General features: G+C 63.7%; 61 protein-coding genes, 3 tRNA genes and 2 pseudogenes (2 of these 66 only partly in view). 34 read left to right on the top strand and 32 right to left on the bottom strand.

Annotated elements, in window-relative coordinates; translation table 11 throughout:
* The 5 genes in view from J0X27_RS16430 to J0X27_RS16410 are tightly spaced (each overlapping or abutting the next) and all read left to right on the top strand, a layout consistent with a single transcriptional unit that may run on beyond the window.
* Positions 1-200 carry the 3' portion of a M48 family metalloprotease gene (locus tag J0X27_RS16430; protein ID WP_207270223.1) on the top strand. The gene continues 901 nt to the left of window position 1, outside the view, so only the last 200 of its 1,101 coding nucleotides appear in the window; the start codon falls outside the window, past its left edge; the stop codon is at positions 198-200.
* Positions 197-1,858 carry a DUF4129 domain-containing protein gene (locus J0X27_RS16425; RefSeq protein WP_207270222.1) on the top strand — a complete coding sequence of 554 codons (1,662 nt, stop codon included), beginning with the start codon at positions 197-199 and terminating at the stop codon, positions 1,856-1,858. The genes J0X27_RS16430 and J0X27_RS16425 overlap by 4 nt, the downstream gene beginning before the upstream one ends.
* Positions 1,855-2,532: a DUF7269 family protein gene (locus J0X27_RS16420; RefSeq protein ID WP_207270221.1), complete on the top strand. Its 678-nt coding sequence runs from the start codon at positions 1,855-1,857 to the stop codon at positions 2,530-2,532. Before J0X27_RS16425 ends, J0X27_RS16420 begins: the two co-directional genes overlap by 4 nt.
* Positions 2,529-3,884 (top strand): DUF58 domain-containing protein, encoded by a 1,356-nt coding sequence (locus J0X27_RS16415; RefSeq protein WP_207270220.1) that lies wholly within the window; start codon positions 2,529-2,531, stop codon positions 3,882-3,884. The genes J0X27_RS16420 and J0X27_RS16415 overlap by 4 nt, the downstream gene beginning before the upstream one ends.
* On the top strand, positions 3,881-5,269 hold the full coding sequence (locus tag J0X27_RS16410; RefSeq protein WP_207270219.1) for a hypothetical protein: 1,389 nt from the start codon (positions 3,881-3,883) through the stop codon (positions 5,267-5,269). Before J0X27_RS16415 ends, J0X27_RS16410 begins: the two co-directional genes overlap by 4 nt.
* Here the strand turns inward: J0X27_RS16410 and J0X27_RS16405 are convergent.
* From J0X27_RS16405 to J0X27_RS16390, 4 genes are all read right to left on the bottom strand, one after another.
* Complete coding sequence (locus tag J0X27_RS16405) at positions 5,258-6,223, bottom strand: AAA family ATPase (RefSeq protein WP_207270218.1); 966 nt, start codon at positions 6,221-6,223, stop codon at positions 5,258-5,260. The genes J0X27_RS16410 and J0X27_RS16405 overlap by 12 nt on opposite strands.
* A 51-nt stretch (positions 6,224-6,274) precedes the next feature.
* Positions 6,275-6,622, bottom strand: coding sequence for a DUF7471 family protein (locus tag J0X27_RS16400; RefSeq protein ID WP_207270217.1), 348 nt, complete (start codon positions 6,620-6,622; stop codon positions 6,275-6,277).
* Between the two features lie 171 nt (positions 6,623-6,793).
* Positions 6,794-7,069, bottom strand: coding sequence for a PadR family transcriptional regulator (locus J0X27_RS16395; protein ID WP_207270216.1), 276 nt, complete (start codon positions 7,067-7,069; stop codon positions 6,794-6,796).
* A 388-nt stretch (positions 7,070-7,457) separates the two neighbouring features.
* The gene (locus tag J0X27_RS16390) at positions 7,458-7,652 is read right to left on the bottom strand and encodes a cold-shock protein (RefSeq protein ID WP_006187181.1); all 195 of its coding nucleotides are present in this window, start codon (positions 7,650-7,652) and stop codon (positions 7,458-7,460) included.
* 498 nt (positions 7,653-8,150) lie between these two features.
* Here J0X27_RS16390 and J0X27_RS16385 point away from each other — a divergent pair, with 498 nt between their 5' ends.
* From J0X27_RS16385 to J0X27_RS16370, 4 genes are all read left to right on the top strand, one after another.
* A complete protein-coding gene (locus J0X27_RS16385; RefSeq protein ID WP_207270215.1) occupies positions 8,151-8,876 on the top strand; it encodes a queuosine precursor transporter in 726 nt (241 codons plus the stop codon).
* Between the two features lie 93 nt (positions 8,877-8,969).
* Complete coding sequence (locus J0X27_RS16380; protein ID WP_207270214.1) at positions 8,970-10,058, top strand: aminopeptidase; 1,089 nt, start codon at positions 8,970-8,972, stop codon at positions 10,056-10,058.
* Between the two features lie 372 nt (positions 10,059-10,430).
* A complete protein-coding gene (locus J0X27_RS16375) occupies positions 10,431-11,045 on the top strand; it encodes a DUF309 domain-containing protein (RefSeq protein WP_207270213.1) in 615 nt (204 codons plus the stop codon).
* A 214-nt stretch (positions 11,046-11,259) separates the two neighbouring features.
* Positions 11,260-12,132, top strand: a complete 873-nt coding sequence (locus tag J0X27_RS16370) for an LLM class F420-dependent oxidoreductase (protein ID WP_207270211.1) — start codon at positions 11,260-11,262, stop codon at positions 12,130-12,132.
* 26 nt (positions 12,133-12,158) lie between these two features.
* Here J0X27_RS16370 and J0X27_RS16365 read toward each other — a convergent pair whose 3' ends face one another.
* Both J0X27_RS16365 and azf read right to left on the bottom strand, forming a co-directional pair.
* Positions 12,159-13,130, bottom strand: a complete 972-nt coding sequence (locus J0X27_RS16365; protein WP_207270209.1) for an aldo/keto reductase — start codon at positions 13,128-13,130, stop codon at positions 12,159-12,161.
* Positions 13,131-13,295: 165 nt separating this feature from the next.
* Positions 13,296-14,069 carry an NAD-dependent glucose-6-phosphate dehydrogenase Azf gene (gene azf / locus J0X27_RS16360; protein ID WP_207270207.1) on the bottom strand — a complete coding sequence of 258 codons (774 nt, stop codon included), beginning with the start codon at positions 14,067-14,069 and terminating at the stop codon, positions 13,296-13,298.
* A gap of 337 nt (positions 14,070-14,406) precedes the next feature.
* Between azf and J0X27_RS16355 the strand changes: the two genes are divergently transcribed.
* A complete protein-coding gene (locus tag J0X27_RS16355) occupies positions 14,407-14,784 on the top strand; it encodes a dihydroneopterin aldolase family protein (RefSeq protein WP_207270206.1) in 378 nt (125 codons plus the stop codon).
* Between the two features lie 34 nt (positions 14,785-14,818).
* Here the strand turns inward: J0X27_RS16355 and J0X27_RS16350 are convergent, their stop codons facing one another.
* Positions 14,819-15,214: a CopG family ribbon-helix-helix protein gene (locus J0X27_RS16350; RefSeq protein WP_207270204.1), complete on the bottom strand. Its 396-nt coding sequence runs from the start codon at positions 15,212-15,214 to the stop codon at positions 14,819-14,821.
* Between the two features lie 112 nt (positions 15,215-15,326).
* On the opposite strand from J0X27_RS16350, the gene J0X27_RS16345 reads away from it, so the two are divergent.
* Positions 15,327-16,163, top strand: a complete 837-nt coding sequence (locus tag J0X27_RS16345) for a hypothetical protein (RefSeq protein WP_207270203.1) — start codon at positions 15,327-15,329, stop codon at positions 16,161-16,163.
* Positions 16,164-16,499: 336 nt separating this feature from the next.
* The gene (locus J0X27_RS16340; RefSeq protein ID WP_207270201.1) at positions 16,500-16,949 is read left to right on the top strand and encodes a DUF5790 family protein; all 450 of its coding nucleotides are present in this window, start codon (positions 16,500-16,502) and stop codon (positions 16,947-16,949) included.
* A 73-nt stretch (positions 16,950-17,022) separates the two neighbouring features.
* On the opposite strand, the gene J0X27_RS16335 is transcribed toward J0X27_RS16340, so the two are convergent.
* The gene (locus J0X27_RS16335; RefSeq protein ID WP_207270200.1) at positions 17,023-17,760 is read right to left on the bottom strand and encodes a creatininase family protein; all 738 of its coding nucleotides are present in this window, start codon (positions 17,758-17,760) and stop codon (positions 17,023-17,025) included.
* Positions 17,761-17,887: 127 nt separating this feature from the next.
* On the opposite strand from J0X27_RS16335, the gene J0X27_RS16330 reads away from it, so the two are divergent.
* Positions 17,888-18,232: a DUF5789 family protein gene (locus tag J0X27_RS16330; RefSeq protein ID WP_207270198.1), complete on the top strand. Its 345-nt coding sequence runs from the start codon at positions 17,888-17,890 to the stop codon at positions 18,230-18,232.
* A 44-nt stretch (positions 18,233-18,276) separates the two neighbouring features.
* On the opposite strand, the gene J0X27_RS16325 is transcribed toward J0X27_RS16330, so the two are convergent.
* On the bottom strand, positions 18,277-20,220 hold the full coding sequence (locus tag J0X27_RS16325) for an ABC transporter ATP-binding protein (RefSeq protein ID WP_207270197.1): 1,944 nt from the start codon (positions 20,218-20,220) through the stop codon (positions 18,277-18,279).
* Between the two features lie 37 nt (positions 20,221-20,257).
* Positions 20,258-20,971, bottom strand: a complete 714-nt coding sequence (locus J0X27_RS16320; protein WP_207270195.1) for a DUF192 domain-containing protein — start codon at positions 20,969-20,971, stop codon at positions 20,258-20,260.
* 62 nt (positions 20,972-21,033) lie between these two features.
* Here J0X27_RS16320 and J0X27_RS16315 point away from each other — a divergent pair.
* Positions 21,034-21,107 (top strand) — tRNA-Val (locus J0X27_RS16315).
* A 270-nt stretch (positions 21,108-21,377) separates the two neighbouring features.
* On the opposite strand, the gene J0X27_RS16310 is transcribed toward J0X27_RS16315, so the two are convergent.
* The gene (locus J0X27_RS16310) at positions 21,378-21,824 is read right to left on the bottom strand and encodes a DUF7344 domain-containing protein (RefSeq protein WP_207270194.1); all 447 of its coding nucleotides are present in this window, start codon (positions 21,822-21,824) and stop codon (positions 21,378-21,380) included.
* A 221-nt stretch (positions 21,825-22,045) separates the two neighbouring features.
* Between J0X27_RS16310 and J0X27_RS16305 the strand changes: the two genes are divergently transcribed.
* The 7 genes and pseudogenes from J0X27_RS16305 to J0X27_RS16275 all read left to right on the top strand — a co-directional run bounded on the left by J0X27_RS16305 (position 22,046) and on the right by J0X27_RS16275 (position 26,892).
* Positions 22,046-22,119 (top strand) — tRNA-Phe (locus tag J0X27_RS16305).
* Between the two features lie 83 nt (positions 22,120-22,202).
* Positions 22,203-23,258 (top strand): annotated as a pseudogene (locus tag J0X27_RS16300) (DUF7845 domain-containing protein).
* Between the two features lie 117 nt (positions 23,259-23,375).
* Positions 23,376-24,038 (top strand): DUF998 domain-containing protein, encoded by a 663-nt coding sequence (locus J0X27_RS16290; RefSeq protein ID WP_207270190.1) that lies wholly within the window; start codon positions 23,376-23,378, stop codon positions 24,036-24,038.
* A 320-nt stretch (positions 24,039-24,358) separates the two neighbouring features.
* A complete protein-coding gene (locus tag J0X27_RS16285; RefSeq protein ID WP_207270189.1) occupies positions 24,359-24,628 on the top strand; it encodes a hypothetical protein in 270 nt (89 codons plus the stop codon).
* A 467-nt stretch (positions 24,629-25,095) separates the two neighbouring features.
* Complete coding sequence (locus J0X27_RS16280) at positions 25,096-25,413, top strand: hypothetical protein (RefSeq protein ID WP_207270187.1); 318 nt, start codon at positions 25,096-25,098, stop codon at positions 25,411-25,413.
* Entirely contained in the window at positions 25,410-25,598 is a 189-nt protein-coding gene (locus J0X27_RS18005; RefSeq protein ID WP_224214543.1) for a hypothetical protein, read from the top strand. The genes J0X27_RS16280 and J0X27_RS18005 overlap by 4 nt, the downstream gene beginning before the upstream one ends.
* Entirely contained in the window at positions 25,549-26,892 is a 1,344-nt protein-coding gene (locus J0X27_RS16275; protein ID WP_224214544.1) for a ComEC/Rec2 family competence protein, read from the top strand. The genes J0X27_RS18005 and J0X27_RS16275 overlap by 50 nt, the downstream gene beginning before the upstream one ends.
* 10 nt (positions 26,893-26,902) lie before the next feature.
* On the opposite strand, the gene J0X27_RS16270 is transcribed toward J0X27_RS16275, so the two are convergent.
* A complete protein-coding gene (locus tag J0X27_RS16270) occupies positions 26,903-27,679 on the bottom strand; it encodes a hypothetical protein (RefSeq protein WP_224214545.1) in 777 nt (258 codons plus the stop codon).
* 666 nt (positions 27,680-28,345) lie between these two features.
* Complete coding sequence (locus J0X27_RS18145; protein WP_277410031.1) at positions 28,346-28,474, bottom strand: hypothetical protein; 129 nt, start codon at positions 28,472-28,474, stop codon at positions 28,346-28,348.
* A gap of 137 nt (positions 28,475-28,611) precedes the next feature.
* On the opposite strand from J0X27_RS18145, the pseudogene J0X27_RS18265 reads away from it, so the two are divergent.
* Positions 28,612-28,951 (top strand): annotated as a pseudogene (locus J0X27_RS18265) (DUF7845 domain-containing protein).
* 664 nt (positions 28,952-29,615) lie between these two features.
* Here J0X27_RS18265 and J0X27_RS16260 read toward each other — a convergent pair.
* The 6 genes from J0X27_RS16260 to J0X27_RS16235 form a co-directional block, all read right to left on the bottom strand.
* Entirely contained in the window at positions 29,616-30,221 is a 606-nt protein-coding gene (locus J0X27_RS16260) for a beta-class carbonic anhydrase (RefSeq protein WP_207270184.1), read from the bottom strand.
* A gap of 176 nt (positions 30,222-30,397) precedes the next feature.
* Complete coding sequence (locus tag J0X27_RS16255; RefSeq protein WP_207270183.1) at positions 30,398-30,910, bottom strand: DUF7519 family protein; 513 nt, start codon at positions 30,908-30,910, stop codon at positions 30,398-30,400.
* Positions 30,907-32,232 carry a DUF58 domain-containing protein gene (locus J0X27_RS16250; RefSeq protein ID WP_207270182.1) on the bottom strand — a complete coding sequence of 442 codons (1,326 nt, stop codon included), beginning with the start codon at positions 32,230-32,232 and terminating at the stop codon, positions 30,907-30,909. The genes J0X27_RS16255 and J0X27_RS16250 overlap by 4 nt, the downstream gene beginning before the upstream one ends.
* On the bottom strand, positions 32,225-32,791 hold the full coding sequence (locus J0X27_RS16245) for a DUF7269 family protein (RefSeq protein ID WP_207270181.1): 567 nt from the start codon (positions 32,789-32,791) through the stop codon (positions 32,225-32,227). Before J0X27_RS16245 ends, J0X27_RS16250 begins: the two co-directional genes overlap by 8 nt.
* Positions 32,792-33,724 carry a DUF4129 domain-containing protein gene (locus tag J0X27_RS16240; RefSeq protein ID WP_207270180.1) on the bottom strand — a complete coding sequence of 311 codons (933 nt, stop codon included), beginning with the start codon at positions 33,722-33,724 and terminating at the stop codon, positions 32,792-32,794.
* Positions 33,725-33,726: 2 nt separating this feature from the next.
* Positions 33,727-34,704, bottom strand: a complete 978-nt coding sequence (locus tag J0X27_RS16235; RefSeq protein ID WP_207270179.1) for an AAA family ATPase — start codon at positions 34,702-34,704, stop codon at positions 33,727-33,729.
* A 293-nt stretch (positions 34,705-34,997) separates the two neighbouring features.
* On the opposite strand from J0X27_RS16235, the gene J0X27_RS16230 reads away from it, so the two are divergent.
* Both J0X27_RS16230 and J0X27_RS16225 read left to right on the top strand, forming a co-directional pair.
* Entirely contained in the window at positions 34,998-35,225 is a 228-nt protein-coding gene (locus J0X27_RS16230) for a hypothetical protein (RefSeq protein WP_207270178.1), read from the top strand.
* Positions 35,226-35,655: 430 nt separating this feature from the next.
* On the top strand, positions 35,656-36,516 hold the full coding sequence (locus J0X27_RS16225) for an aldo/keto reductase (RefSeq protein WP_207270177.1): 861 nt from the start codon (positions 35,656-35,658) through the stop codon (positions 36,514-36,516).
* 18 nt (positions 36,517-36,534) lie between these two features.
* Here J0X27_RS16225 and J0X27_RS16220 read toward each other — a convergent pair whose 3' ends face one another.
* Positions 36,535-37,821 (bottom strand): DUF2238 domain-containing protein, encoded by a 1,287-nt coding sequence (locus J0X27_RS16220; protein WP_207270176.1) that lies wholly within the window; start codon positions 37,819-37,821, stop codon positions 36,535-36,537.
* Between the two features lie 92 nt (positions 37,822-37,913).
* On the bottom strand, positions 37,914-38,081 hold the full coding sequence (locus tag J0X27_RS16215) for a hypothetical protein (protein ID WP_207270174.1): 168 nt from the start codon (positions 38,079-38,081) through the stop codon (positions 37,914-37,916).
* A 110-nt stretch (positions 38,082-38,191) separates the two neighbouring features.
* Here J0X27_RS16215 and J0X27_RS16210 point away from each other — a divergent pair, with 110 nt between their 5' ends.
* The gene (locus J0X27_RS16210) at positions 38,192-39,040 is read left to right on the top strand and encodes an alpha/beta fold hydrolase (RefSeq protein ID WP_207270172.1); all 849 of its coding nucleotides are present in this window, start codon (positions 38,192-38,194) and stop codon (positions 39,038-39,040) included.
* Positions 39,041-39,064: 24 nt separating this feature from the next.
* On the opposite strand, the gene J0X27_RS16205 is transcribed toward J0X27_RS16210, so the two are convergent.
* Positions 39,065-39,418: a hypothetical protein gene (locus J0X27_RS16205; RefSeq protein WP_207270171.1), complete on the bottom strand. Its 354-nt coding sequence runs from the start codon at positions 39,416-39,418 to the stop codon at positions 39,065-39,067.
* A gap of 241 nt (positions 39,419-39,659) precedes the next feature.
* Between J0X27_RS16205 and J0X27_RS16200 the strand changes: the two genes are divergently transcribed.
* Positions 39,660-40,394 (top strand): MBL fold metallo-hydrolase, encoded by a 735-nt coding sequence (locus J0X27_RS16200; RefSeq protein ID WP_207270170.1) that lies wholly within the window; start codon positions 39,660-39,662, stop codon positions 40,392-40,394.
* 90 nt (positions 40,395-40,484) lie between these two features.
* Here the strand turns inward: J0X27_RS16200 and J0X27_RS16195 are convergent, their stop codons facing one another.
* Positions 40,485-42,281 carry an L-aspartate oxidase gene (locus J0X27_RS16195; RefSeq protein WP_207270169.1) on the bottom strand — a complete coding sequence of 599 codons (1,797 nt, stop codon included), beginning with the start codon at positions 42,279-42,281 and terminating at the stop codon, positions 40,485-40,487.
* A gap of 341 nt (positions 42,282-42,622) precedes the next feature.
* A tRNA-His gene (locus J0X27_RS16190) sits at positions 42,623-42,694 on the bottom strand.
* A gap of 179 nt (positions 42,695-42,873) precedes the next feature.
* Between J0X27_RS16190 and J0X27_RS16185 the strand changes: the two genes are divergently transcribed.
* Together J0X27_RS16185 and J0X27_RS16180 are read left to right on the top strand one after the other, a co-directional pair.
* On the top strand, positions 42,874-43,329 hold the full coding sequence (locus J0X27_RS16185; protein ID WP_207270168.1) for a DUF5814 domain-containing protein: 456 nt from the start codon (positions 42,874-42,876) through the stop codon (positions 43,327-43,329).
* Positions 43,330-43,478: 149 nt separating this feature from the next.
* Positions 43,479-43,688, top strand: a complete 210-nt coding sequence (locus tag J0X27_RS16180) for a hypothetical protein (protein WP_207270167.1) — start codon at positions 43,479-43,481, stop codon at positions 43,686-43,688.
* Positions 43,689-43,750: 62 nt separating this feature from the next.
* Here J0X27_RS16180 and J0X27_RS16175 read toward each other — a convergent pair whose 3' ends face one another.
* Complete coding sequence (locus J0X27_RS16175) at positions 43,751-44,164, bottom strand: DUF8146 domain-containing protein (RefSeq protein WP_207270166.1); 414 nt, start codon at positions 44,162-44,164, stop codon at positions 43,751-43,753.
* A 48-nt stretch (positions 44,165-44,212) separates the two neighbouring features.
* Between J0X27_RS16175 and J0X27_RS18245 the strand changes: the two genes are divergently transcribed.
* Positions 44,213-44,599, top strand: a complete 387-nt coding sequence (locus J0X27_RS18245) for an alpha/beta hydrolase (RefSeq protein ID WP_207272112.1) — start codon at positions 44,213-44,215, stop codon at positions 44,597-44,599.
* A gap of 94 nt (positions 44,600-44,693) precedes the next feature.
* Here J0X27_RS18245 and J0X27_RS16165 read toward each other — a convergent pair whose 3' ends face one another.
* The 3 genes from J0X27_RS16165 to J0X27_RS16155 all read right to left on the bottom strand — a co-directional run bounded on the left by J0X27_RS16165 (position 44,694) and on the right by J0X27_RS16155 (position 47,331).
* Positions 44,694-45,338 (bottom strand): RPA family protein, encoded by a 645-nt coding sequence (locus J0X27_RS16165; RefSeq protein ID WP_207270164.1) that lies wholly within the window; start codon positions 45,336-45,338, stop codon positions 44,694-44,696.
* A gap of 1 nt (position 45,339) precedes the next feature.
* On the bottom strand, positions 45,340-46,269 hold the full coding sequence (locus tag J0X27_RS16160; protein ID WP_097379669.1) for a replication factor A: 930 nt from the start codon (positions 46,267-46,269) through the stop codon (positions 45,340-45,342).
* 171 nt (positions 46,270-46,440) lie between these two features.
* Positions 46,441-47,331 (bottom strand): dihydrodipicolinate synthase family protein, encoded by an 891-nt coding sequence (locus J0X27_RS16155; RefSeq protein ID WP_207272101.1) that lies wholly within the window; start codon positions 47,329-47,331, stop codon positions 46,441-46,443.
* A gap of 87 nt (positions 47,332-47,418) precedes the next feature.
* Between J0X27_RS16155 and J0X27_RS16150 the strand changes: the two genes are divergently transcribed.
* Together J0X27_RS16150 and J0X27_RS16145 are read left to right on the top strand one after the other, a co-directional pair.
* Positions 47,419-47,730 (top strand): DUF7091 family protein, encoded by a 312-nt coding sequence (locus J0X27_RS16150; RefSeq protein ID WP_097379671.1) that lies wholly within the window; start codon positions 47,419-47,421, stop codon positions 47,728-47,730.
* Between the two features lies 1 nt (position 47,731).
* Complete coding sequence (locus J0X27_RS16145; RefSeq protein WP_207270162.1) at positions 47,732-48,760, top strand: mannose-1-phosphate guanylyltransferase; 1,029 nt, start codon at positions 47,732-47,734, stop codon at positions 48,758-48,760.
* Positions 48,761-48,774: 14 nt separating this feature from the next.
* Here J0X27_RS16145 and J0X27_RS16140 read toward each other — a convergent pair whose 3' ends face one another.
* From J0X27_RS16140 to J0X27_RS16125, 4 genes are read right to left on the bottom strand one after another with little or no spacing between them, the layout of a single operon-like run.
* Positions 48,775-48,978, bottom strand: a complete 204-nt coding sequence (locus J0X27_RS16140) for a CbaC protein (protein WP_207270161.1) — start codon at positions 48,976-48,978, stop codon at positions 48,775-48,777.
* Positions 48,979-50,712 (bottom strand): b(o/a)3-type cytochrome-c oxidase subunit 1, encoded by a 1,734-nt coding sequence (locus tag J0X27_RS16135; protein ID WP_207270160.1) that lies wholly within the window; start codon positions 50,710-50,712, stop codon positions 48,979-48,981. It lies immediately after the preceding gene.
* Positions 50,705-51,517 (bottom strand): cupredoxin domain-containing protein, encoded by an 813-nt coding sequence (locus J0X27_RS16130; RefSeq protein ID WP_207270159.1) that lies wholly within the window; start codon positions 51,515-51,517, stop codon positions 50,705-50,707. The genes J0X27_RS16135 and J0X27_RS16130 overlap by 8 nt, the downstream gene beginning before the upstream one ends.
* Complete coding sequence (locus tag J0X27_RS16125) at positions 51,514-51,717, bottom strand: hypothetical protein (RefSeq protein ID WP_207270158.1); 204 nt, start codon at positions 51,715-51,717, stop codon at positions 51,514-51,516. Before J0X27_RS16125 ends, J0X27_RS16130 begins: the two co-directional genes overlap by 4 nt.
* A gap of 100 nt (positions 51,718-51,817) precedes the next feature.
* Here J0X27_RS16125 and J0X27_RS16120 point away from each other — a divergent pair, with 100 nt between their 5' ends.
* The 3 genes in view from J0X27_RS16120 to J0X27_RS16110 are tightly spaced (at most 17 nt apart) and all read left to right on the top strand, a layout consistent with a single transcriptional unit that may run on beyond the window.
* The gene (locus J0X27_RS16120; protein ID WP_207270156.1) at positions 51,818-52,030 is read left to right on the top strand and encodes a DUF8131 family protein; all 213 of its coding nucleotides are present in this window, start codon (positions 51,818-51,820) and stop codon (positions 52,028-52,030) included.
* A 17-nt stretch (positions 52,031-52,047) separates the two neighbouring features.
* Positions 52,048-52,890 (top strand): sulfite exporter TauE/SafE family protein, encoded by an 843-nt coding sequence (locus J0X27_RS16115; protein WP_207270155.1) that lies wholly within the window; start codon positions 52,048-52,050, stop codon positions 52,888-52,890.
* A gap of 2 nt (positions 52,891-52,892) precedes the next feature.
* Positions 52,893-54,135: the 5' portion of a heavy metal translocating P-type ATPase gene (locus tag J0X27_RS16110; RefSeq protein WP_207270154.1), read on the top strand. It continues 1,223 nt past the right edge of the window; only the first 1,243 of its 2,466 coding nucleotides appear in the window; it begins with the start codon at positions 52,893-52,895; its stop codon lies off the right edge, out of view.

Here is a 54,135-nt window from a genome sequence, read left to right as displayed (position 1 = left end):
GCGAGGATACGACGTCGCTGCCCGCGATCGGGCGACCGATGGACGCGACGCGACGGCGCGAGCACGTCCGCTCGTGGCTCGAGGGGGAGACACCATCGGGACCCCGCGACCCCGGCGACTCGACCCCGACCCACCCGTCGGTCGAGGCTCGCGTCCGCCAACTGACCGAGCTGGCCGCCCGACTGGAGGTGAACCCGTGACGGGGACGCGTCGGTTTCTGTTCGTCGTCGGCTGTCTGTGCTGTCTGCTCGCGGTCGCGAGCGCGCTTCCGGCGGCCGACCCGCGAGTCGAGGGGCCCGGCGAAGCCGGCGGCGAGCCGATCGCCGGCGACTGGGAGTCGATCGACGAGACGCCCGAATTCGAGACGAACCCCGCACCCGACACGAACGAGACGACCGACGAGCGCGACCGTGAACCGAACGACGACGACGAGATCGAGATCGAGGGGGCCGTGGAACCGGGCAACGAGGTGACGGTCGATATCGGTCACGTCGGTCACTTCGACGAAGGAACGATCGCAGTCAACGGCGAGAACGTCACGAGTTCCGATATGTTCGGTAACGGCAATATCACCGTCCCCTACGCCGAGGAGATGACCGTTTCGGTTCCCGACGAGAACCGCTCGCGGACGGTCGACGTCCGAACCGACGCCACCCTCGAGACACACGGCGGGGCCGCGCCGGCCCACGACCTCGAGATATCGGCCGCGGTCGGGTCGACGCCGGTCCCCGACGCGACGGTGAGACGGGACGGGGAGGCCGTCGCGACGACCGACGAGGACGGCCACGCGAACGTGACGCTGCCGGAGACGGCGAGGGACGTAGACCTGCGGGTCGAACGCGGGCCGGTGACGGCAACCCGAACCGTCGACGTCGCCGAGCCGACGGTCAGGTTCGTCTCCCCGCTGTTGTTCCCCGGGATGCCCGCCCCCGTACAGGTGTCCGCCGACGGGGATGCCGTTTCGGACGCGACCGTCCGCCTCGAGAACGGCGGGACGGCGACGACCGGAGCCGACGGGAAGGCGCGGCTCTGGTTGCCGGTCGGGGACGAGGCGACGGTGACGGTCGACGTCGGTGCGGAGACCGCGACAGCGACCGTCGGGAACCTCTACCTCCGGCTGACGGCGGTCGTGGTGCTCGTCCCCGGGTTCTGTATCGGCGGGGTACTGACGTACCTCCGGGTCGTGGCTGCTCGTGAGCGCCATCGAGGAGACGCGTGGGCCGGCTTCTTCGTCGCGCTGGCGGCGTTTTTCGACGGGCTTGTCGAGGCGTTCGCGCGGTTCCTCCGGACACTCGGCGGTGGCAACTGGCCGTCGCTGTCGCTGCCAGTGCCGTCGGTGTCGTTCCCGACCCCGTCGATTCCGCGACTCGAGTTCGGCGGGTTCGGCCGTGGGTTCCCCGCCCTCCCGTCGATCGGACGGGCGTTCGGGACCCTCCCGTCGCTTGGGTCGTCCGGCTTGCTCGGCTGGTCGTCGAACGGAAGCGAGCGGTCGGTACTCGGCGAGTTGCTCGGATCGAGTACCGCCGAGTCCGACGAATCGAACGATTCCGAGGGCGGCGGGCCTACCCTGGCAGCCGAGCCGCTCACGCCACGCGGCCCGCGTGCGGAGGTCCGAGCCGCGTGGCACACCTTCCTCGACCGACTCGGCGTCGAGGACCGCGAGACGACGACCCCCGGCGAGGTGGCTCGAGATGCACTCGCGGCCGGATTTCCCGCCGACCGCGTCGACCGGCTCGTCGGGATCGTTCGCGATATCGAATACGGTGGCCACGAGCCGTCCCCCGATCGAGTGGCTGCCGTTCGGGCCACGGTACGGGAACTACTCGAGTCCGATTCGGACGAGGAGGGATCGACGTGAGTCGCCGATCGGCCGGCGGCTGGTGGCGGCGGTTGATCACGGGGATCGAGGGTCTCGATCCCGAGCGAGTTGCGACCGCGGTGGTCGGTGCCGGTGCCCTCCTGGCAGTGGGTGCAGTGCTACTCGGGGGGTTCGTACCGTCCGTCCGCCCGCTCTCCTGGCTGTTGTATCCGATCGCGGCGCTGTTTCCGCTACTCGGCGTGGCGATCGCGGCGGCTGCGTGCTGGTGGGCCTGGACGCTCGAGGAGGGGGGCGAGACGGCGATGCTCGAGGGACCACCGCCCGAGACGGCCGTCACCCGGACGACGTACCCGGTGGGTCAGGACGCGGAGCGAACACTCACTGAGGCCACGCAGGGGTGGTACCGCTGTCGGCCCACCGAACCGATCGCGGACGTTCGCGGTCGGCTCGCCGACGGGGCGGTTCGGGTTCTCACCGCGAAACGGGGGCTCACGGCCGAGGCGGCCCGCGAGGCCGTTCGATCGGGGAGCTGGACCGACGATCCGGTCGCTGCAGCGTTTCTCTCCGACGATCGCCGTCAGCCCGGGGACGAGCGGCTCCGTGCCGCGGTCGATCCCGGCGCGGCGTATCACCGCCGCGTCCGTCGCACGCTCGCGGCCATCGACGGCGTCGCCGACGGGACGGGGCGGGGCGACGAGGAGGTGGATCGATGACCGACCGGACCGTCGAACGGCTCGAGAGCGGCGAGTGGGCGCTCGCCGCCACGCTCTCGCTTGCGGGGCTGGGGATCGCCGTCGGCAGCCAACTCCTCGTCGTCGCTGCGACGCTTCCGCTGTGGTACGCCGCTGGGGCCGTCCTGGGATCCGAGGGGACGGCGATGGTCCGCGTGCAGCGCCAGTTCGTCGTGTCCGACGACCCAGGAGGTCACGAGGACGCCGATGCCGGTACTGGGACTCACGCCGATTCCGGCGCGGTGTCCGCCGAGCCCGGGACGACCGTCACCGTTCGAACGACCGTCCAGAACGCCGGCTCCGAGACGATCGTCGATCTGCGCGTTATCGACGGCGTTCCGGACGCCTTGCCGGTCGTCTCCGGCTCGCCGCGTGCGTGTAACACCCTCGAGCCGCTCGAGGAGACGACCCTCGAGTACGACGTCGAACTCCGGCGCGGCGAGTACGCCTTCGCCGACCCGACGATTCGAACGCGCGATCTGACGGGGACGGTCGCCCAGACGTGGCAGGCGAGCGCGGCCGGCGACGACACCGTCCGCTGTACGCCGGTCGTCGACGCGGTGTCACTCGGCGACGGAACGAACGACTACGCGGGCGAGGTACCGACCGACGAGGGCGGCAGTGGCCTCGAGTTCTACGCCGTTCGCGAGTACGAGCCGGGGGATCCGGTCGGCTCGATCGACTGGCGGCGATACGCCGCCACGCGGGATCTGGCGACCGTCGAATATCGCGCCGAGCGAGCGACGCGGATCGTCTGTGTCGTCGATGCTCGCTCGAGTCAGTACCGTGCCGCGACGACGACGCACCGTCCCGCGATCGAGCGCTCGGCCGATGCCGCCAAACGGACGTTCGAAACGCTGGTGGCAGCCGGTCATCCGACCGGCGTCGTCGGCGTCTACGACGATCAGGTGGCAACCGTTCCGCCGGGCACCGACGCCGAAACGCGACGATCGGTCGCTCGCATACTGAACGCCGTGCAGGATTCCCCACAACACGGGCACTGGTCCACGTTTCGGACGCGAACGAACGATTTCGTGACCGATCTCCCCCGCCGTCTTCCCGGTGAAGCGCAGGTGTACCTGTTCTCCTCGTTCGTCGACGACGACCCCGTCGAACTCGTCGAGGCGCTCCGAGCGCGAGACTACGCCGTGCGCGTCGTCTCGCCCGACGTCACGGCCGCCGGCGACGACGTCGCGACCCGACTCGAGGCGCTCGATCGGGGGACGCGACTCGCTCGAGCCCGCAGGGCCGGCGCTCGCGTCGTCGACTGGGATCGCGATCAGTCACTCGGCGTCCTCCTTCGCAACGCGGTCGGGGAGGTGGGGACTCGATGAGCCATCCCGAGGCGGCGGTCCCGACGACGACGCGGTGGGCGATCGCGATCGCCGCTACCGTCGGCGCGATCGCACTGGCCGTCCACGAACCGCTGGTGATCGGGGGAGTCCTCCTCGGAGTCGGGCTCGCGGCGGCGCTTGGATCGTTCGCCGGTTCGAACCGCCGCGTACTGATCGCGTCGGCACTGCTGCCGATCGTCGTCCTCTGTAGCGTCGCCGTCGTCGCGCTCGCGGGAGCGTCGGGGGCGGCTCTCGTGACGATCCTGGGTGCGATCATAGCCCTCTTTGCCTGCGGTGTCGTCCTCGGGCAGCCGAGGCCGTCCGCGCTCTCTCGACTGGTGACGGCCACACTCTGTTCGTCGATCCTCGCCGGCGGCGCGACGCTGCTCGCGGTCGGCATCGATGCGACGGGCGGACTACGATCGACACTCGCCGCGACGCTGTGGCTCACCGGCAGGGGGATGTCCGGAGCGATCCTCGCGGTCGTCGTCGCCGCCCTCGCGGCGGTGGTCGCGCTCTTCCTCGTCCCGCCGGCGGCAGTTACCACACCCTCGAGGCGTTCGGCCTACGCCGACACTCGAAACGCGCTCGCGATCGGCGTGGGGGTCACGACGACGCTCGCAGTCGTCGGACTGGCGATACTGTTGGGGCTCTCCTGGTACGTCCCGCTTCTCGAGGCCGTCGTCGACGCGATCGCCGGCAGTGGTGTCGTTCGCGGACTGCTCGCGACCGTCACGACCGTGGCGCTTGCCCTCGCCGCGGTCGCGACGGCCGTTCGCGGCTCGTGGGTACAGACGGCGAGCCGACGCAACGTCGCCGTCGCGATCGTCGCCGGCACGGTTCCCGGCGTGGCCGTCCCGTTCGGCGCGACCATCGGCCACGGCGGTGCCGAGACGACCCTCGTGGCCACCTTCTTCGGCGCGACGGCGGTCGTTCTCGGCATCGGCTGGCTGATCGCCTGGCTGTACGAAGGGCTCGTCACGAGCGGCGATATCGATCGACTCCAGCCTGCGATCGTGCTGGCCGGTGCGCTCGCAGCGGGCGGTCTCGTCACCGGTGCGAGCGCCGAGCCCGCGACGCTCGGCCTCGAGACCGTTCGGGCGGGGACGGCGACGTTCGGTTCGCTCGCGGCCGCACTGTTCACGTACGATCTCGGTCGGTACGGGCACACCCTGGCACGGGAGATCGGGCCGTCGGCGTCCCCTCGCCCACAGCTGGTCAGGGTCGGCTGGAGCGGGGCGGTGGCGGCCGTCGGCGTTCCGATCGCGGCCCTCGGCGTGGCGGGAGCGGCCCTCCTCGCCCCGACGTTGTCGATTCCGGCGACAGCGGGCGTCGTCGCCGCTCTGGGTGCGATCGTCGCCGGCACCTGGCTCCTAGCCCGATGAGGGCGGCTCCATCGCCGGCACCGCACACTCCTCGAGAACGGAGTCGACGACCGCGTCGCGAGATACCCCTTCCACGCTCGCTTCGGGCGTCAACACGAGGCGGTGGGCGAGCGTCGGACCGGCGATCCGTTTGATGTCGGCCGGGACGACGTACTCGCGGCCCTCGAGGACGGCTCGGGCCCGACTCACCTCGAACAGCCGCTGGACGCCCCGTGGAGAGACCCCGACGTCGACGCGGCCGTCGGTCCGAGTCGCACGACAGACGTCGCCGATGTAGTCGCGGACTGGTCCGTCGACGGTGATCTCCTCGGGGACCGCCTGCAACTCGAGGACGCGGTCGCGATCGATGACGGGATCGACGGTCGGCACCGGACGGTCGCGATCGGCCCGCCGATCGATCAACTCGCGCGTCCCGTCGGCGTCGGGGTAGCCAAGCGAGGTCTTCACGATGAAGCGGTCCCGCTGGGCTTCCGGAAGTTCGAACGTCCCCTCCTGCTCGACGGGGTTTTGCGTCGCGATGACGACGAACGGGTCGGGGAGGTCGTGAGTGTCGCCGTCGACGGTCACCTGGCCTTCCGCCATCGCCTCGAGCAGCGCCGACTGGGTCTTCGGCGGCGCACGATTGATCTCGTCCGCGAGAACCACGTGGCCGAATATCGGGCCGGGCGTGAAGTGAAACTCGCCGGTGTCCTCCTCGAAGACGTACGAGCCGGTGATGTCTGCGGGCATCAGATCCGGGGTGAACTGGATCCGGGAGAACTCGAGTCCGAGCGCGGTCGCGAACGACCGGGCGGTGAGCGTCTTGCCCGTTCCGGGCACGTCCTCGAGGAGCACGTGACCACGGGCGAGGACGCCGGCGATGATCTCCTCGAGAACGGTTCGATCGGCGACGACTGCGGAGAGGATTTCGTCGACGACGGCCTCCGCCGTCGCCGCGGCGTCGGGGACTGACATATCGATACCCGTTCCTACGACACCTTATATCTCACGCCGACCGGCACGATATCAATCGTCGGAGTCGATCGAAACGGCGTTGTTCGACGCTCCACTACGGTAGACCGCATAGAGGACCAACACCGCGATCAGGAAGTCGAACCCGTGTTCCACGAGGTGGTGGACCGTCATCGGGACGAGTCCGAGGACGGTCCCGAGCCCGGTCACCGAACGGACGACGAGCAGCCCCAGGACGACCGTGATCAGTAGATACCGGACCGTTCGACGGCGGGAATACGCGACGACTCCGGCGACGAACAGCACCGTCGTCCCGAACACCGCGAGGACGATCACACAGACGAGGACAGGGGTGAGCTGTGGGTCCAGCCACTCGCTGGCGACCGACATTGCGAGCACCATACGATCGATACTGGTACTCGGTCGGACATCCACCTATTCGCTTCGGTGTTTCCCACCGAGCCGAGGGACCGATCGGAACCGGATCCTGATCGACTGTCGGCCGTCGACGTGGCGTTCCGTGGAAGCTGTGACGCTTACATGGGAGCCGGCAGTATCGCTACGCTGCAGGAGCTACTGATCGATGTACTGTTGTTCCCACTCTCGACGTTCTTCGATCGCTTGCCGGCCACGATCACTGATTTCGTAGTAGTTGGTTCGGCGATCGAGCTGTCCCTTCTCGACGAGTTCCTTGTTGACGAGCGTATCGAGATTGGGATACAATCGCCCGTGATTGATATCGCTGTTGTAATACGTCTCGACTTCGTCTTTGACGTCCTGTCCCGACGGCTGATCGGCTCCCGCGATCACGTACAGCAGGTCCCGTTGGAACCCTGTCAAATCGTTCATGTTGGGCGGGTGGACGAACGGGAACCCCACTATTTGTTATCGATTTCGTATCGACCGTTTGCAGTACATTCAGCGAAGCTAACTGAGGCAACTGTGACACGGACTGTCGTTTCGCTCGGTAACGAGAGCATACGCCCATGGGCTCGTCCTCGCTCGGTCCAGTTCGCTCTCGAGGCAGCGACCGATGGCTCGTGGCAACCGCCACAGTGGGTCGACGAGCGTCCTCGAGACGTGGACAGCGCCGTCCACGAGCGGTATCAGGGCGGAGAGGCACATCTCGCGTCTCGAGGGGATGAGTGAGTGTCAGCCGTAGCGGCCGCTGTCGTAGTAGTTCGCTGAAGAATGATAATCGAAGTGTGAAACCCGTTACCGAACGTAAAAAGCCGTATTACAGGCGGGTGACGTTGGTGGCGCGGGGGCCCTTGGGGGCCTGTTCGATATCGAATTCGATGTCTGTGCCTTCTTCGAGGTCCGGACCGCCAACGTCTTCCATGTGGAAGAAAACGTCATCGTCTGCGTCGTCCGTCTCAATGAAACCGTAGCCGCCTGTGTCGTTGAAGAAATCAACGTTTCCTTTCGCCATTGCAACTCAAGAGAGTCCACCGATACGTATAACAGTTGTGTTATAGATATCCTGTCGAAACAAAAATAATTCCTGGGAAAATACGACGAGCAGCGGGTTCAATCAGGTCGAACGGAGAGATGGGGGTTTTCCCGCCCCTCGAGAAGTCCGTCCCGCCGAGAGCACTCCAGTTCTCCCTCGAGACAGGACACGAGTCGATTCACCGGACTATGCGGCCGCCGGTCACACCCTGGAGCGGGCTGAATACGGGCCGCTCGCGTTGGTCCGCCTGAACTCGGACCGACCGTCCGTCCAGATCCAGCAGCGAGTCGTCGGGGACGATCCCTTCGAGGACGATCGTCGAAACCGATCGTCGGGGCGTCCATCGGCGGGAGCGACTCGACAGGGGCCGACCCTGTCGGGTGGTGTTCCCTCGAGAATATCAAATTCGGATCTCGGTCTCCCTCGAAGCGTACTGGAATAGTACCGTTTAGGTGGTTCCAACGGGTACGCCGCGGCATGAGCCGGACACAACCCCGTGGTGTGCCGACGGTCGCGCAGGTCGCGCTGATCGGCCTCTTCGTCACGGCGCTCGTAACCGCACAGTTGACCGCATCGAAGGTGCTCGCGTTCGAACTCCCGGTCGCGCTTCCGGTCACGGGTGCACAACTCGCGTTGCCCGGGGCCGCGCTCGCGTACGCGCTGACCTTTCTCGCGAGCGACTGTTACACCGAGTTGTACGGTCGTCGTGCGGGACAGGTCGTCGTCAACGTCGGCTTCGTGTTGAACTTCGTCGTCCTCGCGCTCGTCTGGTCGACGATCGCCGCGCCGGCGGCCCCCACGAGCGTCGATCCCGGTGCGTTCGAGACGGCGCTGGGGTCGTCGACGAACATCGTTATCGGGAGTCTGCTCGCGTACGTCGTCAGCCAGAACTGGGACGTGATCGTCTTCCACCGCATTCGGGAGTACACCGGCCCCGAAAAGCTCTGGCTCCGTAACATCGCCTCGACGGCGAGCAGTCAGGCGATCGACACCGTCATCTTCGTCACGGTCGCGTTCGCCGTCGCACCCGCCGTCCTCGGCGTCGGTGGAGTCCTCAAGCCCGATCTCCTGCTCTCGTTGATCGTCGGCCAGTACCTGCTGAAACTCGCGATCGCGCTCCTCGATACGCCGGTCGTCTACGCCATCGTCTCGCTCGTGCGCTCGCGCGAGGGGGGTCCGGCCGAGGACGCCAGCACCGCCTGATCGCTCACGGCTCGCAGCCACTCTCCTCACAGTGTCCCCGGCGTTTTCGGTCCGAACGGGGAGCGTTTAGTAGCCCGCTCGAGAGGGAGGAGTATGGACGAACGCGTACGCGAACACGCCGCCGTGTTGGTCGACTGGAGCGCTCGCGTCGAGGCCGGCGACAACGTCGTCTGTTCGGTGGGACCCGACGCCCACGAGCTGGCGGTCGCCGTCGCCGAAAAACTCGGGGAACGGGGGGCGAATCTGCTGGCGACGTACAGCGCCGGCGAGATCACGCGGGCCTACCTCCGGGCCCACGACGGTGAGTTCGACGAGAATCCGGCCCACGAATTCGCGCTCCTCGAGAACGCCGACGTCTACCTCTCGCTTGGCGGCGGGCGGAACACGAGTGCAACGGCCGACGTGCCCGGCGAGCAGCGCCGAGCCTACAACGGTGCCAGAAGCGACCTCCGCGAGACGCGGCTGGGAACCCGCTGGGTGTCGACGGTCCACCCGACCCGCTCGCTCGCCCAGCAGGCCAACATGGCCTACGAGGAGTACCAGGAGTTCGCCTACGACGCGATCCTCCGGGACTGGGAGTCGCTGGCCAACGAGATGGCCCAGTTGAAGGAGCTCCTCGATGCCGGCTCGGAGGTGCGGCTGGTCTCGACGGACACCGATCTCACGATGAACATCGAAGGACGGACGGCGGTCAACAGCGCCGCCTCGGTCGCCTACGATTCCCACAACCTCCCGAGCGGTGAGGTCTTCACCGCCCCCTACGCGACCGAGGGGACGGTGACCTTCGACGTGCCGATGACGTTGCGCGGCGAGTCCGTCCGGAACGTCCGCCTCGAGTTCGCCGACGGCGAGGTGGTCGACTACGATGCCGACCAGGGAGGGACGGTCATCGGCGACATCCTCGAGACCGACGCGGGTGCGCGCCGACTCGGCGAACTCGGGATCGGCATGAATCGCGGGATCGATCGGTACACGGACAACATCCTCTTCGACGAGAAGATGGGCGAGACCGTCCACCTGGCGCTTGGCCGGGCTTACGACGCCTGTCTGCCCGATGGCGAAGCCGGCAACGAGTCGGCCGTGCACGTCGATCTGATTACCGACGTCAGCGAGGACTCCCGCCTCGAGATCGACGGCGAGGTCGTCCAGCGCGACGGCACCTTCCGCTTCGAGGCGGAGTGAGCCTCGCGGGCGCTCGCGTCGCGAGTGGGTCCGACGGGGCTGGGTCGTTCGGTCGAACTCGGCAAGGCTGTGTTGCTCGGTAGGAAGTGATTACGATTCCCGGATGGCTTCCAGCGACGGTAAATAATAGCATACTAATACGTACGACGAACGTTACGTCGACTCCCGCCACACCGGTGGCGGCCAGTAACCGGTTGGGATACCGCGTCCCGGAATCCACCCGTCCACAGTCTGCCCCACCCTGCTGGTGTCGACGGAGGCTGTCGGCCGGCGGTTCGTCAGCCCCACCTGACGCAGGTCGCCGCTGCCGACGAGCGATCGTCCGGCACCGTTTTCGTCACGTTCTCGAGTCTCGAGCCCCAACGGACACCTATGCGCGATCGGCTCCGGGCCGGCGTCGCCGTCTTCAACGATGGTCACTACCACGCCGCCCACGACGCCTGGGAGGACCGCTGGCTCGACCTCGAGTCGGGGAGCGACGACGAGCGACTGCTCCACGGCCTGATCCAGTACAGCGGCGCGGTCTTCCACGCCCGCGATCGCAACTGGGAGGGCGCGGTCGGGCTCGCGGAACGTGCCGGCGACTACCTCGCGGACCTGCCGGCCGACTACCGCGAGCTTCGACTCGAGCCCGTCCGCTCGTTTCTGTCTCGGCTCGCGGCCGATCCCGAATGCATCGAGCGCCGGCCCCCGGTGTGGATCGAGCACGAGGGGAGAGCCCCGACGCTGTCGGCGCTTGGCTTCGAGCCGACCGCGATCGCTGCCGTCGTCCTCGCCGAGGAGTTCGGCTACGACGAGGAGCCCGTCGAGCAGGCCCGACGGTACGCACGGCAGGATCTCGAGGCCGGCGAAGACGGGAGCGTCTTCATCACGCTCCTGTTCGATTTCGTTCGCGAGGACGAGAACCGTGGAATCGTCTACCAGCGGCTGACGGATCACGTCGGCAGGCGACGGGCTCGCGAGGCGGACGTCGAAGGGCTGTTCTGATCGCTCGAGATCTCGGCGGAGACTCGAGTCGTGTGGCAGTTTGTGTACTGGGACAACGTGACTGCCGCCACCCGTTCGACTGTTCGAGGAACCGCGGGCTCCGTGCTACCGTTCGACAGGCGCGCCACCGCGCGTGGACGATCGCGTAGTCGTCGGGTTGCGATAGCTTCAGCGACAGGTATATTTTCAAGTTCGACCCGATCGAAGGCCGCGTATGGAAATCGGTACCGTACTCCCGCAACTCGAGATCGGACACGATCCGGAGACGATCGCCGACTACGCACAGCGGGTCGAAGCGTCGGGCTACGAGCACGTCCTGGCGTACGATCACGTCCTCGGCGTGAACCCGGATCGGGAGGGCTGGGACGGCCCCTACGACTACGAGAGTACGTTCCACGAGCCTCTGACGACGTTTTCCTATCTCGCCGGGCGGACGGACGAACTGTCGGTTATGACCGGGATTCTCGTCCTGCCACAGCGCCAGACGGCGCTCGTTGCCAAGCAGGCCGCACAGCTGGATCGCTTCACCGACGGCCGGTTCCGCATGGGAGTCGGCGTCGGCTGGAACGAGCCCGAGTACGTCGCCCTCGGCGAGGACTTCTCGCGGCGAGGGAACCGCATCGAGGAACAAGTCGAGGTGCTCCGCCGACTCTGGACGGACGACCTCGTCGACTTCGACGGCGAGTTCCACGAGATTCCCGACGCCGGCATCCGACCGCTACCGGTCCAGCAGCCGATCCCGCTCTGGATGGGCGGCATGGCCGACCCGGTCAAGCGCCGCGTCGCCCGCATCGCGGACGGCTGGCTGCCGCAGTTCCAGCCCGGCGACGAGGCCGAGGACCACCTCGCGGACCTCTACGAATACGCCGAGGACGCCGGCCGCGACCCCGACGATATCGGCCTCGGCGGCCGAATGTACGCCGTCCCCGGCGAGGAAGACGAATGGATCGAGCGCGCCCAGGCCTGGCGGGACATCGGGGCCGACTCCCTCTCGATCTCCACGATGTACCAGGGACTCGAGGGCGAGGACCACACGGCTCACGTCGAGCGGGTCGCGGCGGTCCTGGCCGAAACCGGGCTGTTGTAACGGGCGGCTGCGATCGGTTCCCGCCCCTACTCGTGACCGGCGACCGGCAGCGGCTCGTAGGGCGCTTCGAGATACTCCATATCGGAGTTCGAGAGATCGATCTCGAGGGCCTCGACGGCGTCCTCGAGGTGTTCGATACTGGTCGTCCCGACGATGGGGGCGTCGACCCACTCCTTGTGCAACAGCCAGGCCAGCGAGATCTGGCCCATCGAGACGCCCTTTTCCGCGGCGAGTTCCTGAATCCGTTCGTTGATCTCCTCGCCGCCGCCCTGGAGGTACGACATCTGCTCGAGGTACTGGTCGGTCTGGCCGCGCGTCGTCGACTCGATCTCCTCGTGGGGGCGGGTCGCGACGCCGCGGGCCAACGGCGACCACGGGACGACGCCGATGTCCTCCCGGTCACACAGCGGCAACATCTCGCGTTCCTCCTCCCGGTAGAGGACGTTGTAGTGGTTCTGCATCGTCGCGAACCGCTCGAGGCTCAGCGCGTCGCTGGTGTGGAGTGCGTCGGCGAACTGGTGGGCCCACATCGACGAGGTACCGATATACCGAACCTGCCCCCGTCGGACCGCGTCGTCGAGCGCGCGCAGGGTCTCGTCGATCGGCGTCTCGTAATCCCACCGGTGGGTCTGATAGAGATCGATGGTATCCATCCCCAGTCGGTCGAGGCTGGCCTCGAGTTCCTGTTCGATCGCCTTCCGCGAGAGTCCGCTCGCGTTGGGGTTGTCGGGATCCATCTCGGCGAAGCCCTTCGTCGCGACGACCTGCGAATCGCGGTCGTAGCCCGCGAGGGCCTCGCCCAGAATTTCCTCGGACTCGCCCGTGGAGTAGACGTTCGCGGTGTCGAAGAAGTTGATCCCGAGATCGATCGCGCGCTCGATGAGGGCTTTGCTTTCCTCGGGCTCGAGCATCCACTCCTGGCCGGTGCCAAAGCTCATACAGCCCAGACAGATTCGACTGACCGTCATCCCCGTCGATCCGAGCGTCGTGTATTCCATAGAACCAGTTGCGATGGCCGGCACCAAAACGTCGTGGCTCGTCCGAACGGATTGCCGACTCTCGCGGGCGCAGGGTCGACGCGACGGTAGTTCAATACCGACGCTGTCGAGCGGTTTGTGACAGTCGTCGGTCCGGTCGGGTAGTGACTCGGTAACGTGGACCGATCAGGTATCGGGTTCGACGACCTGCTCCTCGCCGTCGAAGTGTGCGGAGTTGTCCCGTGGCCTGTAGCCCAGTACCTCGCGGGCCCGCTCGAGCGAGTAGTACTTGCGATCGTTGTCGGAGATGCCGTAGACGATCTCGTACTCGTAATCGGCGCGGATACAGCGGTCGAACAGGCGCGCGCAGTCCCGATAGGAGAGCCACATCGCCTGTCCGCGCTCGTAGTCGATCGGCGGGTGGCCTCGGGTGAGGTTCCCGATGCGGACGCAGGCGACCGAGAGGCCGTATTCGTCGTGGTAGTAGCGGCCCAGGGTCTCGCCGGCGGCCTTCGAGACGCCATAGAGGTTGCTCGGCCGGGGGAGCTCGGTGCCGTCGAGGAGGTAGTCGTCGTGCTCGCGGTAGAGATCGGGCGTCCGCTCGTCGGTCTCGTAGTTCCCGACGGCGTGGTTCGAGGAGGCGAAAACGACCTTCTCGACGCCCGCGTCGACGGCGGCCTCGAAGACCGTCTGCGTGCCGTCGATGTTGTTGGTCAGCACGCTGTCCCAAGGGGCCTCGGGACGTGGATCACCAGCGAGGTGAATCACGACGTTGATCCCCGCCATCGCCTCGCGGACGGCCTCTTCGTCGGTGATGTCCGCGACGACGAACTCGCCCGGCTGGTCGTCCGTCGGCGGATCGCGATCCAGTAACCGCCATTCGTGGTCGTCCGCGAGGCCGCCGAGGATGGCCTCTCCGACCCGCCCCGCAGCCCCCGTGAGCAGGACTGACTGTGCCATTCGTTCGGTGTGAGGGACAGCGTCGATAAGTACCATGCGGTTCGCCGTCGGCGCGTGCGGTGATGGCACGCGTCTCCCGGTAGCGGTGAGGTACTCGGGTATCGCCTCGGTTTCGTCACGTCCGTTCCCCGCCGCTGCTCTCCCCTGCGGTGGCGCGCGCTGTGTCGCGGTGGGAAGTGCGAGGGTCGAGCGGAACGGACCGCAGTCGACTCGAGTGAATGTGGCCCATCCGTGGTGCGACGATCGCAGACCGCTCGTCGACCCCGATCGACGGTCTCGGCCGGAGAACTCCACCCGCATCGAAATCCCCTTCCCGACCGCACGCGAGCACTCACGCATGTCACCGAACGAACCGCCGACCGATGCCCAGACCGCCTGCTTCGAGGCCGGTATCAAGTTCGGCTCGTTGTACCACCAGTTCGCCGGCACGCCCGTCTCGCCCGAGAGCGCCCCGAGTCTCGCGACCGCCATCGAAGAGTCGATCGAGAATCAGCCCCACTGTACCGAGGTGACCGTCGCCGTACGAACCGAGGAACTCGAGGCCGAACTCGCCGAGTCGACGGCCGATTACACCGAACTGACCGGCCGCTTCCTCGAGGTCGAGATCGTCGTCGACTACGAGGGGTGTGAGGTCCGGACCCGCATGGAAATGGAAGACGGCTATCCGCTGATGCGACTCGAGTCGGTTCGCGAACGGGCGTCGTCGGATCGGTGATCGAGTCCGCCGGGACGATCTCGCAACTCGGCCGCTACGGAGTTGGATTTCCAAGCACCATGACCTTCACCCGCTGTACGCCGTCGAAATCACGGAGTTGGTAGGTCAGTTCCCGCACCTGTTCGGCGTTACCACGGCAGAACAGCGACTCGAGACACCACTCTCCGTGGTGCGTGTGGCTCGTACTCTGGATGATGTCCTGATACTCGTGTTGAACGGCGTGGAGTTCGCCGATCACCTCGTGGTGGCGATAGTCGAAGCCGACGAGCGCGACGACCTCACCGGCTCGTTCCTCGAGCCTCGAGTGGGATTCGATATACTCCGACATCGCTTCTCGCACCGCTCGCGAGCGGTTCTCGATTCCTTCCTCGGTCCAGACCCGATCGAACTCCGCGACGATCTCGTCGGGAATGTTGAAACTCGTCCGCATACGAACCGGTTCGCCACGAGACCACAAGATAGCTCGTATGACGATACCCCCGGTTGGATATTAACAACCCCTATGAACGCAGGTTTCGGATGTTCTCGCACGCTATACCTCGATGATAGGAACGGACGCATCCGGGCTTTTGATCGGTGCGATCACGCTCGGGGCCATACACGGTATCGAACCGGGCCACGGGTGGCCGATCGCCGCCGCGTACGCCCTCGATCGGTCCAACAAGTGGGCCTACGGGCTCGCGGCGAGTCTGCTCATCGGGATCGGCCACCTGATAAGCAGCATCGCGATGGTCGGCGCGTTCTTTTACGCGACGGCCTATCTCGACCTGACGCAGGTCAACGAGCCGCTCACCGTCCTCGGCGGGGTTCGGCTCGGCGGTCCCGTCAGTATCGTCGCCGGAATCGTCCTCATCGCCCTCGGGATTCGGGAATACCGCCACGGCCACTCACACGCGGGCGAGACGGACCCTCGCGCGGACGAAGTGCATTCCCACGACGACCGGGTTCACGACCACGATCACGGACACGATCACGACGAGTCCCGCTCGGAGGGTGGCGTCCTCGCTCGATTGTCGCGCCACCTCCCGTTCGTCGATACCGATTCCCGCTCGCACGCACACTCCCACTCGAGGGACGACCTCGAGGCGGCCGCCGACCGCGGCTTGCTCGATATCGCGTGGGTCGCGTTCGTCCTCGGATTCGCCCACGAAGAGGAGTTCGAGATCATCGCACTCTGTGCCGGTTCGACGCACTGTCTCGAGTTGATGAGTGCGTACGCGATCACGGTCGTCCTCGGAATCGTGAGTCTCACGATGCTCTTGATCGCGGGCTATCACCACTCCGAGGAACGGGTCGAAAAATACACCCCCTATCTGCCCCTCGTCTCCGCCGTAGTCCTCGTCGGCATGGGCGGTGGATTCGTTCTCGGCATCTTCTAATACCCGCCGTCTGTCAGTGCCGGCGACTCACGGACGGATCGTGGGTTCGCCCGCAAATCGGACAGTAGACCGTATGCAACCACGGCACGGCCGCGATTCGGGACGCAACTCGTTGCCGCCGACCGAGCCGTCCCTACAGTAGCTACTGGAAATCACTGCGCCCCTACTCGCACGAGCGCATTGCGAGTCGTGTGTTGCTCGTTTCGGTGGCTACGATACCGACCGACGTTTCTTTCGAAATTCTGTCGCCGTTCGACCGATATCGATCCGCTCCCGACCGATTTCACTTTCACTTTCGGGCGATCTTTTAACCATGGTGCCCGCAAACACGATGACATGAGCCAAGCCACGCTCGGCGACGACGAGGAACTGTTCGGCGAAGCGGCCAACGAAATGCGCGAGGACGTCGAGTCCTCGCTCGAGGACGCCTGGGCCACGCTGCCCGACGCCGACGACGTCTGGGAGACCGACGCGGACAACGTGCTTGGCGTACTCAACGGACTCAACTCGGCGCTCGAGGTCGGTGACGCCGAGGAACACCTCCGCGACGCGAAGAAGTGGTTCACGATGGGGCAGCGGGCCGACGCGTTCGACGACGCCGACGACCTCGAGGAAGAGATCGCCGACCTCGAGGAGGCGATTACGGACATCTCGGAGGCAGGCGAGCAGGTCGGCGAACTCACGTCGACGATTCCGGCGCTTCGCGGGACGTTGCAGGACGCCGGTCCGGCAGCCGACTCGGAAGCGACGGACGACGGTGACGACGCGGACGAAGACGAGGAGTAATCGAGTCGCCGTCCATCTCATCGCAGACGGATAGGTCGCCACCGTCGACCGCCGGCCAAAGGGATCTCGGACGTTATCGGCTCTCGGGCCGGGACACGTCACGCTCGGCGACCGCCTCGAGTAGCCGAGCCAGCGCGTCGGCGGCCCCCTCGAGCAGTTCTTCCCCTCGCTTGGCGTCGCCCTCGTTCGGATCACCGACGACGCCGTTTTCGGTAAACTCCGCCGCATCGTAGGCCAGATTAGTGTGGCTCGTCCACTCGCCCCAGCCGTCGGCAGCGCCGGCGCGGGCTTCCTCGATGCGGTCCTCCCGAACCGAGTCGGGATCGCAGTGGCGCAACAGGGCCGTCTCGAGGGGGCCCCCGTGGCCCATGTCGGCGCTGTGGTCGCCGACGGCCTCGAACCAGGTGAAGGGGACGACGTAGGCGTCACCGTCCCGCGTGAGTCGGCCGCCGACCTCCCGGAGGGCATCGACGTTGCCGCCGTGGCCGTTGACGAGGACGACACGGTCGAAGCCGTGGGATGCGAGGCTCGCGACGGCCTCGCCGACGTAGTCCCGGAAGGTATCCTCGGAGACCCACATCGTGCCGGGAAACTGGCGGTGTTCCTCGGCGATCCCGACCGGAATCGCCGGCGAACGAACGACCTCGCGACCGACCCGCTCGACTCCGGCGTCGGCGACCGCCTCGGCCGTCAGCACGTCCGTCCCGAGGGGCGCGTGGGGGCCGTGCTGTTCCGTGCTGCCGACGGGGACGACCGCGAGATCCGTCTCGAGGCCACGAACGTCCGTCCACGTCGCGGTTGTGAGATCCATAGCGGAGTATGCCGACCGTGCGGACATGAAACCCGCGGTGGCCGAGACGGCCTGACGGCCGGCGTGGGTCTGACCCAGTGGCGAGCGCAGGGCCAACCGGTTTCCGCTCCGTGACCAACCACCGAGTATGCCAGACGACAGCCGCGAACTCGGCGTCGAACTCGGCGACTTACAGGAGACACTCGAGAACCTGGAGTACCCGATCGGCCACGACGAACTCCTCGAGGCACACGGCGAGGAAACGGTCGAGATGAGCGGCAACACGACGACGCTCGAGGACCTCATCGGGCCGCTGAACGAAGACGAGTATCGGGACTACGGCGAGGTCGAGGGGGCGATCGTGAACATGGTCGGCGACGAGGCCATCGGGCGGAAGAACTACAGCGACCGCACGCCGCCCGCGTCGGGTGAGGATCGCCAAGACGAGGGCGCACCGGATCAGGACGGCCAGGAAGGACAGGAATCGTTCTAGCCCGACGAGCGGGAGTCAGTCTCGGAGTCGATCCGTTTCGATCGTCAGTCGCCGTCGCCGATTTCCGTCCGCGCCTGCCGGCGCTGGGCGCGTTCGATGAACTCCTCCGGAAGCTCGTCGATCTCGCCGGCTTGCACGCCCCAGAGATGGGAGTAGAGCCCGCCGTTTGCGAGCAGTTCCTCGTGAGTTCCCCGTTCGACTATCTCGCCGCCCTCGAGGACGAGGACCTGATCGGCGTCCTTGATCGTGGAGAGTCGGTGGGCGATGGCGAACGTGGTCCGATCCTCCGCGAGCTCGTCGATCGAGCGCTGGATGAGCATCTCCGTTTCGGTGTCGACGTCGCTGGTCGCCTCGTCCAAGACGAGGATGTCGGGATCTTTGAGGATCGCGCGGGCGATGGAGAGTCGCTGGCGCTGGCCGCCGGAGAGTTTGACCCCGCGTTCGCCGACCTCGGTATCGTACCCCTCCGGCAGGTTCCGAACGAACTCGTGGGCCTCGGCCATCTTCGCGGCCTCGATCACGTCCTCGCGGTCGGCGTCGAAGCTACCGTATTTGATGTTCTCCTCGACGCTGCCATAGAAGAGGAAGGTGTCCTGACTGACGTAGCCCAGCGACTCGCGGAGACTCCGGAGGGTTATGTCCTGGACTCGCTGGCCGTCGACGCGGATCTCGCCCTCGTCGACGTCGTACATCCGCAGGAGGAGCTTGAGGACCGTCGACTTGCCGGCCCCGGTGGGACCGACCAGGGCGAGCGTCTCGCCGCCCTCGACCGTGAAGTCGATGTCCTCGAGGATCGTCTCCTCGTCGTACCCGAAGGAGACGTCGTCGTACTCGACGCGGCCGTCGATCACCTCGAGATCGGGTGCGTCGGGCTCTTCCCCGACCCGGTTTGGTTCGTCCATCAGCCCGAAGATGCGGGCGCTCGAGGCGCGAGCGCGCTGGTACATGTTGATGATCTGGCCGAACTGCGCCATCGGCCAGATGAACCGCTGCGTGTAGAGGATGAAGACGACGAACATCCCGGTACTCAGCTCGCCCGAAAACGGACCCGGCGGTCCCTCGATCACCCAGAGGCCGCCGACGAGGAAGGTAATGACGAAGCCGATCCCCGCGAGCACGCGCAGTCCGGGGAAGAACTTGATCCGCGTTCGAATCGCGCCCCAGTTGGCGTCGAAGTACTCCCGCGAGACGCCTTCGACCCGGTCGGACTCGTAGGACTCGGTCGTGCTGGACTTGATGACCTGAATGCCCCCGAGGTTGTTCTCGAGTCGGGAGTTGACTTTGCCGACGGTCGAGCGCACCTGCGCGTATTTAGGCTGGATAGTCTGAATGAACAGATAGGTGAAAACGGCGATCAACGGGACGGGTAACAAGGCGACCAGCGCGAGTTGCCGGTTGATCGCGAATAGCAGCCCGCCGATGCCGAGTACCATCACGAGCAGCCGAAACAGGGAGTTCATCCCGTCGTTGAGGAACTTCTCGAGGCGGTTAACGTCGTTCGAGAGGATCGACATCATCTCGCCGGTCTGTTTGTCGGCGAAAAATCCCATGTCCAGGCGCTGCATTTCGTCGTAGGTGTCGGTCCGGATGTCGTGTTGGACGTTCTGGGCAAAGGTGTTGAACCCCCAGTTTCGAGTCCAGTGGAAGACCGCGGAACAGAGAAAGGCAGCCGCGATGATCCCGATCGTCAGCCAGAACTGGGCCATCCGTCCGTCGGGGACGTAGGGGGCGATGAACCCGCTTCCGACCGGGAACGCCTCGGCGTACCCGATATTCGAATCCTGACGGATCACGGCGTCGATCGCGACGCCGAGCATGAGCGCAGGAAGCAGATCCAGGATCCGGGCGAAGAAACTCGCGATAACACCGATGGTTGCCGCACCGATGTAGTCCGACCCGTACTCGAGGAACAGCCGCTTCATCGGGTTCTCGATCTCTTCCCGTTGTTCCTCGAAGGGGTCGTCCTCGTCCCAGTCGGCACTACTCATTGCACTGGCTTCGGGGGTCGCCGGCAATAAGAATTACCTACGAATCGAAATAGGTCCCCGCAGCGGCGGCTTCGGGTGCGACTACGTCGCGATCCGCCGTCGCGGCGAACCGCTCGAGCGAGTCGGACTCCGAGCCGGTGATGACCGTTCGGTTCGACTCGAGATCGATCTCGACCTCGTCGCCGACTTCGATCCCCGTCTCGTTCGTGTACCCGCGTGGCAACTCGAGGACCCACTTCCCACGGCCCGAGTACTGGAGATCGTTCCCGTTCTCGTCTGGACCGGGCGCGCGGGCGTGGTGGATCGTCGTGATCTCGCGGTCCGCACCGATGAAGATGATATCGATATCGAAGTCCATCTCGCGCATCACGTAGGTTTGCTCGTCCTCGCTACTGTGGATGAACAACATCCCAGTGCCCCGCTCGAGGGAGTCGTGGTTACTCAGTCCGGTGATGCGTTCGGCACGATCGTCTGCGACCTCGACATCGACGACAGCCTTTGGTTCCCGCTCGTTGCCATCGGTGCCATCAGTTTCGTCGGTGGAATCGTCACTGGCGGCGGTGGTCTCGTTGCCAGTTCCATCGTGGGGTTCTGTGGTCGATTCGCCGTCGGAGTCGTCCCCGAAAACGCGAACTTCTCCGTCGTCAGGGCCCCAGGGGACCGAGACGAGTCCCACTTGAACGAGGACGACGCCGGCGACAGAAAGGATCGCGATCACCAGTAATCCCTTCCATACGTACTCGAAGACCATGGACGATAGCTGCGCGACGAGAGAGTAAAGGTTATTCGGACGGATCTACTCGTCTCGGGTACGGGCTCGTGGTCTAGCTGGTCATGACGCGGCCTTTACAAGGCCGAGGTCGGTGGTTCGAACCCGCCCGAGCCCACTTCCTGCTGGGAGCACCCTCGCGAGCAGCAGGTATGTGGACCGAAGGCGGTTCGAACGACGGAACGAGCGAGCGTCAGCGAGCGACGTTCAGGTGGTTCGAACCCGCCCGAGCAAACGATCGCTATCACGAAACCTCGTGAGCAACAGAGACGGAGAGGAGTGCGGACGCAGTACGCTCGAGCGAGAGACACAGCCCCGACCGCATTCGACTCACGCACGATCACGATTCGACCCGGTCGCTGTCACGACCGCGACACCTCGAGGGGAGTTACTGCTTGAGTCGCGCGACGTTCTCCCGAATCTGCCCGAGCAGGCCATCGCCGGACTCGGTCTGGAGGGCGGCGTACAGCGTGGAGTTTTCCGGCTCGTCCTCGACGACGATCTGGAGGTACGGCTCGAGTTGCTCGAAACTGTCCGCGAGGACGACGGTGTGGTTGTCCTCGTCGTGGTCGACGACGCCCGCGTCGTCCAGTTTCGGAACGTGGCACTGAACCGACGAGACGTAGACGCTCTTGTACTCGTTTTTCGCGACCTCGTCAGGCGGCACGTCGTGTTCCCAGCCCGCGACCGTTTCGGCCAGCGTCGAGAGCTCGATGGGATCGTCCCGCCCGCGCAGCGCATAGAGGAGATATCGACGCCGGCGGTTCGCTAACAGCTCGAGGATCGTGTCGGCATCGAGTTTTTGATTCTCTTGACTCGAGGTAAGGGCTGCCATAACACGATATTACCTTCCAGGGCGCAAAAGGGTGTCTTGAATATCTGATGTTCCAACAGACAGCGGGTAATCGAACATGGATGTCACAGTATCGTCCCTCTTCTCGAGTTTTCGAGACCATACTCGAGTGTTCGGATCCCGTTGGGGGCTCGTGTAAGCTGGGTGGAACAACGATTCCGATTCGAAATCCTTTTTTATACCATGGACGGAGATAGAGGTGCGCCGCCTTAGCTCAGACTGGGAGAGCACTCGACTGAAGATCGAGCTGTCCCCGGTTCAAATCCGGGAGGCGGCATGTCCTTCTCGGTTTACATGCCGTAACCACAAACCCCCTACTCAGTGGTCTCTATGCCGTCGTTCGCAAGGGGGTGAGCGCGGGTGCAGCTGATCGAGACCGCGCCTCACGAGTTCGCGGCTCACTTCCTCTTCGACGAGTACGGTCTCGATCCGTTCTTCGCGTGCGACCGACGGATCAAGGACGGCGATGGGAGCCAGCGCGCGGAGTTTGAATTCGCGGGTGAGTCATGGCAAGTGACGCTCTCCTATCGAGACTCCGGCCTCGAGCATCCTGGCGAGCAGCTCCCGACTGGCACCGAGTTCCGACTCGCAGAGATGCGCGAGTTCGATCTCAGTGTCGAGAGCGGCGAAGACATCGTCGGCGAGCGGTCGTTCCACGCTCATATCGCGCCGCGATGGCAGGGGATGCGAAGCAAGGGCGGTAACGAAATCAGCGTCCCCGACGATCTCGACGAAGGAGTGAATCTCCACGTTCAGGGCTCGAATATCGAATTCGATCGCTATCACCCACTGATCCAGCACGCGATGCGCGCGGTCGGTATCAACAGTCGGTACTTCGACGAGCTACACGAGTTCTCGACCGTTCTGGATGCTGAGCGATACGTGCGCATCCACAAGAACGAGAGTGGCCCAGTTCACGCGCGGGACGGTCCGATAGCCCAACTGGGACACTTGCTCGAGAACGACCGCACGGGCCGACGCAAACTCGTTCAGTACAACAGCGATGAACACGCTCGAGATCGTCCCGGGTACTATCACACGGCGACTCTCGGCCCACGACGTGTCCGTGAGGCGTTTCCATCGCACGAGCTACCGAAGGAAGTGAAACACTACTACGCGCACCACGCGGTGAGCCTGGACGACAACCGCTCGATAGCGCATTCAAAAGTAGGTGCGTCCTACCAACGTTCATTCTGAAACGGCCAACTCGATGCCTCCCCGACCGATCTCGAGCGTCTCAATCGAGAACTCGAGGAGACGCTTCTCAGCGTCCTCGCGGAAGCCGCCCTTCCGCTTCGATCGGGAGCCGGAACCTACGTCGAAGATGCCTATTTCTCTGTCGAGGACTCCGACCGAGATCGGGACATTCTCGGACACTGCTTGACCGACCGTCACGGAACTCTCGAACGCCATTAGTGGTACTGATGCTTGTCAAGTGATGCGTGCTGAATACAGAGGGTATAGTCTGCAGGGATGCGCTCATTTCACCCCCGCATAGTCTTATCTCCCGACGAGATGTACGTCTGCTTGCCAATGACTGATTCTACCCCTGATGGAACTCGAGCACGACCCGGGGATTCGGAAGTGTCGATCGCAGGATTTAGCATGGTGTTGTCCGGATTCGTTGCCTTCATGGGGATTATCACGGCAGAAGTCCTCTATCCGAATTATTCGACGCGACAGGACATCAGTGACCTCGGATCGACGCGGCCACCAGATCCGATTATCCACGAACCCTCCGCGACGATCTTTAACAGTACGATGCTAGTAACGGGGGTACTTGTGCTGGTTGCCGCCTATTTCGTCTATCGCGCCATGGACCGCCGTGATTTCTCAGTTGGACTCGTAATTTTTGGAGTCAGCATATTCGGCGTCGGTGTGTTTCCCGGAAACGTAACTCCGTGGCACGGATTGTTCGCGCTTCTGACCTTCTTTAGTGGCGGTATCACAGTCATCCTCTCGTCACGGGTTGTCTCCGGACCGTTCTCCGTTCTTTGTGGCCTCTTTGGTGGCATCTCCCTTCTCGTCCTCGTGAGCGTGTTCGTCTATGGACTCGTTATCGGTGGCCCGCACCCGCTGGCGTTTCTTGGGAGCGGGGGAATCGAGCGCTGGGTCGTCTATCCACTCGTTCTTTGGATTCTCGCCTTTGGAGGCTACCTATTAGGTATCGCTGATATCGACTCTGCGTCGTTCTGACCAGTGAACGATACGCGCACCCTATTCAGCACGGCATCCCGAATATAATTCAATTCTGATATAACACTCAGCGTTAAATTGATATCTGTATTTAACAGATCATGATGTCCGGAATTGCTCCTTCGCGGACACCGTCTATGGGACGAGGTGACTTTGCCTTTATTTATAAGAAAGGAGGGGGTGAGGTAGTGCATTATGACGTATCATCTATAGTAGAGCGTATCCTCCCTACCGATCTACTCGCCACTGACTCATACTGGTAATATATTCCACCTCCTCTCTGCGAAAAATATCCCAACGAGTGAATTGAATGTTGAGACATGTCTGACTACCGGGTAAGCTTCAGAAATATCGAAGAAGGGGTTGCGAGGATGGCGTTGTACAAAGATAGTGAGCGGGAACGGTTCTTCATTTGGGATCCGGATGAGTTCCCTGACGAGATAGGCGACAATGCTCAGTTCCGACCGACATTTGAGGACGAGAAAACCGTTTCCCTGGAATACGATCAAGAACTCACGGAGGAAGTGAAAGAAGAGATTCAAAACAATATAAACGAAGGTCCATTCGATTTCGGTGAGAAAGATGAATAGCGGGTCAGAGGGTACGGAAAACACCGACTTTGAGATCTATACATTGGATTGAGGCTAAGCAGATGCACACCTTGTAGTTACGCCAGACGGTGAACGGATCCTAATCGATGCTGATGTGGCTGAGGCCGGTGACGAGCTGGACGATGTATTATCTGACCGAACTACAGGAGAGAATATAGAAAGACGATACGAGCTTGATCAAATGGCCGTCACGCAGTTCACGACGATACTGTTGCTGGCTTTGGGGACACATCTAAAACTGTATACAATGAACTTCTATCAATATCGAACCGAGACACGATTCTGTTGACGAATAGGATGGCTGAAGTGACGAGTAATTTGTAGTCTGCCTCTCGGAGCATGAAAAGCTATATTTTTCTCTCTACTAAAGGAGATCATAATGTCCGAAGATTGGATCGATACTGAAGGCTTTGCCAGCGATATACTGTCTAAGGGGTGAACTGGATATGAGTAATACTGGAGATCAAAATTATTATATGAAATTCACTAATATCGAGGATGGAATTGCAAGGTTCACCCTCTACAAGAATAATAAGGCGATTCGTGGGTTCAACGAGCGCATTGAAAATGTTCCTGACGAGTACGACATAGGTGATTACTTCTCTACACAAATTAACTCTGAGGGCCCTGATGAGACCGATTTCGATCCCGAGAACCTCAACTTTGATCCCGAATTAACCGAGAAAAAAAGAAAAGAGAATGAAGAAGTGATCGATGAGTTCAAACGGTTACAATCATCTGCCGAAAAAGAATTAGAAGAATGAGTGGGAGTCCTGCACAGAAAATTTTCTCACTCGATGTCGGCCAAGCAGATGCTAAACTTGTCGTCTCTTCTGATGGCACGAAGACGCTTATAGATGCAGATGAGTCGAAAGTGATTGATGAATTAGAGCGGGTCTTTGAAGAAGAACTCTCAATCGATAGCGATAAAGAAAAAAAAAACGATTGACCACTTTATCGCAACCCACATTCATCAGGATCACATACTTGGCCTTTTCGACCTGAAGCAGTCCGGGTACAAAATAAACAGTGCTTCACAACCAAACTTAGCAAGATTTGAGGTGGGTGAAGAAAGGGGGCAGGTTGATCCGGATCTCTTTAGAAACTACATTGAAGCACTGTCTGAGCACGGTATTGCAGCAGACAATATTAACAACCTCAGCAGTGGAGACACTATCGAATCAGTCTCTGGTGAGATTCTATCACCACCAGCAAAATCGGGGACTGTTCCGTTTAAAAGCCCAAAGACAGAACGTGAGCGGAATTTAAAACCTGAAAAGGCAAACGAGAACGGCCTCGTTATTAAACTCGAGTCGGACGCAGGAAAATCGACGCTTCTTATGGGCGATATGCAGGATAGTAGCGCCCACCACGGAGAAGACTGGCTCGTTAAACAACATCGGGATGGCAACCTAGATCTAAATGCAGATACACTGCATATCGGCCATCACGGTTCTGATAAAGCTACAAAAGATGGGTACGGCGACACAAACAAGGGGAGTTTCCTTAGCGCCGTTAATCCAGATCAGGTAGTTGTATCCAGTGAGTTAGAGAGTGAATATTCACATCCCAGAGATGAGGTATTGGAACGGCTCGAAGAGCATGGAATAGATGTCTTCTGGACGGGTGTCCACGGGACGATCAAACAGGAAGGTGACAAAGAAGCAGAAATAGAACAGATTCCAGAAGTTGATGCCGCATCCCCAGCCGATATTTTGGCACTGAAGTACTTCGCAAAGGCCAATGACGTGACTCAGGAAGAGATCGCTGCTCTTGAAGAAGGCTCAATCTCTGCTGAGGATCTTCCGCGAGACACACCAGAGATCGCGTTCAAATCTGACTATCTCGAGACTGCATCCAAAGCCTCAGACACGATTCGACGCTACCCCAAAGATGCCGAGAGACTCACCCTCAATCGCTTCCCCAACGCGATGAGTACCGAATACGTAAGCGTCGACGAACACGGAGCCGAATCATCTGTCGCAGAAGGCAATGCAGATGATCTTTCGCAGGAAGCTCAACAAGTGAGTCAATCACTTGGAGCAGCCACTGAGGCGTCCCTAGAGGACATTCGAGAGCAGCGCCAGAAAGCCCTCCAGCGACTCGCTGATACGTCCCCACAGTCGATGTCTCGGTCTTCACAAACGGCGTCTACAACATCGGACCAGTCTACCTCACAAATCCACACCGGAACGAAGCAATCCAGTCAATCAGAAGAATCTGATAAGCGAGGCCGAAAATAAACCAAATCCATTACCTGATCCGTGACTGAGCCAGCCGGTACGTCTGCTCAGAGATATCGAGTCTGAGTGAGTGTTTGTTATGAAGATATTCGAGTAGTTGGCTTGCTTTCGGATCGTGATCGAACGCCTCCGGATCGTGGAGCGCAGCTGTAAGCATGATTTCGTAGAACCGTTCACCTACGTCGTCGCCCTTCTGAAGAATGATCGAATCAAGTTTGTCCGTCCGGAATTGCACGTAGGGGTCAGCGAATCGGTCCTCTGGATATTCACATGGAATTGCCGTGATGGCCGTCGCCGCGGCGATCCCAACGTGGGCATCGGTTGTCTCCACCACCACTCGTTTGAGTACGTCCGCTATCGCCAGCGTCGAGGACTCGTCGAGCCCTTCAGCGTGAGCGAGTGCACGACAGCCATACACTTTCGCGAGTCGACCACCGTCGACGATTCTGGTGAGCAACAAATCCAGGTCAGATTCTACGATACCAGGCTGTGTCTCAGCCAAGACAGCGATCACCCGCATTGCATGGCCAGCAACGGTCCCACCGGACTCTACTGGTCGCGTGTCAGCCAGTAATTCTACGAAGTCCGTGCTGTAGCGCTCAACCTGTTCAGGTGTTTGCGAGGCAACCTCTGCGAAGAGTGCTACCGCCGAGACAGCTTCTGCTGCGCTCCCATTCTCAATGTCCGTCCACCAGTCTTCGATTTCAGAGTGGTCTATTCTTTGAGTTTCTGTCCAGCTTTGAAGCTGTGAGATCCGATCGTTCTCTCCTTCCGCACTACTAGACATTAATACAGGATACGAAATAAAGATATGTAACTCTGTTCAGTGAACTAGTGACGGCACTTCCGGATATCTGGGACGTGCTCGACGCTGAATCTCGATCGAAGTACGTACAGCAGCTTCAGGAGCAGCAGGAACAAACTGGATAATCGACACACGGTTAGTGGGGGGTTCTGGGCTCTTCTTTGCTGCTCGAAGTCCCTAATCCCCTTCGTTCGTTGCTCGTTGCTGGTCGTGGTTCCCTTCTACCCCCTTGCAGTCCCCGCCTTTTGCCTGGTCGTCGCTGGTCGTTTTGCCTCGAGTCGGAGCCCCCTCCGCAGATAGCTGCTACTCTTCGCCTGTTTGCTGGTCATCTTTCCCCATTCAGGCAAATCGCCTCCCTCTTACTCGTTTGGAAATGGACCGAAGCGCCTCCCACTCTTCGTCAGTGAAACCAGCGTGACGCACTAGATCTGCGATCTCTCTGTTACTCAATGGCTCTCCCTGATTCAGTTTCTCACGAGCGGCTTCGTAATCGATCACTCAGACGCTCCAGTCGACATCAGTTTCGTGAATCCATCGGAGGATGTCCTTTGCGGCTCTCTTCTCTTCGAGAGCATCTGCGAGTCCACCAACGTTCTCGGAGATCCGAACACAGTGCCTGACGAGCTTCGCACGGCGCTGCTTACCGTACTAACTCCCGAGGAGGGCGAGTTGTCTGTCGAAGTCGATGAGGGCCTCCTGATCGTTGCTACTGAGATCTTCGCTTTCCTCGATACGCTCTTCCAGCCGTTCGAGTCGACGGTCAGCATTGCGAGTCATCGTCTACTCAGGGAGTTGTCGTATGGGCACGTAAACCACCGGTTGGGGTCCGGGAGGCGGCACGACCGTCTCGGTTTACACGCCGGAACGACAATCGCCCCTACTCAGGAGTCCGTTCGTCGCTTCTCGTCACGGGGGTGAGCGCGGGTACAACTGATCGAGACCGCACCCACGAGTTCGCGGCCCACTATCTCTTCGCCGAGCACGGTCTCGATCCGTTCTTCGCGTACGACAGCCGACTCAAAGACGGCGACAGGAGTCAGCGTAGAGAGCAGCGACGACGTCGTCGGTGAGCGATCGCTCCACGCACACATAGCTCCGCGTTGGCAGGAAATTCAGAGCAAGGGTGGCGGGATGATCTCCATACCCGATGATCTCGAGGAAGGGGCAAATCTCCACGTCCAGGGCTCGAATATCGAATTCGATCGCGATCACCCGCTGATCCAGCACGCTCTCGCCCCAGGAAATATTCAATGACAACCCGTTACAGTGCTTGAGCGTGTTTTTAATATCTGCTGAGGAGTATAACGAAAACTGTGCAAGCCCCATCGAAACGAGTTGGCCGAGTAACGCTCTGGAATCAACGCTTCGTTGGAGTTATGTCACGCTTACTCGAGTTACTTTGGGATTGCACCGTACGTGGGCCCAACCGTAATGATTCGGAGAGTTCACTTTCACCGGCAGTAGATCAAACCAGCCTACCAAGCGTCAGAGACGAATTGGTGGGTACTCTCGAGACAATACATTATTATACATTGAATTATAACTAAATACTATGAATATAATTGAACTACTGGCTGAAATAGTCGAGGGGTACATCTCCGGCGGGGTGGATGAAGCCGTAGCAGAAGGTGCCGAGGAGACGGCGGAAGAAGCGACCGGCAGGGAGCTCTAACGGCAGCCAACCCGGCCGGAGCACGGTCTCGAGTTCGAATTCCGGCGAACAGGACTCCCCGCTGATCGCTGCGACCGATTTCGGTGCGGCGATAGTAGCACCTGAACGTCATTGCACACCCGATCGCACGACAGCGTTGCGACCAGTGTGTCAATCGTTTCAGTTGCTACTATAGTACGAGGGACAGTCGACGGCGACAACGCTCGAGTCGCCCGTCGAAGCGAGCGAGTCCCTGCCGAGGGGCGCTCAGGTCCGTCGCTCGCTGATCTCCTCGCCGACGCGGTCGCCGGGCCGGCGGAGCTCGCCCGACTCGACCTCGTAGACGTATCCGGTCACGGTCACGTCGTCCGGAACGAACGACGACTCGCGGAGGTGTTCCACCTGGGCGGCGCAGGCCTCGTCGATATCGTCCGTCATCTTCACCCAGTCCATGATGTCGGCGTCCCCGATGGTCAACTCGGGCAGCGACGGATCGAGGTCCGTCTCGTCGAGGTCCCCAACCTGTGCCTCGAGTCCCTCGCGAACGGCTTCGTCGGGTGCGCTCATCATCCCGCAGTCGGTGTGGTTGATCACGATGATCTCGTCGGTGTCGAAGAAGTTCGTCGTCAGTGCGGCCGAACGGATGACGTCGTCCGTTACCTTGCCGCCGGCGTTTCGGAACACCTGCGCGTCTCCCAGTTCGAGGCCCAGCGCCTCCTCGATGGGGATTCGTTCGTCCATGCAGGCGACGACGAGCAGGTTCTCGTTCGTCGGGACGCCCTCCCGACGGCGGCGGGCCCAGGTTTCCCGGTCGTCGACGGTCGCGTCGACCCGTTCGTGGTGGTGGTCGTGGTCGGAGTGGTCGTCGGACATCGAGAACAGACACGGCTGCCAGTAGCTGAATAGTTCCGGTTGCCCTCGCGATTACCGTTATCGAGAAGGTGCGGAGAATGCTACCGGTACTGGTCCGGTGATCGACGGTCGTTCCCCAGCCACGTTCCGATGAGCCGTCCGTGTCGACGCGAAAGATCGGCGCGTCTCAACCAGCGTCACTGCTCGAGTTCGCGGAGGGCAGCCAACAGCGCTGTCGCACCGATCAGTAACGAGACCAGAGTCAGCACCGATTGCCCGCCGCTGGCGAACAGAAAGACGAGATAGACGGGCCCAACCCCGACTGTGGCGACCGTGATGGTGACTGCCGCATGGGCCAACTCAAGACGCCGCGTCCTGGCCCGCGGGCCGAGTTGGTCGCCGAGGGTTATCGCACGTTCCCCGAAGTCCCAGGCGACGAAGGTAGCTGCGACTGCGAGGACGAGTCGCGCGGGCTCACCGCCGGCAACCCCCGTTACCAGCGTGGCACACCAGAGGGCTGCACAGCCACCGACCACGATTCGCCGGTCCGACCGCCAGAGGCCGCCGACGACGAGGGCGACGCCGAGCGGAGCGAGCAGGATCGTCCAGCCGGCACCGCCGAGGCCCGTCACGCCCGCCACTCCTGCAGCCCCGACTGCGAGGCTCGAACTGATTCTCGACGGGGTGGTCCGTATTCCGGCGTCGGTCATTGCCATCCCTCCTCGGCCCGCTCGAACGCGACCGCAAGCGGCTCCGACATCTGGCAGTCGATGACGCGAACGTTCGCCCGTTGGAGCGTCTGTATCCGCTCTCTCCGAGAGAGTCGGGCGACTCGAGCCCCAAGCGTCTTCCGGTCGGTGACATCGGGACTGACGACCGTTACGGCGGTTCCGGCGGCCTGCAAGCGTCGGGCGATCGTAACGGCGGCGTCGTCGGCAAGCGGTGAGCAAAAGAGGACCTGTGCGTCGTCCGGGAGGTGTACCTCGAGTTGGCGAAGCTGCAAGGCGGTTTGGCGGTCGACGTCGGGTGAGGGTGTGGCCAACTTGTGTGTCCGGATCCGTTCGCGTGGCGGACTCGAGGACAGTGTAGGGGTCGTCGCCAGCAGGTTGCGTGCGCGTTGGCGGTGCGTCTCGCCCGCAGACGGGCCGAGCCACACGAACTCGGATCCGACCGCCGTGATGCCCGCCCGGTTACCGGCGTCGAGCAGTCCAGCGAAGATTTCCCCGGACGCCCGAACGCTCCATTCCACGGCATGCGTCCCGGAAGTATCGTCACTGACTCCCACGTAGGCCGACGGCCGTGCATCGACGAAGAGGAGGGCCGTCGCCGTTCGTTCCTCGCGGAAGTCGAGCGTCGTTAGCTCGCCGGTCCGTGCGCGTCGCGCCCAGTCGATGCGGTTCACCCGATCGCCCGGTCGATAGTCGCGAACCCCGTAGAATTCGGTGCCGCTGCCGCCGCTGTCGGTCGGGATCTGCCCGCCGTAGTGGGAGACCAGGCGTCGAAGCGGTGGCTCACACGAGCCGTCCATCGACGGCGAGCAGGTGAGCGTCGTTTCGACGCGCTCGCGTAGCGCCGTCTCGGAGGCTCCGTTGAAGCTCCGGCAGACGACGCGGACGGGATCGAACTCGTGGGTCCCGCGTTCCGCTCGGATCGTGTACGTATGCGTCAGTGATTCGCCAGCATGCAACACGGTCCCGAGATGTGGCGATCCCTCGGGGACGCCGAGTGCTGTGGGGACTCCATCGACGATGCGGACGTCGGGCAACAGCCGGTTGCCGCGGTTTTCGAGGGTCAGGCGGACGGTGACGTGCTGACCCGGCGTCGGCGTTCGATCGTCTATTTCTCGCGTTATTCGGATCTCGGGTTCCGGCTGCGTTCCGAGTCTGGCGTAGGCTGCGAACACGACACCGACGGCAGCGAGGAGGAGGACGCCCGGCTCGCGCGCGAGTAATCCGGCTGCGGCGGCGGCCCACGCGATTGCGTCGACGCCCGCCCACCGGTTCGTCGGCCGTTCGGTCGCCGTCTCACTCATCGGGGCCCTCCATGCGTTCTTCGAGGGCGGCGACGGCGTGTCGCACTCGCCGCTGGAACAGCGTCTCACGGCCCAGTCGCGAACGGATTCGATCGCGCCACGTCGGGACGTACTCCTCGGTGAACAGGGCGGCTCCGACGGGATCGTCGGTCCACGTCCCACGCTCGAGACGCGTTCGGACGACCTCGGTCGAATCGCCGGTCTCCGCGACGAGTATCCGAACGGCGACGTGTCTGAGATAGCGCGTGAGACGGGCACGGCGGTCAGTCTGCGTCTGATAGCTGCTCAGTTCGAACGTCCGATCGACCGTCTCTCCCGGGGGCGTCGGCGATTCGACCCGGTGGGCGTCCGGGAGCGTCGCACGTTCCCACGGGGAGTTCCAGACGGCACTCGCGGTCCGGACCGTCTGGACGAGGGCGAGGATACCGAGCAGCGGGACGAACGCATCGCTACCGCCAAAGAGCGCTGCGACGCCGGGGATCCACATCGCAACGATCCCGAGTCCCACGGCGACGACGCCGCCGGCGATCAACGCGCGTCCGACCACTGGACTCCCCATCTAGCTCCCTCCACCCGGGGGTACACTGTCCGAGTCAGCAGCTGTCGTGTGACCCTCGTCGACGGTCTGGAAACTTGCTTCGATGCGCTCGAGGGCGTTCCGCGCGCGTGTTTCTCTATCGGCCGTCGCCTCGAAACCGCCGTAGCGTACTTCCTCGAAGCGTGCAGTCAGCTCGTGGACGGCGTCGGGATTGAGGCCCGCTTCGATAGCTGCGTCGGCGAACTCGCCCGGCGTACTCGATTCCGGACTGGGTACGTCGAGGTGGACCGCCATCTCCCGCCACGCCCGGTGGATCTCGGTCTCGAAATCGACACTGGCATCGAGACGCTCGGCCGCGTCGCCGGCGGCACGTGCTGCCGCCGCCCCGTCCGAATCGTCGTCGGCCTCGACGTGAACTGCCGACTCAGCACCACGATCGGTGAGCGAGACGGAGAACAATATCGCGGCGAGGGCAAGTCCCGCGAGGAGGACCGCGCCGAGGAGCACGGCGGGGACGACTGGATCGGACCCGCTCCCGGAGCCGCCGACGCGACCCAGCGGGAGTCGCTCGAACTGTCTGTACACGATCGTCGCTGCGCCACCGGTTGCGCAGTCGGTGAGCACCAGATACAAGCCGAATGCAGGGCCGCCGACGCCAGCCCCGAACGCGATCGCCTCGAGGCGACTGTAGCGGTGCCAAACGAGCAGGCTCCCGCCGCCGAGGGCTCCGAGGAGGCCGACCGTCGCCCAGGGCGTCGCGAGCCAGGAAACGCAGGGGGGACCTGGGGAGACACCGGGTCGATCACCGTTCGATACCGGGGATGGGCTCGCTCCGTCACCAGTTCCACCGCCAGGAGCGGGATCCACCGTCGAATCGAGCGTTGCCGCGGCCAGCGAGAGCGCGAGCACACAGACCGCCGCGACGATGAGGAGACGGTGTTGCCGTGGTCGCATAACTACGTCCCGTTCCCACTCCGTTCGATTCCGTCGACCGTCGGAACGGGTTCGGATCCGAGGACGTCGTCGACGACGGTGCGGCCGTCGATGCCATTGATGCGCGCGTCGGCGGTAAGCACGAGTCGGTGGGCCAATACCGGATGGGCGACTCCCTTGACGTCGTCCGGTGTGACGAAACCCCGACCCTGCATGACGGCGCGTGCACGACACGCTTCGAGCAGTTGCTGTGTCCCGCGGGGTGAGACGCCGACGTCGACACGGCGGTCCTCCCGAGTCGCGCGTGCCAGTCGACCGATGTAATCGAGGGTGTCGGCGTCGACCCGTACCGTCTCGGGCACGCGCTGCAGTTCTCGTACCTGTGTGCCGGACAGGACGGGTTCGACGTCGGGGCTCCGGGTTTCCCGGTCGAGACGCCGTCGCAAAATGTCGATTTCGCCCTCGTGATCGGGGTATCCCAGTTGCGCTTTCACGGTGAAGCGATCGATCTGTGCCTCGGGGAGCGGGAAGACGCCCTCGCTCTCGATGGGGTTTTGGGTCGCGATGACCACGAACGGATCCGGGAGCGGCCGCGTTTCACCCTGGGTCGTCACCTGCCGCTCGGCCATGGCCTCGAGGAGTGCAGCCTGCGTCTTGGCCGGTGCTCGATTGATCTCGTCGCCCAGAACGACGTTCGCGAAGACCGGGCCCTCGCTGAACTCGAACGTGCCGTCGCGTTCGTCGTAGAGTTGGCTCCCGGTCACGTCCGTCGGCAGCAGATCGGGCGTAAACTGGATACGGGAAAAGGAGAGCCCCAACGCCGTCGCGAAGCACCGCGCCGTAAGCGTCTTGCCGGTACCCGGGACTTCCTCGAGAAGAACGTGACCGCGCGAAAGTACCCCGATGAAGACGGTCTCGAAAAACGACCGGTCTGCGACCACCGCGGTCGCTACTTCGTCGAGGACGTCACTGCAAATCGCACTCGCTTCCGCGATGTCCATGACAATTCACAGCACGCCACTGAGTTAGGTATTCCGCTCGAACGGGTGGCCAGAACCGAACGAGAGCCCAGGGCAGGTTACCGGCACCGACTCGCGGGCTGAATCGGCCGACCGGATGCCCTGCCAGGAGCGGACTCCGCCGGGACTCGTCCCGACGGATCGCAATCGACGACCGGCTCGCGTTCGGCCGTCGTCCCGTTCGTCGGAACGGACGACCTCGCCAATCGGATCGGAGTCAGATCGACCGGATTCATGAAAGGAATTAAGACTGGTTAGAAGCAAAGTAAATGCAGATGTCAAACGTATCCGAATCCGCGGCGTCGGAATCGACAGCAACCAAATCGAGACAGGTAGCTCGCGTCCTGAACCTGTCTATTCTCTTCGTCGGTATCGGGCTGTACGCGGCGATCGGGTTCGCGATGCATTACGTAGCCTTGTTTTCGGAATACCAGACGACGTACTTCGTCGTCGGGACTGCTATCGGAGTCATCGGGCTCCTCCTCTGGATCGTCACCAGATAAGGTGTCGTGAAACCGACAGTCCGAACCCAACGGCGGAATCACAACCGCGTGGTTCGGCAGCGAGGGGCCGCGATACGACGGGATAGCCCGCTGATCGGATCCCACTTGAGACGGACACGGGAACGGCTGCGGACCGAGATACTGCCGTCGAGGCCGACTCGACGATCGATCTCGCGGCCGTCATCGAGAGTCCCTCTAACGACACCCGTGCAGACGGCGACGAGGAGTGTTTCGGCACGGCTATCGAGAACGCCAGCTATCTCGTCCAGCTTCGGTATCGGACATCGTTCAATATCACCTGATAAACACGATGCTGTGTGAAATCGGTATCAGGTAGCGTCGGCGACCTCCGGGTCCCGGTGACGCTTCGGTTCCGGCAAGCACCTCGCAACCGCCAACGATTATCCGCCCTCGGATCGCTACTGCAAGCGTGAGCAACAGTTCGATCACAAACGAGAGTGGGACGTTCGAGATCGGCGAGACGACGGTCCATCGGCTGGGGTTCGGCTCGATGCGGCTCTGTGGGGACGATATCATCGGCTCGCCCGAGGACGAGGAAACCGCACGCGAGGTCGTCCAGCGCGCCGTCGACTGTGGTATCGACCTCATCGACACGGCCGACTCCTACGGCCCGGCCGTGAGCGAGCGACTCATCGGCGAGGCGATCGGCGACCCCGACGACGTCCTGGTCGCGACCAAGGCCGGCCTGTTGCGCAACCGGGAGGGCGAGTGGATCGCCCACGGCGATCCCGACTACATCCGCAATCAGGTGCTTACCTCGCTCGACCGGCTTCGAACGGACACCATCGACCTCTACCAGTTCCACCGGCCCGACGGCGATACCGACTTCGAGGACTCCGTGGCTGCGTTCGCCGAACTCAAAGACGAGGGACTCGTCCGCGAAGTCGGCCTCAGTAACGTCTCCCCCGAACTCATCGATCAGGCTCGCGAACAGGTCGACGTCGCGACCGTCCAGAACCGGTACAACCTGAACGACCGCGGGGCCGCCGATTCCCTCGAGGTCTGTGCCGAGAACGATATCGGCTTCATCCCGTGGGCTCCGATCAACGGCGACGATCTGGCCGCACACGGCGACCTCCTCGACGACATCGCCGAGGCACACGATGCGACGCGACGACAGGTCGCGCTGGCGTGGCTCCTCGAGCGTGCAGACGTCATGTTGCCCATTCCGGGGACATCCGACCCCGCTCACCTCGAGTCGAACGTCGCCGCCACACAGCTCTCGCTGTCCGACGACGAGGTGCAGCGACTGACCGACGCGGCCGAATAGGGCACCTGACCCGAGCGGTTACGACGCCGCGAGCCGACCGGCGATTCGCTGGGAGAGTTCGGTGAGGTAGAACGACCCCCAGATCGCGGCCACGACGGCCCCGACGGCGTCGTAGACGAGGTCGACGATCGTATCGTTGAGCCCGTGCTGGGCGAGGACCGCCTCGAGGCCGAACCGTCGTGCGCTCCAGTCGATGACGAACTCCATGAGTTCCCAGACGACGCCGAATGCCAGGACGAACACGAGGATGAACGCGAACAGCATCGCCGGAGGGACGTAAATCTCGTCCGTGTGGAGGTCGATCGCCCGGACGACCGCGTAGCCCCCCGCGGCGACGATCGACGCCGAAACCGTATGCGTCAGGCTGTCCCACGGCCCGATCAGCGCGTACAGCCCGGCCGAGCCGAGGACGTGCAGGAAGACGGCCGCCGTGAGCCAGAAGACGAGTCCCGGCTCGAGCGGTAGTTTGGCGTCCCGCTCGAGGAGGGCGGGGAGGAAGGTGATTGCGAGCGCGATGGCGGCGTTCGAGACCGTCGTCAGGTCGCGGCTGACGATCCCGTACAGCAGGAGGATGGCGAGAGCCGCTTGCATGACTCGAGAGAGTCGCCGAACGATCCCGTCGGGGACGTCTAGCTGATCGCGGATCAGCGTCGGGACGGGGTCCGATTCCTCGTCGGGCGAGGATTCCCGTGACGTGGGGGTTCGCTGGGTCTCGGCCTCGTCGACACCGTACGACCCGAAGTAGCGACCGAAGACGACGCCAGCGAACAGCCCGGCGACCGCTGCGTACGCGAAGTCGATCATCAGCGCGCGGTTGGCCGCGTCCTGCGAGCGGCCGTCCAGTATGTAGTCCGTCCCGAACGTCACGTCGGCGACCCACTGGGCGACGTTCCACGCGCCGGCGACGGCGAGCGTCGTCAGCACGACGAGCGCGACCGCGAACGCGTGGTTCATCCGAACCGCCGTGAACCGGTCAATCTCGACGGAGACCACGAGCGCGACTGCGGCGACGGCGACGTAGACGGCGATCGACGTCAGGAACGACGCACCGAGTACCGTCGCGTCGACGACGGGCAGGGAGACGAGGCCCAACAGCTCCCAGGGTGGCATCACCAGCGGATCTCGAAACGCGACGGCCGGAAGCACCACGATCACGGTCGCGAACCCGGTGAACGCGAACCATCGGTAGGAGTCGGCGAGGCCGTGAGTGATCGCGAGCGCGACGAGCACGATCGTGATCGCCCAGGCGAGCGCCGCGTTTCGCTGCGTTTCGTCGAACGGGCCGCCGAATCGAGCGTCCGCCATGCGTCCCCTACGGGACGACGCTCCTAAACGCGAGAGCATGCGAGAGCCATCGAGCGGGCAGTGACACGTCCGAGCGGAGGCTCACAGTCGACTCACTCGCCGACGAAGACCGTCTCGAGTCGTGATCCACAGGACGGACAGCAAAGCGTCTGCCACGTCGTCGGGTCGAGTCCGCCCATCGTTTTCGTCCGGCGGGCGTCGTCGAACGGGACGGTCTCTCCACAGGAACCACACTCGAGGCTGTCGTCTGTCTCGCTCATCGATCGATGGGACGGTCCGTACGCGCTTTGGTTTGTGCGTCGATCACGACGGCTCACGTCCGCGCCGTTTCCGACGGAAGACTGATAGTTCGTCCTCGGAACATTGTCGTATGGTCGAACACGACGACTTCGAGCACGGACAGGCCCGCGTCAACGGCGTCAAACTGCACTACGTCACCGCCGGCGAGGGGCCCCCGCTCGTGTTGCTCCACGGCTGGCCACAGACCTGGTACGAATGGCGGGACGTGATTCCGGAGCTCGCGGCGGACTACACCGTCATCGCACCCGATCTCCGGGGGCTGGGCGACTCAGAGGCACCCGTCTCGGGGTACGACAAGGATACCGTCGCGACCGACGTCCGCGAACTCGTTTCCCACCTCGGGTTCGACGACGAACCGATCGCGCTCGTCGGCCACGACTGGGGAATGCCGACCGCCTACGCCTACGCCGCCCAGTACCGCGAGGACGTCCGCGCGCTCTGCGTCCTCGAGGCCGGACTGCCGGGCATCAACGAGGACGATAAAATCAAGCTCTGGCACACCCGCTTTCACAGCGTTCGAGACCTCCCCGAACGGCTGGTCGCCGGTCGCGAACGGCTCTATCTCGACTGGTTCTACGGGGAGGGGGCCTACGATCCCACGGCGATCGACGGCGACGCCCGCGAGGAGTACGTCCGCTGTTATGCACAGGCCGGCGGACTGCGGGGCGGCTTCGAGTACTACCGGGCCTACGACGCCGACGCCGAGCACAATCAGGCCCACGCCGAGGATCCCCTCGAGATGCCCGTCCTCGCCCTCGGCGGTGCGGCGTCTTTCCGCGACCTCCCGATCAGGGACATGGAGGCGGTCGCAACCGACGTCGAGAGCGAGGTCGTCGAGCGCGCCGGCCACTGGATTCCCGAGGAACGGCCGGAGTACTTCGTCGAGCGTCTGACCGAGTTCCTCGAGGAGGCGGCGTAGGCGGTAGGGGACGGCAGCTCGTGGTCAGTACTCCTCTTTGACCGCGTCGATCTGGCACTGAATACAGTGATCGTCGGCGAAACAGGCGACGTTGTCGTACGGGCAGTCGTACGCCTCGACGTCGACGGACAGGCGACGTTTGGCGTGCTCCCATTCCGTCTCCCAGTCGTCGATACTCATCTCGGCGGAGGTGAAGACGACGGCCCCGTCCCGGTCGACGATCTTCGCGACCGTGACCGAGCGGTGGTTCTCCTTGACGACGGCGATGGCTTCCTCGTACGACGTACAACGGATTTGCTCTCTCCCCGCCGTGTCGTCCAGGAGGCGAACGACGATGGAGCCGTCGTACTCCTCGGTCGGCTCCAGCCCATGGCTCATGCCATCTACTGTCGGAACGACGCGACAAAAAGTTGCGCTTCAGGGAGGCGAGGGAAGGGGAGCTCGAGAACGCGAGTCCGAACGGCCGCAGTCGCTCGAGAGAGCCGGATGACCGTCCGGGTTCGAGAATCGAACGGGGTCCTACTCGCTTCGGCCGCGACGACCTCGAGTGCAGACAGCACGTCCATCCCGGTCGACTCACCGCAACCCACAACCCGACGCTCGCCGAAGGGGCTGTCGTATGTCACCGACTCTCGATACCAGCGTCTCTCTCGTCCGCAACGCGACGCTCCTCGTGACCATCGGAGAGACGACGCTTCTCGTCGATCCGCTGTTTGCGTCTCCCGGAGAGAACCCGTCGATACGGGATACGCCGAACGACCGCAGGAATCCCCTCGTACCGATGCCCGATATCGATCTGTCGTACGACGCCGTGATCGTCACCCACCGTCATCCCGACCACTTCGACGACGCGGCGAAAGCGGAACTCGACGCGGACGTTCCACTGTTCTGTCAGCCCGTCGAGGCGGATGCGTTCGTCGACGAGGGCTTCACCGACGTACGGCCCGTCGACGATTCGGTATCCTTCGGCGGCGTCACCATCTCCCGGACGCCCGCTCGCCACGGGCACGGCGAGTTAGCCGAGGAGATGGGGCCCGTCTCGGGGTTCGTTCTCGAAGCCGACGAGACGCTGTACCTTGCCGGCGACACGGTCTGGTACGAGCAAGTCGAACGGACGCTCGAGCGGTTCGAACCCGACATGGTCGTTCTCAACGGCGGTGAAGCACAGTTCGATCACGGCGAGCCGATCACGATGGGCGTCGCGGACGTCTCCGCCGTCCGTGAGGCCACCGATGCGACGGTCGTCGTCGTTCACATGGAGGCGATCAACCACTGTTTGCTCACACGCGAGCAAGTGCGCTCGGAGACTGAAAACGTCCACGTCCCCGACGATGGAGAAGAGATCACGCTGTAGCGCCAACGACATCGTGCGACGGCGGTCAGAATCGGCCGATCGCGGGGACGCGTTCTCCTCGAGCGAGCGACCGCTCCGCAGAGACCCCGCTCATTCGAGCTGGTGGTAATCGAGTTCGTACCCCCTATCGAGGGCCGCCTGTACCGCATCGCTCGGCGTACCGACGGGGCTAGTCGAGAGGTCCATCGTACCGACGCTGTCCGAGCGAACCACCACGTTGCGTCGCCATTCGGGTGTCGCGTCCGGGAAATCGGTGCGGAAGTGTGCGCCGCGTGACTCCGTTCGCTCCCGCGCACTGCGGAGTACGGCGTCCGCGGTGAGCAGGGCGAACCCGAGGTCGAGCGCGAACTCGTAGGACGCGCTCGTCCTGTCCCCGACCGCGAGATCGGAAGCCCGCTCACGGAGTTCCTCGAGGCCGGCCACTCCGTTCTCGAGGCCGTCAGCATCGCGCAGGATGCCCGTGTGGTCCCAGAGCAACGACCGGAGGTCGTCGAACACCGCAGCCGGGTCGTACGTCCCGTCGCTGTTCGCGAGGTCGGCGAGGTCGTGGAGGTGGACCGCGGCGTGCTCGCCGAGTTCGTCGGCTCCGTGCACCTCGCGTTCGGCGAGCCGGTCGGCGACGGCTTCGCCAGTGACCGCGCCGTACGCGACCGTCTCTGCGAGCGAGTTTCCCCCGAGTCGGTTCGCACCGTGGACGCCCGCCATCGTCTCGCCGATGGCGTACAGCCCGTCGACATCGGTCTCGCCCTCGTCGTCGACACGAACCCCACCCATTCCGTAGTGGGCCGTCGGCGCGACCTCGACGGGCTCCTCGGCCATGTCGACGCCCAACTCGGCGAACCGCTCGTACATCCGCGGGAGCCTCGTTTCGATGAAGTCGCGACCCCGGTGGGAGATATCGAGATAGACGCCGCCGGAGTCCGTGCCGCGGCCGTCGGCGATCTCCTTCGCGATGGCGCGGGCGACGACGTCCCTGGCGTCGAGTTCCATCTGGTCCGGCGAGTACCGTTCCATGAACCGTTCCCCCTCGGCGTTGTACAGTCGACCGCCCTCCCCGCGAACGGCCTCGGTTACGAGCCGACCGTCCCACGACTCCCCGTAGCGCTTGCCGACCATGCCCGTGGGGTGAAACTGGACGAACTCCATGTCCATCAGCGTCGCACCCGCCTGATAGGCGAGTGCGGGCCCGTCGGCGGTGTTCTCGTCGTCGCGCGAGGAGTGGCGGCGGTAGAGCCCGGTGTACCCGCCCGCGGCCAGAACCACCACCTCGGCGTCGAAGACGACGAACTCCCCAGTGTCGAGATCCGTCCCGACTGCCCCGAGCACGCGGCCGTCGTCGGCGAGTATCCGGGAGACGAAGACGTTCTCGCGGTAGGGGATCGAGAGCGCCTGTGCACGGTCGACCAGCGCGTCGAGGAGCGCCTCTCCGGTGTAGTCGCCGGCGAACGCCGTCCGGCGGAACGACTGTGCGCCGAAGTAGCGCTGGTCGATGTCGCCGCTTTCGGTGCGGCTGAACTCCATGCCCCAGTCCTCGAGTTCGCGGAGGATGCCCGGCATCCGGCGGGTGACCGTCTCGACCTTCCCCGGGTCGTTGAGGGAGTGGCCCTCGGTCAGCGTGTCGGCGGCGTGGATCGTCCAGTCGTCCTCCGGGTCGAGGGTCCCGAGCGCCCCATTGATGCCCCCGCGGGCCCACGTCGTGTGGGCGTCGCCGTGGGCGCGCTTCCCGACGACGAGTACGTCCGCCGGGTCGACGCCGCGTTCGACCAGTTCGATCGCGGTCCGTGCTCCCGCGGCACCCGCGCCGATGACGAGCACGCGCCGGTCCACGGTCTCGTAATCGACCGTATCGGCCCGCGTACCTGCGTCTGTTGGGGGTGTTTCGTTCACGCTATCGCTAGGGACGCGACACTGTTAACTCTCTCGCCAAACCCGCGTTGTGAGCGTCGCTAAACTGTCTTCGCGGCTGTTTCGTTACCTGTGGAAGAACGTCCAGCACCGTTACCACCGTCGTCTTCGCTCGGACACTCCTCACTTTCCGGCGGTGTCAGCCTCGGTCCCTTCGAGCGCGGTTCACGAACAGTCCGAGTACGAGAATCGAACCCCGGTCGTTCGCTTCACTCCCTGGTTCGATCTCGCGTTCCGGCTTTTCAGCTCCTCCCGATGGTCACCGGAGCGGCAAAGCCGCTCCGAGCCGTCGCTCACTTCGTTCGCGACGACGCCGTGAAAAAGTCCGGGTGCGAGAATCGAACCCGCGTCTCAGCCTCCACAAGGCTGAAGGATAACCACTACCCCAACCCGGACACGCTTACACCTGAACCTACAGCCGGTTGGACTAAAATACGTTACGACTCTGCGACGCGGTGTGGGACACTGTCGCGTGGGATTTCGCCCGGCGTGAGCGATTCCTGGTAACTCGGCACACTCGAGCCCGCTCGCGACCGAGACGTTTTTCGGCCCACGCGAGGTACCATCGACAAGCGTGGCCATCACCGACAAGATCTACATCAAGAACCACCGTCAGCTCAGCTCCCAGCTCGAGACGAACATCCCCAAAGGAGCGTTCAAGGGTGCGACGCTGGACATGCTCTTCCAGGGCGACGGCCTCGAGAAACTCGACGACGCGACGCGCGATCGGGTGCTGGATTTCACGCAGGACTTCCTCGATTGTGGCTGTGACAACAACCCCTACTGTGGGTGCCCCGAGCGGAAGTTCGTCAAATATCTCCTCGAGTTGCGCGCCCAGGGTCTGGGACCGGACGCGATCGTCGACGTGATGACCGACGACTACATGGTGTATGCCTACTCCGGCGACGTCCTCTCCTTCCTCGACAACGGCGTTCGGACCCTCGAGGCCGCGGAAGGGCTCGCGCGGGTCGACGGGGCCGACGAGAAGTACGACGAAATTCGGCAAGCGAAACGGGAACTCGAGCGGTAGATCGCTCTCGAGGGGTTCAGACTGCCGGAGCGGACTCCGTGAAGACTTTTGAGTGGAGCCATCCTGAAGGGTCTAAGACGCCGCCCGTGGTTCCGACCGGATCGGAATCGTGACCGATTATATACGTCTCTGCCAGCTAGTCGGCAGTGATGCCCCAGACGGCTTTCGAGACCGTTGAAACGATGCTCACGAGCGTTCAATCGGAGGTCGACGATCCGGAACTCCGTTTCAAGCTCCGGACGTCCCGACAGCTGCTCCGCTTGCTGAAAGAACAAAAGGAGGCGGGGCGCGAGGCGTTGGCGGAGACGGATCTCGACGACTCGACGCGTGAAAACCTCGAGCAGTTGGGCTATCTCTAATAGGGTCGGTCGACTGTCCGCTCGATCCGGTGGCGGGAACCGCCTTCGACCGTCTCCGGTCGCTACCGCAGCTGATACGATTCCTCTTCGTCGTCTAACTCGTCGAGCAGCAGTACCTCGTCTTCCTCGTCCTCGAGTCGGTCCTGGAGATCGTTGACGTATCCCTTGTACTCCTCGAGTTGCTCCCGGAGGTGTTCGGCCTCGAGTTCGAGCCGTTCGTGTTCGCGAATGAACCGCTTTGGGACTTCGACGGTCGGCGGGAACGAGATGTCGTCGCCGCCTCCGTCGCCGCCGGTCCGGGCCTCGAGTTCGGTCTCGGGGACTACTTCGACCTGGCCGTCGTGTTCGACGAGTTGGTCGACGTAATCCCGAAAGACGGCGGACAGCGAGATGTCGCGCTCCTCGGCGATCGCCTGGAGCGCCTCGAAGGCGTCCTCGTTGACCCGAAACGAGATCGTCTTGTTCTTGTTCCCCATCGATACCCCTAGTCGTCGTTCACGGCACTTAACCATTTGTCAGACGGTGTGTACGACCGACGAACTGGCCGAGCCCGCTCGAGCGCTCGAACGGACGACGTGAACCAGTCGACCGGCAGCGACCCGGCAGGCTATCCGCTCGAGGCCCAATTCCGCGCCATGCTGACCGAGACGCCGGGGCACCACCACGTGACGGGGATCGTCGGGGACGCCCAGGCAGCGATCGACGGCTCGCTCGAAGGAACGCCGGTGCTCGTCGGTTACGGCGATGCCGATCCACACGTGGCGTCCGAACACGTCGCGGAGACGATCCGAGCGTTCGAGGAGAGCGATGCAGCGGTCGACGAACGCTGCTCTCCCGAGACGGGCCACGAGGCCACCGCCGACGAGTGCACGGCGATCGGAGCGATGCTCGAGCGCGTCCTGGAGGGGTGATGGCGTCGACAGTCACTGCTGGAATCGTCGTCGTCAGATCACGGTGGCCGCCGCTCTCGAGTCGGAGCAAAAAAGAACCGTTCGCGAGTCGCGTTCAGACTGTCGCTTCCGCGTCGTCGGTCTCCTCGATGGCCTCGAGGCTCTCGAGTGCCTGAATCACGTCGTTGCGGTAGTTGACGACCGGTGAGTCGTAGCGTTCGCGGGCCATCTCGGCGTACTCGTTCGTCGGTGCCGTCGAGGCGCTTTCGGGCGCTTCCTGTTCGGCCTCCCACTCCTCGAAGGACTCGATGCGATCGAGGGTGCGCTCGGCGGTTTCGACGACCCAGCGGTCGCGGGTGTCGTCGTCGACGACCGCGATGGATTCCGGTCGCAGGGAGACGTTGACGGTACCGTCGTCGGTCTCGTAGGTGCGCGGTTTGCCGACGATGGAGACGTATTCCGGCGGCTCCGTGTCCCGGAGCACCGAGGCGGCCTCGGGCTGGTACTGGCCGGCGTAGACGAAGAACGTCCCCGTGGGGTCGACGACCCGTCCGCGCCAGTACTCGCTTTCGTCGCCGACGTCTTCAGTTTCGGTGAGGGTCCCGACGACGAACACGCGGTTCGCGCGGTCGCCCGTCGGCAGGAGCGCGAAGTTCGGCGCTCGCTCGTCGTCGCTCTCTTTGAACGCGTACGTCGAATCGTTGAATTCGGAGGCGAAGACGCGGCGGGCGACTTCGCGCGTGAGTTCTGACTGGCTCATGTCACATCGACCTCGCTTTGATCAGCAGTTCCTCGGGATCGGCTGGCCCGTCCAGTTCCTCGACGTCGTCGGCCAGGACGTACCGGCCGAAGGTCGGCCCCTCGATGCGGTAGTAGGTCCCGACGATATCGTCCCGGATCTCGTCGGCGACGACGGTCGTATCGAGCGCGTCCATCGCCATGTCCTTTGCCTCCTCTAAGCTCAGCCCCGTCAGCTCCTCGGTGGCGTCCTTGTCGAAGATGACTTCGTGGGCGTCGATGCCGTCGTCGACGACGGCCTTGATGCGGAGGTCGAACTCCCCCTCGCCCTCGCCGTGTTCGTTACAGCGCCCGTTCTGGAGGACGCGGGTACAGCCCTCCTCCGGACAGCGCTTGATCAGCCCGCTGCCGCTTTGCATGTCGACCAGTGCGCCCTCGACCTCGCTGGTGTCGTTGCCGACCTCGAGGTCCTCCTCGAGCTCTTCGATCACCGTCGTCGAGTTGAGTTTGACCGAGTACCGGCCCTGGTACTCGTCGGTGACGACGTTGCGAAGTTCGTAGACGCCCCCTTCCTCGAGCGCGGGGAGGTCGGATTTGGCCCACTTGGTGAACTTGATCGTCCCGGTCGGGTCGCCCAGCAGGCCGACCTGCGCGACGGAGTCGCTGCGGGGATCCCAGAGTTCGATGACCTTCGCGGTGAGGTCGATCCACTCCTCGGGCTCGTCGACGTCCTCGACGTTGGCTTTCTCGCTGTCGCCACTCGAGATGTCCTCGCGGTCGAGGCCGGCCTCCTCGAGGTAGTGGTTCGTGACGCTCCGGCGTGCCTCGTCGATCGGTACTTTGTATTCGTCGACGAGCGTAGTCAGGCGCTCCTCGACGTCCTCGACGCTTACGTCGAGGTGGTCCGAAAACTGCTCGTGTATGTCGTCGGCGTGTTGGCGTACGTCGCTCATGGTTTCTCGCCTCCTCTTTGGTTTCACTGGGAGGCATACGTCCGTTCGCTCCCGATAGTATTTAAAGTACCGCCACCGGAGCGAAAGTGAACGCCGGCGAAAGAAACCACCAGACGGCGTCGAGTGGGCGTGTTCGGTACGGGGATCGAGACCGGCGCGGTCGGTTCCCCGTTACCGCTCGTCGACCGCGAGTGCGGTCTCGAGAGCGTCGCCGATCGTTTCGGTGCCCGGGTCGTCGACGGGAACGAGTGGCGACCGAACCTCGTCGGATGGGATAACGCCGCGTTCGGTGAGCGCGGTCTTCGTCGCCGGGGCGAAGCCGTGTGTCGTGCAGGCCTCGAACAGCGGCGAGATGGCATCACGCTGGAGCACTCGCCCGCGTTCGTCGTCGGCCCGCTCGAAGGCCGCTCGCAGAACGTCGGGAACGACGTTCGACAGCGCGTTGATCCCGCCGTCGGCACCCATCCTGAGTGCGGGGACCAGCAAGGCGTCGTACCCCTGCAGGCACAGGAACTCCGCGGGCGTCTTCTCGAGCACCGAGAGGAAGTACTCGAGGTCGCCACTCGAGTCCTTGATCCCGACGACTCGGTCGTGCTCGGCGACGGCGGCCACCGTTTCGGGCTCGATACGCTGGCCCGTACATTGGGGGATGTTGTACAACAAGATCGGGAGTGACGCGTCCTGCAGGACCGTCTCGAAGAACTGGTGGTTGCCAGCGGGGGCGTTCGCCGTGGTAAAGTAGGGTGCGACGATCGCGGCGGCGTCGGCACCCGCATCGCCAGCCCGGTCGATAGCCGCGATCGTGTCCTCGACGCTCGTCGCCGCGGCCCCCGCGACGACCGGGACTTCGGCGTGTTCGACGGTCGTCTCGATAACGTGGCGTTGCTCGGCGGCCGTCAGGGCCGGGAACTCGCCGGTCGTCCCGCAGGGGAAGACCGCATCGATGCCGCCCGCCTGGAGGTGCTCGAGTAGTTCGGTGAGCGCTGCGTCGTCGATCGATCCGTCGTCGAAGGGAGTCACCATCGGGCAGGTGATTCCCCGGAGCGAATCGGTGATGGCCATGTTTTTGACTTGGGCCATTCGATCAAAGTCGTTGGCATCGCAGTGGCGTCCGACAGTATATGTGCCCGGGGGCCAAACGGTGAGCCAATGGCGGATCGGCGTCGACTCGAGCGGTTCCTCCGCTCGACGCTGCAGGAGGCGGGCGAGCAGTTCGAGGAGCTCCGCAGGTCGACCGACGAGCAACTCGAGGAGGCACGGGATTCCTACGCGGTCGCGAAGAACGCCCGCGGATTGCCGGCCGACGATGCGGGGCGGGCGAAGATCGTCTGCCGGCGCTACGCCGAACAACGGGCGGCGAAGCTCGACGAGGAGTACCGGCCGGCCTGCTACGAGGAGGGCCACCCCGACTGCGAAGGCTGTGCCGAGGACGTCCGTAACGGACGGATCGAGACCTGGTAGTATGGATCGGCCAGTCATCGCCTGCGTCCTCGCCGGCGGCACGGGGAGTCGGCTCTATCCCGCGAGCCGGAGCGATCGGCCGAAACAGTTCCACTCCTTTGGCGGCGAACGCTCCTTGCTCTCGCAGACGATGGATCGAACGGCCTTCGCCGACGAACGAGTCGTCCTGACTCGCGAATCCTTCGCCGACGAGATCCACGACCACGCGCCCGAGGCGGGCGTGCTGATCGAACCGGACGGGAAAGACACCGGCCCTGCCTTGGTCTACGCCGCGTGGCGGCTGCGCGATCGGTTCGATCGGGAGCCGGTCCTGATCTGTCTCCCCAGCGACCACCACGTCACCGACGAGGCGGCGTTCGCCGCCGTCCTCGAGCGCGCCGCCGAGATCGCCGTCGAAACGGACGGCCTCGTCACGCTGGGCGTCGAGCCGACCCGGCCGGCGACGGGCTACGGCTACATCGTCCCGACGCGGAGCGACATCGACGAGGACGGCCACGCTGCGGTCGAACGATTCACGGAAAAACCCGACCGCGAGGAGGCGACGCGCCTCGTCGACGCCGGTGCATACTGGAACGCCGGAATTTTCGCCTGGACGCCGAGCGCACTCCTGCGGGACGCGCGTGAGTCTCCGCTCGCACCGCTGGTCGACGCGCTCGAGGACGGCGATCCCGACGGTGGGTTCGACGCGGTCGACGCCATCAGCATCGATTACGCGATCATGGAGCGTGCGACCGACGTCTCCGTGACGCCGCTGTCGGTCGGCTGGGACGATCTCGGGACGTGGGACGCCGTCGGACGGGTACTCGAGACCACGCGCGACGACACGGCGAACGACCTCGTCGCGGGAGACGTCCTCTCGATCGACGCCGCGAACAACGTCGTCGCCGCACCCGACTCGCACGTGTCCGTACTCGAGGTCGACGACCTGATCGTCGCCGCGTTCGACGACCGGATCCTCGTCGCCCCGCGGGACGCCTCACAGCGAGTTCGCGACGTGGTGACTCGACTCCGCGAACGTGACGCCTTTTGAAAAACGGTCCGGAGTTAGCTCGAGCCTGAGGGCCCGGCGCTTCCGTTGGGCGGCCACACCGCCCAGAGTACGATCGCGAGGACGGCTGCGCCACCGAGGACGAGCGACTCGAGGACCGAGAGCTCGATCCCGAACCACGAGAGCGCCGTCCGGAACTCGACTACGAACGGGATGAGGACGGCGATGACGACCAGCAGCGCCCCCTTCGAGATGCGCATCTACGGCAGCACCTCACTGACGGACTCGAGCACGAGCGCGGGATCGGTGCCGATGGTGAGCTGGAAGCCGTCGATGCCGGGACCGAACAGCCCGCCGGTGTCGACGATGCTCGCTAGCGGGAGGGTGTAGCCGATGATCACGAGGACGACGGCGATCGCCGTCCAGAGCTTGAGGTTGTCGAGGATGGCCGGCGAATCCTCGGGACCCGAGAGCGTGCCAGCGTAGGTGTTCGCGGGAATCGAACCGTTGCTGTCGTTGAACGAGGTCATGACCATGTTCAGGAGGAACAGGGCCAGCGACACGGTCAACAGGACTGCACCGAGGGCGACCTGAGCGTTGATCTCGCCCATGCTGCCGGCTGCGGGCTCGAACGAGAAGTTCTGGTACTGGGGTTCCGCGGTCCGACGGGGCACGCCGAACAGCCCGGAGCGGTGCATCGCGTTGGACATGAACGTCATGCCGATGAACCAGAGCAGGACCTGTCCCAGCGCGACCGAGCGGTTCCACAGCTCCTTGCCGGTGACCTGTGGGATGAACCAGTAGGCCGCTGCCATGAAGGTCAGCGCGACGGCGGTACCGACGGTGAGGTGGAAGTGACCGACGACCCACCACGTGTTGTGGACGAGGTAGTTGATGTTCATTCCGGCGTTGATCATCCCGGAGAAGCCGGCTGCGGCGAACATCAGGCCCGCAAGTGCCATCCCAGTGAACACCGGGTCACGCCACGGCAGGGCCTTCAACCAGCCGAGGTAGCCCTCGCCGCCACGCTGGCGTGCGCCGTGTTCCATGCTGGCGACGACGGTAAAGGCGGTGAGCAGGCTGGGCAACAGCAGGAACATCGTGTTCGTCATCGCGATGAACTTGTACCCTTCCGCGATGCCGGGGTCCAAGTACTGGTGGTGGATGCCCACCGGCGTCGACAGCAACAGGAAGAGGACGAAGACGACCCGTGCGAGCGGATCGCTGAACAGTTTCCCGCCGGAGAGCTTCGGCAGCATGATGTACCACATCATGTACGCCGGCATCAGCCAGAAGTAGACGACGGCGTGACCGAAGTACCAGAACAGCGTTCTGGTCAACAGCGGGTTGACGGAGTCGACGATCCCCAGCGACCACGGCAGCAGGAAGACGAGGATCGAGACCGCCACGCCGAGCGTCGAGAGATACCAGAACAGCGTCGTCGTCAGCGCCATGAACGTCGGCAGTGGGATCCGCTCGCTGGAGTTTTCCTTCCGCCAGGCCCACCACGTCCGGAACCAGTCCACCCCGGCGAGCCACGAGCCGACGACGAACAGCACCAGACCGATATAAAAGGCTGGATGGGCCTGTAGCGGCGAGTAGAACGTAAAGAGCACGTCGGCGTTCATCGGGATCGCGTCGACGACCCCGCCGAGGATCGAGAGCCCGACCAACACCGTCCCGACGACCATCATCGCGTACCAACTCCAGGTGAATCGGATGTCGACGACACCCCGATCGAGGCTGGAGGTCACCGCCCAGGTGAAGATCCCCACGAGGAAGAAGATCGTGAAGGTGATCGCCAGCAACACGCCGTGGGCGGTGAGGACCGTGTAGTAGTCGGCCGAGTCCATAATGCGGAGGAAGTCGGTCCGGTGTAGCGCCTGCAGGAGACCGAGCGAACCCCCGATCGCGAGCGCGAGGAAGGAACTCCAGAAGGCCGCCTTGATCACTCTCGCTTCGGACGGGAACTGGTCGACGTAGGCGTTACGCATCGCCCTCACCCCCGTCGGAGCCGCCGTCACTGTCGTCCGTCGGCTCGACGACCGAGAGGGAGCCGCTGTCCTCGTAGCCGTCGGCGGTCACGGTCCAGTCGTGGTCTCCCGTCCCGAGTTCCGTCGTATCGACGGGGAATTCGACGGTCTCGCTCCCGTCGCCGGTAACCGTGACGTCTTCCTCGTACTGCTGGCCGCCGATGTCGAGGGCGACGGTCGTCTCGAGGTCTTCCTGCATGCCGTTGCTCACGGTCGCATTGATCGTCGTCTCGTTGCCTGCCTCGACCTCACGCGGAGCATCGACCGACAGCTCGGTCAGGTCGAACTCTTCTTCGGGAACGACGGTGAGTAATCCTTCCATGGTGTGGTGACCTTCGCCACAGTATTCGTTACAGAGGATGCCGTACTCGCCCGGTTCGTCGAACTGGACGGTCATCTCCGAGACCTGACCAGGGATGACCATCGTGTTGACGTTCGTTCCGACCACGGAGAAACTGTGTGTCACGTCCCGACTCGTGACGTAAAACGTCACTTCGCTGTTTTCCGGAACCTCGATTTGATCGGGCGTGTACAGCCACGCCTGGGCGACGACGTTGACTTCGTATTCGTTGCCGCCGACGTGTTCGACGCCGGGGTCGCCGAATCGCTCGTGGTCGTTGATATTGTCGGGGTCGATCGACCCTGCCTCGTCGTCGATCATCGCGATCCCGGGACCGACCGCACCGTACGTGATCGTCGCGATGAACCCGACGATCAATACCATGGCTGCGGCCAGCCAGGCCTTTTCGTAGGTGTGTATGTTCATGCCAGTCCCACCACCGTCAGAAGCGTCCCGACGACGGTCGGACCGTTGCCGAGGAACTCGACGAAGTACATGAACACCCAGAGCAGTACCAGTATCAGAAAGTAGATCGTGATCAGGATCGCTGTCCCGACCGGATCGTACTCGTCGTGACCGATCTCACGAACCTGATCGGTCTCGTTTTTTTCCGTTGCCGAAGCCATATCGGGTGATAGGGGAGGGCCCTCACTTATTCTCGACCGTCCTTCCCGGTTCTTGGGAACACCGAAACGGTTTAAGCAGTCTACGCCCCCACTCGTCGATATGACTCTCGAGAACGTCACGCCGCGACACGCCGCGGCCGCCGGATTGCTCGCGTTCGTTCCGGTACTCGTCTACGGGATCACCCACTCGCCACTCGCCGGCATCGTCAGTGGGGTCAATCTCCTCATCATCTTTGGTTCGCTGTACATCGCGACGACGCCGGTCGATGGCGGGCACGGACACGGCCATCCCGGTGACGGCACCGCGAGCTGAGCGTTCTTTTCGCCCAGATGATTCCAGTACCACTCACAGTGGCTCCGAAGTCACCGTCGTTCGCACTCGAGGCCGCTTCGGGGTCCGGCGTAGCCCTCGAGAACGCGGATCTGCTCGTCCTCGTCGTCGTGGGACTGTTCGCCGGCGCACACTGTCTGGGGATGTGTGGCCCGCTGGTAACGACGTACGCCGATCGGATCGGAGCCGCGAGCGAGAAGCGCCGCGAGGACACGCTCTCCGGCTACGAGGTCCGCCAGCACGCACTGTTCAACCTCGGACGGACGGCAAGCTACGCCGCGATCGGCGGCCTGTTCGGCCTCCTGGGCGCGGTCACGGTCGCCTCGACCGAAGCTGTCGCCGCAGTCGGCGACAGCGTCAGGGGCGCAACGGGGATTCTCGTCGGGATCGCGATCATCGTCAGCGGCCTCTACTACCTGCGGGGCCAAACGGCCGTTCCCGGCCACGGACTCCCCGTCGTCGGCTCGCTGTTCGCCCGGCTTTCGGGGCTGCTCTCGAGCCGGATCGATCGGCTCGCGACCTCGCCGGGGATCGTCGCGCTCGGCGCGGTCCACGGGTTCATGCCGTGTCCGATCATCTACCCCGCCTACCTCTACGCGTTCGCATTGGGATCGCCGACTCGCGGGGCGCTCTCGCTGGCCGCGCTCGGAGTCGGGACGATCCCGACGCTGTTCGTCTACGGGACCGCCCTGACGTCGATCGAGACGGAGACGCGACTGCGCCTCCATCGTGGACTCGGCGCAGCGTTCCTCCTCCTTGGCTACATTCCCCTCTCGCACGGACTGATGCTGTATGGAATCCACCTGCCACACCTGCCGCTGCCGTTCGCCCAACCGTTTTAACGATGAGCCAGGATCCACGGACCACGAACGCCTCCGTTCCGTCTCCGGAACGGGCGGCTACAAGCCAGGATCCCGCACACGGCGGGAGCGCCGCCGATACCGAGACGTGCGACCTCTGTGAGCTTCCCACCCCCGCCGAGCCGATCACCGACGCCGACGTGGACGGCTCGTTCTGTTGTCGGGGCTGTCTCGAGGTCTCGCGTACGCTCGAGCGAACCGACGACGCGCCCGAGGAGTCGGCGCTGCGGTCGCGTCTGGAGGGGGGAGACGACGGGACCGGGCAACCCCTCGACGAACTCGAGGGCGAAGACGCCTATCTCGCGGTCGACGGCATGCACTGTTCGACCTGCGAGGCGTTCCTCGAGACGACCGCCGAACGCGAGGACGGCGTGGTCGGGGCGACCGCCAGCTACGCGACGGACACGATCCGGCTCGTCTACGATCCCGACCGACTCGCGGCCGATGAGCTTCCGGACGTCGTCTCCGGCTACGGCTACACCGCAGCCCAGCGATCGGCCGACGGCGACGACGCCGGCTCGGCCGACGATTCCATCGGCCTCCTGCTGGGTGTGTTCTTCGGGATGATGGTCATGGTGTGGTACGTCCTGTTTCTCTATCCGACCTACTTCGGCTTCGAGCCGGTCGCCGACTTCGGCGGCTACGACGGCACCTTCCTCGCGGCCAACATCTGGCTGCTGACCTCGATCGTCCTGTTTTATACCGGCAACTCGATCCTCCGTGGGGCGTACGTGAGCCTCCGCGCGGGACAACCGAACATGGACCTGCTCGTCGCGATCGCCGCGTTGGGATCGTACTCCTTCAGCGTCGTCGCGACGCTGCTTGGAAACATGCATCTCTACTTCGACGTGACCGTCGCGATCGTTCTCGTGGTCACCGCGGGCGGCTACTACGAACGCGCCGTCAAGCGCCGCGCGACCGGGTTGCTCTCGGAGTTGACCGAACGACAGGTCGACGAGGCCCGCCTCGAGAACGGCGAGACCGTCCCCCTCGAGACGGTCGACGCCGGCGACCGGCTCCTGGTGCGGCCCGGCGAACGGGTCCCCCTCGACGGCGAGATCGTCGAGGGGACTGCCGCGATCGACGAGTCGCTCGTGACCGGCGAATCCCTGCCAGTCGGGAAGGAGCCCGGCGATTTCGTCCGCGGCGGCACCGTCGTGACCGACGCCCCGATCGTCCTGGAAGTCGGCGAGGGGGCCGAGAGTACGCTCGACCGGCTCGTTTCCG

Origin of the sequence: Natrinema longum (assembly GCF_017352095.1) — an archaeon.
In the GTDB taxonomy this organism is placed as follows: domain Archaea; phylum Halobacteriota; class Halobacteria; order Halobacteriales; family Natrialbaceae; genus Natrinema; species Natrinema longum.
Note: the sequence above shows the minus strand (reverse complement) of the source record. Positions and strands in the feature narration are given on the sequence as shown.

Bases quoted from the DNA above. Each gene is read 5' to 3' on its own strand.
- J0X27_RS16415 (WP_207270220.1), top strand. From the start codon at position 2,529: ATGACCGACCGGACCGTCGAACGGCTCGAGAGCGGCGAGTGGGCGCTC.
- J0X27_RS16410 (WP_207270219.1), top strand. From the start codon at position 3,881: ATGAGCCATCCCGAGGCGGCGGTCCCGACGACGACGCGGTGGGCGATC.
- J0X27_RS16405 (WP_207270218.1), bottom strand. From the start codon at position 6,223: ATGTCAGTCCCCGACGCCGCGGCGACGGCGGAGGCCGTCGTCGACGAA.
- J0X27_RS16400 (WP_207270217.1), bottom strand. From the start codon at position 6,622: ATGGTGCTCGCAATGTCGGTCGCCAGCGAGTGGCTGGACCCACAGCTC.
- J0X27_RS16395 (WP_207270216.1), bottom strand. From the start codon at position 7,069: ATGAACGATTTGACAGGGTTCCAACGGGACCTGCTGTACGTGATCGCG.
- J0X27_RS16390 (WP_006187181.1), bottom strand. From the start codon at position 7,652: ATGGCGAAAGGAAACGTTGATTTCTTCAACGACACAGGCGGCTACGGT.
- J0X27_RS16385 (WP_207270215.1), top strand. From the start codon at position 8,151: ATGAGCCGGACACAACCCCGTGGTGTGCCGACGGTCGCGCAGGTCGCG.
- J0X27_RS16380 (WP_207270214.1), top strand. From the start codon at position 8,970: ATGGACGAACGCGTACGCGAACACGCCGCCGTGTTGGTCGACTGGAGC.
- J0X27_RS16375 (WP_207270213.1), top strand. From the start codon at position 10,431: ATGCGCGATCGGCTCCGGGCCGGCGTCGCCGTCTTCAACGATGGTCAC.
- J0X27_RS16370 (WP_207270211.1), top strand. From the start codon at position 11,260: ATGGAAATCGGTACCGTACTCCCGCAACTCGAGATCGGACACGATCCG.
- J0X27_RS16365 (WP_207270209.1), bottom strand. From the start codon at position 13,130: ATGGAATACACGACGCTCGGATCGACGGGGATGACGGTCAGTCGAATC.
- azf (WP_207270207.1), bottom strand. From the start codon at position 14,069: ATGGCACAGTCAGTCCTGCTCACGGGGGCTGCGGGGCGGGTCGGAGAG.
- J0X27_RS16355 (WP_207270206.1), top strand. From the start codon at position 14,407: ATGTCACCGAACGAACCGCCGACCGATGCCCAGACCGCCTGCTTCGAG.
- J0X27_RS16350 (WP_207270204.1), bottom strand. From the start codon at position 15,214: ATGCGGACGAGTTTCAACATTCCCGACGAGATCGTCGCGGAGTTCGAT.
- J0X27_RS16345 (WP_207270203.1), top strand. From the start codon at position 15,327: ATGATAGGAACGGACGCATCCGGGCTTTTGATCGGTGCGATCACGCTC.
- J0X27_RS16340 (WP_207270201.1), top strand. From the start codon at position 16,500: ATGAGCCAAGCCACGCTCGGCGACGACGAGGAACTGTTCGGCGAAGCG.
- J0X27_RS16335 (WP_207270200.1), bottom strand. From the start codon at position 17,760: ATGGATCTCACAACCGCGACGTGGACGGACGTTCGTGGCCTCGAGACG.
- J0X27_RS16330 (WP_207270198.1), top strand. From the start codon at position 17,888: ATGCCAGACGACAGCCGCGAACTCGGCGTCGAACTCGGCGACTTACAG.
- J0X27_RS16325 (WP_207270197.1), bottom strand. From the start codon at position 20,220: ATGAGTAGTGCCGACTGGGACGAGGACGACCCCTTCGAGGAACAACGG.
- J0X27_RS16320 (WP_207270195.1), bottom strand. From the start codon at position 20,971: ATGGTCTTCGAGTACGTATGGAAGGGATTACTGGTGATCGCGATCCTT.
- J0X27_RS16310 (WP_207270194.1), bottom strand. From the start codon at position 21,824: ATGGCAGCCCTTACCTCGAGTCAAGAGAATCAAAAACTCGATGCCGAC.
- J0X27_RS16290 (WP_207270190.1), top strand. From the start codon at position 23,376: ATGACTGATTCTACCCCTGATGGAACTCGAGCACGACCCGGGGATTCG.
- J0X27_RS16285 (WP_207270189.1), top strand. From the start codon at position 24,359: ATGTCTGACTACCGGGTAAGCTTCAGAAATATCGAAGAAGGGGTTGCG.
- J0X27_RS16280 (WP_207270187.1), top strand. From the start codon at position 25,096: ATGAGTAATACTGGAGATCAAAATTATTATATGAAATTCACTAATATC.
- J0X27_RS18005 (WP_224214543.1), top strand. From the start codon at position 25,410: ATGAGTGGGAGTCCTGCACAGAAAATTTTCTCACTCGATGTCGGCCAA.
- J0X27_RS16270 (WP_224214545.1), bottom strand. From the start codon at position 27,679: ATGTCTAGTAGTGCGGAAGGAGAGAACGATCGGATCTCACAGCTTCAA.
- J0X27_RS18145 (WP_277410031.1), bottom strand. From the start codon at position 28,474: ATGACTCGCAATGCTGACCGTCGACTCGAACGGCTGGAAGAGCGTATC.
- J0X27_RS16260 (WP_207270184.1), bottom strand. From the start codon at position 30,221: ATGTCCGACGACCACTCCGACCACGACCACCACCACGAACGGGTCGAC.
- J0X27_RS16255 (WP_207270183.1), bottom strand. From the start codon at position 30,910: ATGACCGACGCCGGAATACGGACCACCCCGTCGAGAATCAGTTCGAGC.
- J0X27_RS16250 (WP_207270182.1), bottom strand. From the start codon at position 32,232: ATGAGTGAGACGGCGACCGAACGGCCGACGAACCGGTGGGCGGGCGTC.
- J0X27_RS16245 (WP_207270181.1), bottom strand. From the start codon at position 32,791: ATGGGGAGTCCAGTGGTCGGACGCGCGTTGATCGCCGGCGGCGTCGTC.
- J0X27_RS16240 (WP_207270180.1), bottom strand. From the start codon at position 33,724: ATGCGACCACGGCAACACCGTCTCCTCATCGTCGCGGCGGTCTGTGTG.
- J0X27_RS16235 (WP_207270179.1), bottom strand. From the start codon at position 34,704: ATGGACATCGCGGAAGCGAGTGCGATTTGCAGTGACGTCCTCGACGAA.
- J0X27_RS16230 (WP_207270178.1), top strand. From the start codon at position 34,998: ATGTCAAACGTATCCGAATCCGCGGCGTCGGAATCGACAGCAACCAAA.
- J0X27_RS16220 (WP_207270176.1), bottom strand. From the start codon at position 37,821: ATGGCGGACGCTCGATTCGGCGGCCCGTTCGACGAAACGCAGCGAAAC.
- J0X27_RS16215 (WP_207270174.1), bottom strand. From the start codon at position 38,081: ATGAGCGAGACAGACGACAGCCTCGAGTGTGGTTCCTGTGGAGAGACC.
- J0X27_RS16210 (WP_207270172.1), top strand. From the start codon at position 38,192: ATGGTCGAACACGACGACTTCGAGCACGGACAGGCCCGCGTCAACGGC.
- J0X27_RS16205 (WP_207270171.1), bottom strand. From the start codon at position 39,418: ATGAGCCATGGGCTGGAGCCGACCGAGGAGTACGACGGCTCCATCGTC.
- J0X27_RS16200 (WP_207270170.1), top strand. From the start codon at position 39,660: ATGTCACCGACTCTCGATACCAGCGTCTCTCTCGTCCGCAACGCGACG.
- J0X27_RS16180 (WP_207270167.1), top strand. From the start codon at position 43,479: ATGCCCCAGACGGCTTTCGAGACCGTTGAAACGATGCTCACGAGCGTT.
- J0X27_RS16175 (WP_207270166.1), bottom strand. From the start codon at position 44,164: ATGGGGAACAAGAACAAGACGATCTCGTTTCGGGTCAACGAGGACGCC.
- J0X27_RS16165 (WP_207270164.1), bottom strand. From the start codon at position 45,338: ATGAGCCAGTCAGAACTCACGCGCGAAGTCGCCCGCCGCGTCTTCGCC.
- J0X27_RS16160 (WP_097379669.1), bottom strand. From the start codon at position 46,269: ATGAGCGACGTACGCCAACACGCCGACGACATACACGAGCAGTTTTCG.
- J0X27_RS16155 (WP_207272101.1), bottom strand. From the start codon at position 47,331: ATGGCCATCACCGATTCGCTCCGGGGAATCACCTGCCCGATGGTGACT.
- J0X27_RS16150 (WP_097379671.1), top strand. From the start codon at position 47,419: ATGGCGGATCGGCGTCGACTCGAGCGGTTCCTCCGCTCGACGCTGCAG.
- J0X27_RS16145 (WP_207270162.1), top strand. From the start codon at position 47,732: ATGGATCGGCCAGTCATCGCCTGCGTCCTCGCCGGCGGCACGGGGAGT.
- J0X27_RS16140 (WP_207270161.1), bottom strand. From the start codon at position 48,978: ATGCGCATCTCGAAGGGGGCGCTGCTGGTCGTCATCGCCGTCCTCATC.
- J0X27_RS16135 (WP_207270160.1), bottom strand. From the start codon at position 50,712: ATGCGTAACGCCTACGTCGACCAGTTCCCGTCCGAAGCGAGAGTGATC.
- J0X27_RS16130 (WP_207270159.1), bottom strand. From the start codon at position 51,517: ATGAACATACACACCTACGAAAAGGCCTGGCTGGCCGCAGCCATGGTA.
- J0X27_RS16125 (WP_207270158.1), bottom strand. From the start codon at position 51,717: ATGGCTTCGGCAACGGAAAAAAACGAGACCGATCAGGTTCGTGAGATC.
- J0X27_RS16120 (WP_207270156.1), top strand. From the start codon at position 51,818: ATGACTCTCGAGAACGTCACGCCGCGACACGCCGCGGCCGCCGGATTG.
- J0X27_RS16115 (WP_207270155.1), top strand. From the start codon at position 52,048: ATGATTCCAGTACCACTCACAGTGGCTCCGAAGTCACCGTCGTTCGCA.